The 57,671-nt window shown below is 72.4% G+C and carries 48 protein-coding genes (1 of these 48 cut by a window edge); 28 read left to right on the forward strand and 20 right to left on the reverse strand.

Annotated features, from left to right (window positions below; all coding sequences use genetic code 11):
* Positions 1-184: 184 nt before the first annotated feature.
* The 4 genes from IE311_RS16845 to IE311_RS16860 are packed head-to-tail and all read left to right on the forward strand — an operon-like array spanning position 185 to position 5,792.
* Positions 185-3,247 (forward strand): bifunctional acetate--CoA ligase family protein/GNAT family N-acetyltransferase, encoded by a 3,063-nt coding sequence (locus tag IE311_RS16845; protein ID WP_229901962.1) that lies wholly within the window; start codon positions 185-187, stop codon positions 3,245-3,247.
* Between the two features lie 40 nt (positions 3,248-3,287).
* The gene (locus tag IE311_RS16850) at positions 3,288-3,884 is read left to right on the forward strand and encodes a DUF5998 family protein (protein ID WP_030325407.1); all 597 of its coding nucleotides are present in this window, start codon (positions 3,288-3,290) and stop codon (positions 3,882-3,884) included.
* Complete coding sequence (locus IE311_RS16855) at positions 3,884-5,089, forward strand: alkaline phosphatase family protein (RefSeq protein ID WP_189832500.1); 1,206 nt, start codon at positions 3,884-3,886, stop codon at positions 5,087-5,089. The genes IE311_RS16850 and IE311_RS16855 overlap by 1 nt, the downstream gene beginning before the upstream one ends.
* 52 nt (positions 5,090-5,141) lie before the next feature.
* A complete protein-coding gene (locus tag IE311_RS16860) occupies positions 5,142-5,792 on the forward strand; it encodes a thymidine kinase (RefSeq protein ID WP_189832501.1) in 651 nt (216 codons plus the stop codon).
* A gap of 73 nt (positions 5,793-5,865) precedes the next feature.
* Here the strand turns inward: IE311_RS16860 and IE311_RS16865 are convergent, their stop codons facing one another.
* On the reverse strand, positions 5,866-6,804 hold the full coding sequence (locus IE311_RS16865; RefSeq protein WP_229901963.1) for a LuxR C-terminal-related transcriptional regulator: 939 nt from the start codon (positions 6,802-6,804) through the stop codon (positions 5,866-5,868).
* Positions 6,805-7,273: 469 nt separating this feature from the next.
* Here IE311_RS16865 and IE311_RS16870 point away from each other — a divergent pair, with 469 nt between their 5' ends.
* From IE311_RS16870 to IE311_RS16885, 4 genes are all read left to right on the forward strand, one after another.
* Positions 7,274-8,173 carry a phytanoyl-CoA dioxygenase family protein gene (locus tag IE311_RS16870; RefSeq protein ID WP_189832503.1) on the forward strand — a complete coding sequence of 300 codons (900 nt, stop codon included), beginning with the start codon at positions 7,274-7,276 and terminating at the stop codon, positions 8,171-8,173.
* 319 nt (positions 8,174-8,492) lie between these two features.
* Positions 8,493-9,887 (forward strand): cation:proton antiporter, encoded by a 1,395-nt coding sequence (locus IE311_RS16875; protein WP_189832504.1) that lies wholly within the window; start codon positions 8,493-8,495, stop codon positions 9,885-9,887.
* A 97-nt stretch (positions 9,888-9,984) separates the two neighbouring features.
* Entirely contained in the window at positions 9,985-10,761 is a 777-nt protein-coding gene (dapF, locus tag IE311_RS16880) for a diaminopimelate epimerase (RefSeq protein ID WP_189832505.1), read from the forward strand.
* Positions 10,762-10,874: 113 nt separating this feature from the next.
* Positions 10,875-11,426, forward strand: a complete 552-nt coding sequence (locus tag IE311_RS16885; RefSeq protein WP_229901964.1) for a nitroreductase family protein — start codon at positions 10,875-10,877, stop codon at positions 11,424-11,426.
* Positions 11,427-11,561: 135 nt separating this feature from the next.
* Here the strand turns inward: IE311_RS16885 and IE311_RS16890 are convergent, their stop codons facing one another.
* The 5 genes from IE311_RS16890 to IE311_RS37210 all read right to left on the reverse strand — a co-directional run bounded on the left by IE311_RS16890 (position 11,562) and on the right by IE311_RS37210 (position 16,727).
* Positions 11,562-12,818, reverse strand: a complete 1,257-nt coding sequence (locus tag IE311_RS16890) for an ATP-grasp domain-containing protein (RefSeq protein WP_189832507.1) — start codon at positions 12,816-12,818, stop codon at positions 11,562-11,564.
* 2 nt (positions 12,819-12,820) lie between these two features.
* Positions 12,821-14,026 carry an ATP-grasp domain-containing protein gene (locus IE311_RS16895; RefSeq protein ID WP_189832508.1) on the reverse strand — a complete coding sequence of 402 codons (1,206 nt, stop codon included), beginning with the start codon at positions 14,024-14,026 and terminating at the stop codon, positions 12,821-12,823.
* Positions 14,027-14,373: 347 nt separating this feature from the next.
* Complete coding sequence (locus IE311_RS16900; protein WP_229901973.1) at positions 14,374-15,435, reverse strand: M20 family metallopeptidase; 1,062 nt, start codon at positions 15,433-15,435, stop codon at positions 14,374-14,376.
* Between the two features lie 90 nt (positions 15,436-15,525).
* Positions 15,526-16,047 carry a cytidine/deoxycytidylate deaminase family protein gene (locus IE311_RS37205; protein ID WP_189832510.1) on the reverse strand — a complete coding sequence of 174 codons (522 nt, stop codon included), beginning with the start codon at positions 16,045-16,047 and terminating at the stop codon, positions 15,526-15,528.
* Positions 16,044-16,727, reverse strand: coding sequence for a RibD family protein (locus tag IE311_RS37210; RefSeq protein WP_189832511.1), 684 nt, complete (start codon positions 16,725-16,727; stop codon positions 16,044-16,046). The genes IE311_RS37205 and IE311_RS37210 overlap by 4 nt, the downstream gene beginning before the upstream one ends.
* Before the next feature lie 105 nt (positions 16,728-16,832).
* Between IE311_RS37210 and IE311_RS16915 the strand changes: the two genes are divergently transcribed.
* From IE311_RS16915 to IE311_RS16965, 11 genes are all read left to right on the forward strand, one after another.
* The gene (locus IE311_RS16915; protein ID WP_189832512.1) at positions 16,833-17,213 is read left to right on the forward strand and encodes an ACT domain-containing protein; all 381 of its coding nucleotides are present in this window, start codon (positions 16,833-16,835) and stop codon (positions 17,211-17,213) included.
* 353 nt (positions 17,214-17,566) lie between these two features.
* Entirely contained in the window at positions 17,567-18,646 is a 1,080-nt protein-coding gene (gene gntD, locus IE311_RS16920) for a guanitoxin biosynthesis L-enduracididine beta-hydroxylase GntD (RefSeq protein ID WP_229901974.1), read from the forward strand.
* A complete protein-coding gene (locus IE311_RS16925; protein ID WP_189832514.1) occupies positions 18,643-19,437 on the forward strand; it encodes a tryptophan 2,3-dioxygenase in 795 nt (264 codons plus the stop codon). The genes gntD and IE311_RS16925 overlap by 4 nt, the downstream gene beginning before the upstream one ends.
* Positions 19,434-20,453 (forward strand): PLP-dependent cysteine synthase family protein, encoded by a 1,020-nt coding sequence (locus IE311_RS16930; RefSeq protein ID WP_189832515.1) that lies wholly within the window; start codon positions 19,434-19,436, stop codon positions 20,451-20,453. The genes IE311_RS16925 and IE311_RS16930 overlap by 4 nt, the downstream gene beginning before the upstream one ends.
* Before the next feature lie 18 nt (positions 20,454-20,471).
* Positions 20,472-23,915, forward strand: a complete 3,444-nt coding sequence (locus IE311_RS16935) for an ATP-grasp domain-containing protein (protein WP_189832516.1) — start codon at positions 20,472-20,474, stop codon at positions 23,913-23,915.
* Entirely contained in the window at positions 23,912-24,493 is a 582-nt protein-coding gene (locus IE311_RS16940; RefSeq protein ID WP_189832517.1) for a serine O-acetyltransferase, read from the forward strand. The genes IE311_RS16935 and IE311_RS16940 overlap by 4 nt, the downstream gene beginning before the upstream one ends.
* Positions 24,490-25,800 (forward strand): MFS transporter, encoded by a 1,311-nt coding sequence (locus IE311_RS16945; RefSeq protein ID WP_189832518.1) that lies wholly within the window; start codon positions 24,490-24,492, stop codon positions 25,798-25,800. Before IE311_RS16940 ends, IE311_RS16945 begins: the two co-directional genes overlap by 4 nt.
* Positions 25,797-27,068, forward strand: coding sequence for an ATP-grasp domain-containing protein (locus IE311_RS16950; RefSeq protein ID WP_189832519.1), 1,272 nt, complete (start codon positions 25,797-25,799; stop codon positions 27,066-27,068). The genes IE311_RS16945 and IE311_RS16950 overlap by 4 nt, the downstream gene beginning before the upstream one ends.
* A gap of 87 nt (positions 27,069-27,155) precedes the next feature.
* Positions 27,156-27,788 (forward strand): GTP cyclohydrolase II, encoded by a 633-nt coding sequence (locus IE311_RS16955; protein WP_229901965.1) that lies wholly within the window; start codon positions 27,156-27,158, stop codon positions 27,786-27,788.
* A 19-nt stretch (positions 27,789-27,807) separates the two neighbouring features.
* Positions 27,808-28,866 carry a questin oxidase family protein gene (locus tag IE311_RS16960; protein WP_189832520.1) on the forward strand — a complete coding sequence of 353 codons (1,059 nt, stop codon included), beginning with the start codon at positions 27,808-27,810 and terminating at the stop codon, positions 28,864-28,866.
* A 56-nt stretch (positions 28,867-28,922) separates the two neighbouring features.
* Complete coding sequence (locus tag IE311_RS16965) at positions 28,923-30,110, forward strand: amidohydrolase (protein WP_189832521.1); 1,188 nt, start codon at positions 28,923-28,925, stop codon at positions 30,108-30,110.
* A gap of 205 nt (positions 30,111-30,315) precedes the next feature.
* Here the strand turns inward: IE311_RS16965 and IE311_RS16970 are convergent, their stop codons facing one another.
* From IE311_RS16970 to IE311_RS17010, 9 genes are all read right to left on the reverse strand, one after another.
* On the reverse strand, positions 30,316-31,494 hold the full coding sequence (locus IE311_RS16970; RefSeq protein WP_189832522.1) for a 3-deoxy-7-phosphoheptulonate synthase: 1,179 nt from the start codon (positions 31,492-31,494) through the stop codon (positions 30,316-30,318).
* A gap of 64 nt (positions 31,495-31,558) precedes the next feature.
* Positions 31,559-32,809, reverse strand: a complete 1,251-nt coding sequence (locus IE311_RS16975) for an MFS transporter (protein WP_189832523.1) — start codon at positions 32,807-32,809, stop codon at positions 31,559-31,561.
* A gap of 31 nt (positions 32,810-32,840) precedes the next feature.
* Positions 32,841-34,115 carry an ATP-grasp domain-containing protein gene (locus IE311_RS16980; RefSeq protein ID WP_189832524.1) on the reverse strand — a complete coding sequence of 425 codons (1,275 nt, stop codon included), beginning with the start codon at positions 34,113-34,115 and terminating at the stop codon, positions 32,841-32,843.
* Positions 34,112-35,323 carry an ATP-grasp domain-containing protein gene (locus tag IE311_RS16985; protein WP_189832525.1) on the reverse strand — a complete coding sequence of 404 codons (1,212 nt, stop codon included), beginning with the start codon at positions 35,321-35,323 and terminating at the stop codon, positions 34,112-34,114. Before IE311_RS16985 ends, IE311_RS16980 begins: the two co-directional genes overlap by 4 nt.
* A 97-nt stretch (positions 35,324-35,420) precedes the next feature.
* Positions 35,421-36,449, reverse strand: a complete 1,029-nt coding sequence (gene gtdA / locus IE311_RS16990) for a gentisate 1,2-dioxygenase (RefSeq protein WP_189832526.1) — start codon at positions 36,447-36,449, stop codon at positions 35,421-35,423.
* A 46-nt stretch (positions 36,450-36,495) separates the two neighbouring features.
* Entirely contained in the window at positions 36,496-37,656 is a 1,161-nt protein-coding gene (locus tag IE311_RS16995; RefSeq protein ID WP_189832527.1) for a 3-hydroxybenzoate 6-monooxygenase, read from the reverse strand.
* A complete protein-coding gene (locus IE311_RS17000; protein WP_189832528.1) occupies positions 37,653-38,879 on the reverse strand; it encodes an aminotransferase class I/II-fold pyridoxal phosphate-dependent enzyme in 1,227 nt (408 codons plus the stop codon). Before IE311_RS17000 ends, IE311_RS16995 begins: the two co-directional genes overlap by 4 nt.
* A gap of 93 nt (positions 38,880-38,972) precedes the next feature.
* The gene (locus IE311_RS17005) at positions 38,973-39,992 is read right to left on the reverse strand and encodes an FkbO/Hyg5 family chorismatase (protein ID WP_189832529.1); all 1,020 of its coding nucleotides are present in this window, start codon (positions 39,990-39,992) and stop codon (positions 38,973-38,975) included.
* Between the two features lie 207 nt (positions 39,993-40,199).
* Entirely contained in the window at positions 40,200-41,099 is a 900-nt protein-coding gene (locus IE311_RS17010) for a 4-hydroxy-tetrahydrodipicolinate synthase family protein (protein WP_189832530.1), read from the reverse strand.
* A gap of 71 nt (positions 41,100-41,170) precedes the next feature.
* On the opposite strand from IE311_RS17010, the gene IE311_RS17015 reads away from it, so the two are divergent.
* A complete protein-coding gene (locus tag IE311_RS17015; RefSeq protein ID WP_189832531.1) occupies positions 41,171-42,091 on the forward strand; it encodes a LysR family transcriptional regulator in 921 nt (306 codons plus the stop codon).
* Positions 42,092-42,136: 45 nt separating this feature from the next.
* Here the strand turns inward: IE311_RS17015 and IE311_RS17020 are convergent, their stop codons facing one another.
* Entirely contained in the window at positions 42,137-42,826 is a 690-nt protein-coding gene (locus IE311_RS17020; protein WP_189832532.1) for a TetR/AcrR family transcriptional regulator, read from the reverse strand.
* 220 nt (positions 42,827-43,046) lie between these two features.
* Between IE311_RS17020 and IE311_RS17025 the strand changes: the two genes are divergently transcribed.
* From IE311_RS17025 to IE311_RS17040, 4 genes are all read left to right on the forward strand, one after another.
* The gene (locus IE311_RS17025; protein ID WP_189832533.1) at positions 43,047-43,676 is read left to right on the forward strand and encodes an isochorismatase family protein; all 630 of its coding nucleotides are present in this window, start codon (positions 43,047-43,049) and stop codon (positions 43,674-43,676) included.
* 311 nt (positions 43,677-43,987) lie between these two features.
* Complete coding sequence (locus tag IE311_RS37085) at positions 43,988-46,699, forward strand: YfhO family protein (RefSeq protein ID WP_189832534.1); 2,712 nt, start codon at positions 43,988-43,990, stop codon at positions 46,697-46,699.
* Positions 46,700-46,750: 51 nt separating this feature from the next.
* Positions 46,751-47,716 (forward strand): glycosyltransferase family 2 protein, encoded by a 966-nt coding sequence (locus IE311_RS17035; RefSeq protein WP_189832535.1) that lies wholly within the window; start codon positions 46,751-46,753, stop codon positions 47,714-47,716.
* Positions 47,717-47,719: 3 nt separating this feature from the next.
* Positions 47,720-49,111 carry a polysialyltransferase family glycosyltransferase gene (locus IE311_RS17040; protein WP_189832536.1) on the forward strand — a complete coding sequence of 464 codons (1,392 nt, stop codon included), beginning with the start codon at positions 47,720-47,722 and terminating at the stop codon, positions 49,109-49,111.
* A 126-nt stretch (positions 49,112-49,237) separates the two neighbouring features.
* Here IE311_RS17040 and IE311_RS17045 read toward each other — a convergent pair whose 3' ends face one another.
* Positions 49,238-50,011 (reverse strand): VOC family protein, encoded by a 774-nt coding sequence (locus IE311_RS17045; RefSeq protein ID WP_189832537.1) that lies wholly within the window; start codon positions 50,009-50,011, stop codon positions 49,238-49,240.
* 174 nt (positions 50,012-50,185) lie between these two features.
* Between IE311_RS17045 and IE311_RS17050 the strand changes: the two genes are divergently transcribed.
* Positions 50,186-51,013, forward strand: a complete 828-nt coding sequence (locus IE311_RS17050; RefSeq protein ID WP_189832538.1) for a sulfurtransferase — start codon at positions 50,186-50,188, stop codon at positions 51,011-51,013.
* An 89-nt stretch (positions 51,014-51,102) separates the two neighbouring features.
* Here IE311_RS17050 and sepH read toward each other — a convergent pair whose 3' ends face one another.
* On the reverse strand, positions 51,103-52,140 hold the full coding sequence (gene sepH, locus IE311_RS17055; protein ID WP_229901966.1) for a septation protein SepH: 1,038 nt from the start codon (positions 52,138-52,140) through the stop codon (positions 51,103-51,105).
* 498 nt (positions 52,141-52,638) lie between these two features.
* Between sepH and IE311_RS17060 the strand changes: the two genes are divergently transcribed.
* Positions 52,639-53,562, forward strand: a complete 924-nt coding sequence (locus tag IE311_RS17060) for a hypothetical protein (RefSeq protein ID WP_373313885.1) — start codon at positions 52,639-52,641, stop codon at positions 53,560-53,562.
* A gap of 3 nt (positions 53,563-53,565) precedes the next feature.
* On the opposite strand, the gene IE311_RS17065 is transcribed toward IE311_RS17060, so the two are convergent.
* Together IE311_RS17065 and IE311_RS17070 are read right to left on the reverse strand one after the other, a co-directional pair.
* Entirely contained in the window at positions 53,566-54,906 is a 1,341-nt protein-coding gene (locus IE311_RS17065; RefSeq protein WP_189832540.1) for a D-arabinono-1,4-lactone oxidase, read from the reverse strand.
* Positions 54,845-56,110, reverse strand: coding sequence for an MFS transporter (locus IE311_RS17070; protein ID WP_189832541.1), 1,266 nt, complete (start codon positions 56,108-56,110; stop codon positions 54,845-54,847). The genes IE311_RS17065 and IE311_RS17070 overlap by 62 nt, the downstream gene beginning before the upstream one ends.
* 174 nt (positions 56,111-56,284) lie before the next feature.
* Between IE311_RS17070 and IE311_RS17075 the strand changes: the two genes are divergently transcribed.
* Positions 56,285-57,412 (forward strand): ferrochelatase, encoded by a 1,128-nt coding sequence (locus IE311_RS17075; protein ID WP_189832542.1) that lies wholly within the window; start codon positions 56,285-56,287, stop codon positions 57,410-57,412.
* A gap of 9 nt (positions 57,413-57,421) precedes the next feature.
* A protein-coding gene (locus IE311_RS17080; protein WP_189832543.1) for an inositol monophosphatase family protein crosses the window boundary here: on the forward strand, positions 57,422-57,671 show its 5' end (the start). Its footprint extends 551 nt past the window's final position; 250 of the gene's 801 nt are visible here — the first part of the coding sequence; the start codon lies at positions 57,422-57,424; its stop codon lies beyond the right edge, outside the window.

Below are 57,671 nucleotides of genomic sequence, written 5' to 3' on the forward strand. Positions count from 1 at the left end.
CAAGTCTTAAGGGGTTGTCTAGACCAGTCTCTCACGGGATGCCGCGTGCTCGCGCCGACCTTCGGCCCTGACCGGACCGCCTTTCGGCCCTCTCGCGCCGTGCACGGCGTGCTCCCTACCTTGCACGGAGCGCACTCGCCGCGCGACCGGTGCCGGGGCCGTGTCGCGGCCGTAGGCTGACCCCATGCAGAGCGCGTCGGAGCAGTCGGAAGCGGCGGAACAACCGGCGTCACCCGCGCGCCCGGAGCCACCGGCGCACGACTACCCCGACCACTGGGAAGCGGACGTGGTGCTCCGCGACGGCGGCACCGCGCGCATCCGGCCCATCACCGCCGACGACGCCGAGCGGCTCGTCAGCTTCTACGAGCAGGTCTCGGACGAGTCGAAGTACTACCGCTTCTTCGCCCCCTACCCGCGGCTCTCCGCCAAGGACGTCCACCGCTTCACCCACCACGACTTCGTGGACCGGGTCGGACTCGCGGCGACCGTGGGCGGCGAGTTCATCGCCACCGTCCGCTACGACCGGATCGACGACCGCGGGCTGCCCGCCTCCGCCCCCGCCGACGAGGCCGAGGTCGCCTTCCTCGTCCAGGACGCCCACCAGGGACGCGGTGTCGCCTCCGCGCTGCTCGAACACATCGCCGCGGTCGCGCGCGAGCGGGACATCCGGCGCTTCGCCGCCGAGGTGCTCCCCGCCAACACCAAGATGATCAAGGTCTTCACCGACGCGGGCTACACCCAGAAGCGGAGCTTCGAGGACGGCTCCGTACGGCTCCACCTCGACCTCGAACCCACCGACCGCTCCCTCGCCGTCCAGCGCGCCCGGGAACAGCGGGCCGAGGCCCGCTCCGTGCAACGCCTCCTCACCCCCCGGTCCGTCGCCGTCGTCGGAGCCGGACGCGCACCCGGCGGCGTCGGCCGGACCGTACTGCGCAACCTCCTCGGGGCCGGGTACACCGGACGCGTGTACGCGGTGAACGCCGCGCTCGGCGAGAGCGACGGGGCCGTGGAGTTCGACGGCGTGCCCGCCCACCCCTCCGTCGGAGCCATCGGGGAGCCCGTCGACCTCGCGATCGTCGCCGTCCCCGCCGAACGGGTGCCGGAGGCCGTCGCCGACTGCGGAGAACACGGCGTCCAGGGGCTCGTCGTCCTCTCCGCCGGATACGCCGAGAGCGGGGCCGACGGACGGGAGCGCCAGCGTCAGCTCGTCCGGCAGGCCCGTTCGTACGGGATGCGGATCATCGGTCCCAACGCCTTCGGGATCATCAACACCACCCCCGACGTCCGGCTCAACGCCTCCCTCGCCCCCCAGATGCCGGCCGCCGGACGGATCGGGCTCTTCACCCAGTCCGGAGCGATCGGCATCGCCCTCCTCGCCGGGCTGCACCGGAGGGGCGCCGGGCTCTCCTCCTTCATCTCGGCCGGCAACCGGGCGGACGTCTCCGGCAACGACTTCCTCCAGCACTGGTACGACGACCCCGGGACCGATGTCGTCCTCCTCTACCTGGAGTCGATCGGCAACCCCCGGAAGTTCACCCGGCTCGCCCGCCGCACCGCCGCCGTCAAACCGGTGGTCGTCGTCAAGGGCGCCCGGCACAGCGGCAGCGCCCCGCCCGGCCACCGGGTGCCGGTCACCCGCATCCCGCACGGCACGGTCTCCGCGCTGCTCCGCCAGGCCGGGGTCATCCGCGTCGACACGGTCACCGAACTCGTCGACGCCGGGCTCCTCCTCGCCGCCCAGCCGCTGCCCGCCGGGCCCCGGGTCGCGATCCTCGGCAACTCCGAGTCGCTCGGCCTCCTCACGTACGACGCCTGTCTGACCGAGGGGCTCCGTCCGCTGCGGCCGCTCGACCTGACGACGGCGGCGGAGCCGGCGGACTTCCGGGACGCGCTGGCGGCGGCGCTCGCGGACGAGACCTCCGACGCGGTCGTCGTGAACGCGATCCCGTGGGTCGGCGAGAACGGCGCCACCGAGTTCGGCGACGGAGAGGTCCTCGCGGCCTCCCTCCGCGAGGCCGTGGCCTCCGCTCCCGCTCCGACGAAGCCGGTCGTCGTGGTCCACGTCGAGATGGGCGGGCTCGCGGAGGCCCTCGCGGTCGCCACGAGCACCCGGCCGGCGTCACGCGGCCGGGGCGCGACCACGGCAGGACCGGGGGCGCGGCCGACCGGGACATCGACCGGGACCCCGACCCCGACCGCGGCCTCGACCGGAACCCCGACCTGGACGCCGCCCGGGCCGGGTGCGGTCCCGCCGGGACCGGGTACGGCTCCGATCGCCGCGTCCGGACCGGGTGCGGCCGCGTCCGGACCCGGCCCGGCGCAGGCACCGCAGGCCCTGTCGGAGGAGGCCTCGTCCTCCTCGCCCGCCCCGCCCGCCACCATCCCCGCCTACCCCGCCGCGGAGCGGGCCGTGCGGGCCCTGGCCGAGGCCGTGCGGTACGGGCAGTGGCGGCGGCAGGCGGCCGAGCCCGGACGGGTGCCCGAGTACGAGGACATCGACGAGGCCGGGGCCGCCGCGCTCATCGAGCGGGTGCTCGGCCACGACGGGGCCGACCCCCGGGGTGTGACCCTCGACACCGCGCAGGCCGGGGAGCTGCTCGCGCGGTACGGGATCGACGTCCTGCCGACCCTGCCCGCGCCCAGCCCCGACGCCGCCGTCGCGGCCGCCGGCCGGCTCGGCTACCCGGTCGCCCTCAAGACCACCGCGCCCCACCTCCGCCACCGCCCCGACCTCGGCGGCGTCCGGCTCGACCTGGCGTCCGAGGAGCAGCTCCGCACGGCCTACGCCGAGCTCACCGAAGTGCTCGGCAAGCCCGAGGAGCTGCAGCCGGTCGTCCAGGCGATGGTGCCCCGGGGCGTCGACACCGTCGTCCGCTCCGCCATCGACCCGGCCGTCGGCGCCGTCCTCTCCTTCGGCCTCTCGGGCGCCGCGTCCGAGCTGCTGGGAGACACGGCCCACCGGCTGGTCCCGGCCACCGACCGGGACGTCGCCGATCTCGTCCGTTCCCTCCGCACCGCCCCGCTGCTCTTCGGCTGGCGGGGCTCGGCCCCGGTCGACACCCCCGCCCTCGAGGAGGTCCTGCTCCGGGTCTCCCGGCTCGTCGACGACCACCCCGAGGTGGTCGCCGTCTCGCTGGAGCCGGTGGTCGTCGCGCCGCGCGGACTCTCCGTGCTCGGCGCGACCGTCCGACTGGCCCCGCCACCGCCCCGTACCGACCTCGGTCCGCGCAGCCTGCCGAGTTACTGAAGGGCCTGAGGGGGCCCCGCCGCCCCGTAGAATGGAGTCCATGGCGAAGACCGGTACGACGACCCAGGGGCTGCGCGCGGCGATCGAGCGCAGCGGCTACTACCCGGCCCTCGTGGCCGAGGCGGTGGAGGCCGCCGTCGGCGGCGAGGCCGTGGCGTCGTACGTGGTCCACCAGGAGACCACCTTCGACGCCAACGAGGTCCGGCGCCATGTCACCGTCCTCGTCCTGACGCCGCACCGCTTCATCGTCAGCCACACCGACGAGCAGGCCGCCGACACCAGCTCCCCGACGCCGTACGCCACGACGTCCACCGAGTCCGTGAAGCTCGACCGGATCTCGTCCGTCGTCGTCAGCCGTGTGGTCGCCAATCCGGAGTCGTACACCCCGGGCACACTGCCCCGCGAGGTGGTCCTCACCATCGGCTGGGGCGCCGTCTCCCGCATCGACCTGGAGCCGGCCGCCTGCGGCGACGCCAACTGCGACGCCGACCACGGCTACACGGGCAACGCCACGGCCGACGACCTCAGCCTCCGGGTGAGCGAGGCCGGGGACGGCCCGGACACCGTCCGGCAGACCCTCGTCTTCGCCCAGGCCCTCTCCGAAGCCATCGCGGCCACCGCCGCCCCCACCCGCTGATGGTGCAGCCGACCGCCGTGACGCACGGCTGGCCCGACGACCCGGTCCCGCTCGCCCCGGACACCGCGCCGGTCCCCGAGTACACCTTCGGCTCCCTCGGCGACGTGCTGCCGACGCTGGTCGCCGGTCAGGGCGTGCCCGGGTTCGAGGCCCGGATCGCCGAGCTCGCCCCGGCCGACCGGAACTGTGTCTTCCTGATCGACGGGCTCGGCTGGGAGCAGATCAGGGCCCACCCGGACGAGGCCCCGTACCTGACCTCGCTTCTCGGCTCCTCGCGCGGCGGCACGGGCCGGCCGGTCACCGCCGGCTTCCCCGCCACCACGGCGACCTCGCTGGCCTCCGTCGGCACCGGCCGCTACCCCGGTACGCACGGGCTGCCCGGATACACCGTGCGCAACCCCGAGACCGGCGAGCTGATGAACCAGCTGCGCTGGAAGCCGTGGACCTCGCCGCGCGTCTGGCAGCCGTACCCCACCGTCTTCCAGCTCGCGCACGAGGCCGGGATCCACACCGCCCAGGTGTCCTCCCCGATCTTCGAGCAGACCCCGCTCACCAAGGTCGCGCTCAGCGGCGGAACGTTTCACGGGCGGCTCTCCGGCGAGGAGCGGATGGACTTCGCCGCCGAGCAGCTCGCCGCCGGAGACCGTTCGCTGGTCTACACCTACTACAGCGAGCTCGACGGCGCCGGACACCGCTTCGGCATCGACTCCGACGCCTGGCGCGGCCAGCTGATGTTCGTCGACCGGCTCGTGCAGCGGCTCGCCGAGCAGCTGCCGCACCGCTCGGCCCTCTATGTCACGGCCGACCACGGCATGGTCGACATCCCCTTCGACGAGCAGCACCGCATCGACTTCGACGAGGACTGGGAGCTGCGCGCCGGCGTCGCCCTCCTCGGCGGCGAGGGGCGTGCCCGGCACGTCTACGCCGTGCCCGGTGCCGAGGCGGACGTCCTCACCTGCTGGCGCGAGGTGATCGGCGAGCAGTTCTGGGTGGCGAGCCGCGACGAGGCCATTTCGCTCGGCTGGTTCGGCGACGAGATCGACGAGCGGGTGTACGGCCGGATCGGCGACGTCGTCGCCGCGGCCCACGACGACGTGGCCATCACCGCCTCCGTCAACGAGCCCCACGAGTCCGCGATGGTCGGCATGCACGGGTCCATGACCCCGGCGGAGCAGCTCGTCCCGCTGCTCGAAGTCCGCTCCTGACCTCCACCCGGCACCTTCCCCCTCCCACGACCTGAAAGGTCCCCGACCCGTCATGCCCGAGCTGGTCTTCTTCTCCGGAACCATGGACTGCGGGAAGAGCACCCTGGCGCTCCAGATCGCCCACAACCGCGACGCGCGGGGGCTCCAGGGCGTGATCTTCACCCGTGACGACCGGGCGGGCGAGGGCAAGTTGTCCTCGCGGCTCGGCCTGGTGACGGAGGCGGTCGAGGCTCCGCGGGACATGGACGTCTACGGGTACCTCGTCGCCCAGCTCTCCCAGGGCGGCAAGGCCGACTACGTGATCGTGGACGAGGCGCAGTTCCTCGCGCCGGAGCAGATCGACCAGCTCGCGCGGATCGTCGACGACCTCGGTCTCGACGTCTTCGCCTTCGGCATCACCACCGACTTCCGTACCAAGCTCTTCCCCGGCTCGCAGCGGCTGATCGAGCTGGCGGACCGCATCGAGCAGCTCCAGGTGGAGGCGCTGTGCTGGTGCGGGGCGCGGGCCACGCACAACGCGCGTACGGTGGGCGGCGTGATGGTGGTCGAGGGCGAGCAGGTCGTCGTGGGTGACGTGAACCGTCCGGCCGAGGAGATCGGCTACGAGGTGCTCTGCCGGCGTCATCACCGCCGGCGCATGACCTCGGCCGCCGCCCAGGCGGGTGTTCTCTCGCCGGACGTCCTCCCGGTCAACCAGGCCTGACCGCGGCCCGACCGCGCCGTCCTCTCCGGGTCGGCCGCGCGGGGGACGTACGCGCGTGCCGCACCCGGCCCCGTCAGAGGGTGGTCTCGGGGGTCTCCTCCCGGCCGGTGGTGAGGATTCCGGTCTTGCCGATCAGATAGGCGAGCTGGGCGCGGCTCTTGCTGCCCAGCATCTCCGAGGCCTTCCGCACATGGTTCGCCACCGTCCGCGTGCTCATTCCGAGCCGGGCGGCGATGGACTCGTCGGTGTAGCCGTTCACCATGAGCTGGAGGATCGCCTGCCGGGTCTCGTCGGTCAGCAGCGGCGGCCGGTGTTCGGTGGGGGTGTGGAGGAGCGGAGTGGCGCGCTCCCAGGCGTGCTCGAAGATCCCCACGAGATAGCGGATCGTCCCCGGGTGCTCGATGGCGAGGGCGACCGTGTGCCGCTCCTGGGCCGGGTCGGGGATGAAGGCGACCTTCCGGTCGACCACGATGAGCCGGTCGAAGACCTCGTTGAGGGTGCGGACCTCACCGCCCGCCACCAGGATCTGCTCGACGTACGACAGCGTCGGGGCGTGCGAGCGGACGGTGTGCTGGTAGATGGTGCGCTGCCGTACGCCGCGGTCGAGGGCCACCCGGTCGCTGGCCAGGGCCTTCTCCAGCAGTTCCCGGGGACGGCCGCCGCCGGGCTGGGCGGTGAGGAGTTCCTCCTGGGCCGAGCCGACGGCCGAGGCCAGTGCCGCGCTGATGACCGACGCGCCGGTGATCTCACGGATCGGGGCGTTTCTGGTGCGGTAGGTGGACCGGTAGATCTCCTCGGCCCGGTGGATCGAGGCGCGTGCCGTGGCGAGGGTGCGCTGCTTCTCCGCGATGACCGCTTCGAGCGGGCGCATCAGGGTGTCGGCGGCCAGCCCGGGAGGGATGGGGACGAGGCTCCCGTCGGGTGCGCGCTGGAGAAGCCCCAGGGAGAGCAGGCATTCAGGACATTCCTCGGAGGACGGGGTTGCCGTCCATGCCTCGGAGTAGAAGAGCAAGCCTTCTTCGCAGACTTCGGAGGCAATGGTTCCTGCACCTATGTCTGATTTTCTGCACATCTGTTCATCCTTCAGATCCCTGCGTTGCTGGATCATGATCCTTCATCTCGCTGTGAAGGGCCGGAAGGGGGCGCATGATTCTTGTCACGGGCCAAAACGAGTTGGCCGGTCAGCCAATCAGGGGGACGAAAAATGTCGGCGAAGAACACTCTCCATCGGATTCTCGGGACCGTCGCGGCCGGTTTTCTGGTCGTTCTCGGAGTCTCGCTGAGCGAGGGTGACGACATCTCACGCCAGACCGTCGCGACATCGACGGTGGCGGCCGACTCGCAGTGGGGTTGAGAACTGCGATTACTTGCAGAAAGCAACTCCCCACCCGCTGGTTCCCCCTGCACAGGAGGCAGCGTGCTGCGCTGTCTCGACAGTTCGCAACGATCTGGGATTCTTAGTGATTAACTCGAATTTCTCCGTGACCGAAGAAGACGTGCTGCACTTCAAGAAGCACGGCTTCGTGAAGCTCCGGAACATCTTCTCCCCCGAGCTCATCGAGCACATGCAGAAGCTGGGCACCTCGCAGGTCAGCGCGCCGTCCGACAACTACGGCGCGGGCTTCAGCCGGCTGAAGTACGACATGTGCAACGACGACCCGACGATCCTCGACCTGATGGGCGACCCGGCGTTCGCCCGGATCATGGCTCAGCTCATCGACCACCAGGTCTTCTTCACCCAGGGTCTCGGCTTCGAGCTGGAGAAGAACAAGAGCACGGGCGCCCCCTGGCACGTCGGCAGCCAGAGCTTCGGTTACCAGCGCCGCGAGGACATGGGGTACACGGTCTGGACGCCGCTGTGCCGCATCGACCCCAAGGACCAGCGCGGCGGCATGAAGTACATGTCGAAGGAGCTGCTGTCCGGCGAGTTCGTCTACCAGCAGATCAACCTGGTTCCCGAGTACCTCAAGGACCAGATCGAGGCCGGCAAGGAGCTCACCTACGCCGACTTCAGTGCCATGAAGAACGGTCTGATCAACTCGCCCGAGATGATGTCGCTCCTGGACCACTTCGCGGTCGAGGACTCGTTCGAGCCCGGTGACGTCCTGCTCTTCGACAAGTACGTGCTCCACAGCAGCGTTCCGCTGCTCGACGGCCCGATCCCGTCCCGGCTCGCCTACGTGCTGCGGTTCTCCGCGGTCGACGCGCAGTACGACAAGAACCGCGTCGAGCAGCTCGCCTACCCGCGCGCCGTGTTCAACTACAACGTTCCCAGCGACTACAACGAGCGCGTCGCCTCCGTGGACGGCGAGCAGGTGTACGCCAGCTCCTACTTCGACGAAACCCGCGAGGCCCGTACGCTGGCCCGCGACGTCGCCTAGGCGCACAACTCCGAGCGGTCCGGCGAATTTCGCAACAAGGCTGCTTATCAGTACCTCCGGTAACCCCTCCGTGCCGTCGCCACGGACATGATTACCGGATTCCGAATGGCGGGCGGCTCGCGACCAGGCCGCCCGCCTCCGGCATGTCATGACCGTTTGTCAGGGACCCTTCCCCGCGCGACGGCAACGCCATCGGCGTCGCGTCGAATCCGATGGGCCCGAAGTGGGTTTCCGCCGGCCGGTGCCGCGGAGGTGTTGTGCGGTGAAACGAATCCTGACTCCGAATCCTGTACCTCTCCTCCAATCACCTGGAGACCCGATGGCAACGAGCGCAATTCGTGACCCGCTTCCCGATATCCTTATCGCCCTTCCCGTGGTGATCCTGGCCTGCAAGGCCGGAGCGCAGCTGGTGCGTCGCGTCGGCCAGCCGCCCGTGGTGGGCGAGATGCTGGTCGGCATCCTGCTCGGCCCCTCGCTCCTCGGCTGGGTCTGGCCGGACGCCGCGGCCTGGCTGTTCCCGGCCTCGGTGCTGCCGTACCTCGGCGTGCTGGGCAACCTGGGCCTGCTGGCCTTCATGTTCCTGGTCGGACTCGAGCTGGATCTCGGCTCGTTGCGCGGCCACAGCAGGACCGCGGTGGCGGTGAGCCAGGCGAGCATCGCCGTACCGCTGCTCCTGGGCTCCCTGCTCGCGCTGGGCATGTACGGCTCCTTCGCGCCCGACGGCGTGGAGCGGCTGCAGTTCGTCATGTTCATCGCGGTCTCCATGAGCATCACCGCCTTTCCGGTGCTGGCCCGGATCCTCACCGACCGGGGTCTGTACCGGACGAGGGTGGGCGCGCTGGCGATGGCCTGCGCCGCGGTGGACGACGTCACCGCCTGGTGCCTGCTGGCCGTGGTGGTCGCCCTGGCCCAGAGCAGCTCGCCCTTCGAGGCCGTGACCACCGCGGTGGCGGCCATCGCCTTCACGCTCGCGATGTACTACGTGGTACGCCCGGTCCTCGCCCGTTGGGCGGCCCGGGCCGAACGCGCGTACACCGAGAGCGTCGTCCTGATCGTGCTGTTCAGCGGTCTGTGCCTGTCCGCGCTCGCCACCGACGAGATCGGGGTGCACGCGCTGTTCGGAGCCTTCCTCTTCGGCGTCGTGACCCCGCGCGGAAGCCGGGTGATCGAGCGTCAGGCAGCGCGCCTGCGGGCCTTCACCGTGCCGGTGCTGCTCCCGCTGTTCTTCGTGACGACCGGCCTGAAGACCGACATGTCCCTGCTGGCGAGCGACCCCCGGCAGTGGCTGTGGGCGGCCGCGGTGCTCGCGGTGGCCGTGATGGCCAAGTGGGGCGGAGCCGCGAGCTCGGCCCGGGTGGCCGGCCAGAACTGGCGCGACGCCCTGTCGATCGGCGCGCTGATGAACTGCCGCGGACTGACCGAACTGGTCGTGCTGAACATCGGCCTGAGCCTCGGCGTGATCGGCCCGGACCTCTTCACGATCCTGGTGCTGATGGCGCTGCTGACCACGGCGGTGACGTCGCCCGCGCTGAGCCTGATCCGCAGGGGAGCTTCCGAGGAGGAGCTGCCCGAGCCCGCCACGGACGTGCCCGCCACGGACGCCGAACGCGGCGTGGACGCCACGGGCGCGGCGAACCCCGTGGACGTCTCCGGGCCGGCCGAGCTCGTGGACGCGTCCGGCGGCTCCGCGCGCCGACCCGCTGCGATCCGCTGACCCGGCCCCGCCGGGGGCCGGGCACCTCCGGCGGGCCGCGGAACCCGTGTGCTCGGCCCTCCATCCGCTCCGCTCAAGGCTCGTAAGGTGAAATCTGGTGAGGTTCGCAAAAGGACACGGCACCGAGAACGACTTCGTCATCGTCCCCGACCCCGAGGGACGGCTCGATCTGACGCCCCGACGGGTGGCCGCACTGTGCAACCGGTACACGGGGATCGGCGCGGACGGGGTGCTGCGGGTGGTGCGCGGCGAGGACGCCGAGTGGTTCATGGACTACCGCAACGCCGACGGCAGCGTCGCCGAGATGTGCGGCAACGGACTGCGCGTCTTCGCCCGGTACCTGGTGGACCACGGGCTCGCGGCGCCGGGTCGCTTCGACGTGGCGACCAGGGCCGGACTCCGCACCGTGGAGCTCGGCGCGACGGGCCATGTGACCGCGGACATGGGCCCGGCCCAGGTCCTGGGCATCTCCACCGCCGGAATCGGGGACCGGCGCGTCCCCGGTCTCCACGTGGCGACCGGAAACCCGCATCTGGCCTGTGTGGTGGAGAGCCCGGTGGAGGCCTTCGACCTGAGCAGGGCGCCGGATGTGGACACAGCGCGCTTTCCCGAAGGCGTGAACGTCGAGGTCATCCGGATGGTCGGCAGGCGCTCCGTCGAGATGCGGGTCCATGAGCGGGGCGTGGGGACGACGTCGTCCTGCGGGACCGGTGTGGTCGCCTCGGCCGTCGCCGCCGCACAGGCCGAGGGGGAGAACCGGGGCGAGTGGGAGGTCAGGGTCCCCGGTGGCTCGCTGACGGTCATCCTGACCGCGGAGTCGACCCATCTGCGCGGTCCCGCGGTCATCATCGCGGAGGGTACGACCTGCCTGTGACCGCTGATCATCCCGCGAGTTCCCCGTCCGGGACCACCGCCGCGCGCGAGGCGCCGGCGCACCGGGCCCCTCATGACACCTATCACGCAAGGAGCAGTCGCACCATGGACGTCATGACCGCTGTCCTGACCCGTCGCAGCCGGCAGACACTGAACGAACCGGCTCCTTGTGACGCCGAGTTCGCCTATCTGCTCGGTGGCGCCGCGGCGGCCCCCGACCACGGGAGCCTTCGGCCGTGGCGCTGGATCCTGCTGCGCGGGCAGGACCGGGAGGCGCTCGGCGCGAGCCTGGCGAGCGAGGCTCCGCCGGAGCAGCGCGACCGGATCGCCGGGAAGACGCTGCGGGCCCCGCTGATGGCGGCGCTGGTCTTCCGCCCCGTGGCGGAGCACAAGGTCCCCGAGTGGGAGCAGATGGCCGCGGCCAGCTCCGTGGCCTACGGACTGATGCTGCTTCTGCACTCGCGGGGATACGGCAGCATCTGGCGTACCGGCCGGATGTGCGAGAGCGGTGCCGCCCGCGAACTGCTGGGTCTGGCACCGACGGAGCGGCTTCTCGGGTCCCTGGACATCGGGACCGCCGACGGAGGGGAACCGCCGGCACGCCGACGGACCGGTGACCTCGCCGACCACGTCTCCACTTTCGCGTCCCGGCCGGTGCCGGTGTAGGCGCCGCCCGGCGCAGGTGCTGGTGCCGCTGTAGGCACTACCCGGCACAGATACCGGCTTCTGGTTGCCGGTGCCGAGAGCCACAGGGCCCCTTCCGTCTTCGACGGAAGGGGCCCCTTTCGTGCGTGCGGGTCGTCAGACGTCGATGTCCTCCGGCGGGAGCGGCTCGATGACCGTCTCCGCCTCGATCCAGACCCTCAGCTCCTCGATCGTCCGCACCGCCTCCGCGCGGCTCGCGCCCACGACCAGGGCCGAGGCGAAGTTCTCCACGCTCGTGTGGGCCGTGCCGAGCCGGGTACCGGCCTGCGCGGCCACCTTGAGGCCGGTGACACCCGGAATGGAGCACTCGCCGGGGACGGCGCGGAGGAGTCCGGGGCGGGGCGGGAAGAGGGCGAGTCCACCGGTCCGGAGCGGCAGTTCGGGTATCTCCGGCAGGGTGTTCCCGGCCAGGGCTCGGACGTAGAGCTCCGGCAGGTGGAGTCCGAACCCGAGGCGGATCTGCTCTTCGATGCGGCCGCCGGCCATGCGGCAGGCGATTTCGTTGAGGACGAGGCCGTGGGGGGTGCCGAAGATTTCGGCGTGGAAGATGGTGGTGGTGGGGGTGGGGAGGGTTTCGAGGGTGGTGGTGGTGAGCTTGCGGAGGTCGTCGAGGCGGGGGTCGTCGGCGTCGAGCATGGTGCTGTGGAGCATGTGGCCGTCGAGCATGCCGAGGCAGGTGGTGGTGCCTTGGGTGGAGGGCCAGATGAGTTGGATGTGGCCGTCGACGACGAGGCCGTCGATGTGGAAGAGCTCGTGTTCGACGTGGGCCTCGACGAGGAGGGGTGCGCCGTCGTCGGTGCCGAGTTGGGTGGTGCGGGTGGCGTAGTTCCAGAGTTCGTCCTCGTCGTGGAGGACTTCGACGCCCATGGAGCCGCCGCCTCGGCGGGGCTTGACGACGATGGGGAAGCCGTGTTCCTGGGTGAAGCGGATCAGGGAGGTGATGTCGGGTGCCGGGGCGTAGGGGGCGAGGGGGACGCCGGCTTCGCGGAGCAGGTCCTTCATGATCAGCTTGTCGCGGAAGGCGAGGGCGCTTTCCTCGCTCTGACCCGCCAGGCCGAGGAGGTCCCGCAGTCGGGCGGCGCGCAGCAGGTCGAACTCGGAGAGGGCGATGATCTCGTCGAAGCCGAACTCGGCGTGCAGACGCAGGGCTTCACGTTCCACCGCGACACTGTCGTGGTAGTCCACCAGTACGACCGTCTCCTCGAAGGCGGCGAGCTGTTCCGTACGGACGCTGTCGTCGGTGCTCAGCGCGCGGGCGGCGTCCGTGACGAGGACGATCCGGTGGCCCTCGCCGATCCACTCGCGGTAGCGGCGGGTGGTGAGCGGGCTGCGGTTCAGGATCAGGTAGTTCATGGTCACAGGGCCTCGATCTCGATGCGGAACGACTCGTACACGCGGGCCACGGCTTCCTCCGCCGACTCCGCGGTGTCCGCCCGCAGGAAGACCAGGGCGCTCGCGGCACCGGAGCTGAGGCGCTCGGGCACCACGTCACCGACCCGGCTCAATATCCTCACGTCGATGACGCACGGCAGGGCGCGCAGCTCGTCGGCCCCGGTCATCGAGACGATCCGGCCGGGGCGGAGCGGCAGGTAGCAGTGCACGGTGACTCCGTCCTCGGGGAGGGGGTCCACCTTCGGGTCCAGGCCGAGTTCGAGCTGGAGGCCCGCCCGCCACACGTCGACACCGCTGTGCAGGTCGAGGGCGTGCGGGATGCCGCCGCCCGCCGCGCGGCAGGCGATCTCGCCCACTACCAGTCCTTCGGAGGTCTCCAGGAACTCCATGTGGGTGACGCCGTCGGTGAGTCCGAGAGCGGCGACCGCCCCTGCGTGCAGCTCCTCCATCCGCGCACGCACCGGATCGCCGGCCGGCAGCGTCATCGAACCGAACACCTCGCCGCGGCCGAGGACCGGAGCCAGGTAGCGGGACGAGGCGGCGAAGAGGACCTCGCCTCCCCGCACGACCCCGTCGCAGTGGTACTCGGCTTCGATGTCGACGAACTTCTCGACGATCAAGGGGCAGTTCAGCGCACGGATCGGTTCGGCCCCGGGGGAGCCGGCGAACTCCTCGAACCGCTCGGCGGAGGTGAAGACGCAGACGTCCATGGACCCGCCGCCGACCATGGGCTTGGCGACGACCGGCCAGCCGAGCGCGGCCGCGGCCTCCGCCACCTGGTCGAGACCGGGGGCGAGCCGGAAGTCCGTGACCGGCAGACCGGCCGCGCGCATCAGCTCCTTCATCGTGTACTTGCTGGAGAAGGCGTGGGCGACCTCGGGTCCGGTACCGGGGATGCCGAAGTAGGAGCGGACGTATCCGGCCTGCGCCTGACCCCGCTCGAACGGGGCGAAGATCCGGTCGATACGACGCTCCCGCAACAGCTCCAGCACGGCGAGGCGCAGGAGTTCGGGGTTCTCGATGCTCTCGACGAGCCGCACGTCCACCTCGGGGCCGTACCGCTGCGCGTGACCGGGCTCGGTGATCACCGTGAGGTGACCGATCTCCGGTGCCGTGCGGACATGGTCCGGAAGCAGATTGTTCTTGACGTGAACGAACAGGACGTTCATGGGTGGTCACCTTTCACCCGGTGCAGCCGGGATGGTGGGGCGGGCGCGGAGCCCGTGGAGCGGCCTGGGCGGAGGGGCTCGGGAACGCCGGCGCGGCACCGCACGGCACGGCGAACCGGCCCGCCGCACGGCGGGGCGGAATGCTGAAGAGGGGGTGGTGAAGGGGAGGGTGGTGCGGGGGACGGTGCTCAGGGAGCGGTCCGCGGCGGTGTCCCACCCGGAGGGTGGGCCTGTGCCCAGGCGGACTCGGCGGAAAGACGTCGCCGCCGCTGATGAGTGGCGTCAATGTATCTCACCGGCGGACGTCCGACGTCCGACGTCCGCCGGGCCCCCGCGGTCCCCCGGATTCAGGAGGCGCGGATCGCGTCCACCAGACCGGCGACGAGCTCCGCCCGACCGGCCATGGCGTCGATCACCAGGTATTCGTGGTCGGCGTGCGCGCCACCGCCGACCGCTCCGAGGCCGTCGAGGGTCGGTACCCCGAGCGCCGCCGTGAAGTTGCCGTCGCTGCCTCCTCCGACGGCCCTGCCGCCGAGACCGGGGTCGAGCGTCCGCGCCAGCGCGAAGAGGTCCGCCGAGGCGGACTCCGGCATCGGAGGCCGGCCGATGCCGCCCCGGACCGAGAGCTCCGCCCCGTCCAGGTACGGCCGCAGGGCGGCGAACGCCGCCTCGACACGGTCCTTCTCGTCCGTCGTCTCGACCCGGACGTCCACGACGATGCTCGCCGCGGCGGGCACGACGTTGTCCACGGTGCCCGCCGACGCGACGGTCGGGGTGACGGACGTACCGGCCTCGGGCCGCCCGAGCGCCACGATGTCCAGGACCTGGTGCGCGGCCTCGACCAGGGCGTTGACGCCCGCTTCCGGTTCGAGGCCCGCGTGGGACGCCCGGCCCGTGACGGCGATCTCGAAGGTGCCGCAGCCCTTGCGGCCCGTCTTCAGGGAACCGTCGTCGGCCGCGCCCTCGAAGACGAGCACGGCGCCGCAGGCGAGGGCGCGTTCCTCGATGAGAGCCCGTGAGGCGGGGGAGCCGACCTCCTCGTCGGAGGTCAGCAGGATCTCCACGCCCGACCGGTCGTCGAGCAGCGCGAGGCCGTGCACGGCCTGCACGATGCCGCCGAGCATGTCGAAGACCCCGGGGCCGGTGGCACGCCCGTCCTCGACGGCGAACGGGCGGCGTTCGAGGGTCCCGAGCGGGAACACCGTGTCGTGGTGTCCCAGGAGGAGCACCTTGGGGACGCCGCCGCCGGACCAGCTGACGTGCGGCCCGGACGCGCTCTCGACGAGGACGGCCTGCCCGCCGAGGCGGTGCTCGAGGACGTCGGCGACGGCCTTGGCCGAGGCCGTCAGGGCCTCCTGGTCGCGCGACGGCGACTCGACCTCCACGAGCTTCCTGAGGTCCTCGATCATCGCGTCGACGTCGACGGAGGCGGAGACGGGGACATGCGGAGGGGCGGGGGTACGGGGGGTGGTGCGGGGCGGTGTCTGCATGGGGTCCTCTCAGAAGCGCAGATGGGCATTGGCCGCGCGTGCGGACTCGGCCAGCTCGGGGATCTCGATCACGTCCACCCCCGACTCGGCCATCAGCCGCACGCCCTGACAGTCCGTCACGAACACATCCGGTTCGCGCCAGGCGATGACGACCCGGCGGATGCCGGAGGCGATGACGAGCTCGCTGCAGGGCGTGGGCCGGGACGCGCGGCGGGAGCAGGGTTCGAGGGAGCTGTAGAGGGTGGCGCCGGCCGGCACGGGCGTACCGGCGAGTTTGGCGAGCGCGCTCTCCTCGGCGTGGAAGTCGGGGGCTAGCTCCCGGCTGTGGCCGGAGGCCAGTTCCCGCCCTTCGGCGTCGACGATCACGGCGCCGACCGAGAAGGCGGTGGCCGACGGCGGGCAGTCGTGCGCCAGCTCGACGGCGCGACGCAGCCACCCGACATCGGCCGAGGTGTACGCGGCCGGGGACGAGGTCGCGGACCCAGGGGAGGAAGTCGCGGACCCAGGGGAGGAAGGGGAAGGGGAGGTCATGCGTGCGGCTCCTTGGCGGCGTAGCGGAGGACGACGACGTCCCCGAGGGTCGTGGTGTCGAGGAGCCGCAGCCGGCGGCCGGGGCCGCCGGGGAACTCGGCCGGGTTGAGGAAACGGGGCGCCGACCGGTGGCCGACGAGGAGCGGCGCGACGGCCATGTGGATCTCGTCCGCGAGGCCTTCGGCGAGGAAACGGGTGTGGACGGTGCCGCCGCCCTCCACCATCAGCCGCCGCACACCCCGTGCGCCCAGGTCGTCCAGCAGGGCCCCGAGGTCGACCCCCGGTCCGGTCGCGACGACGTCCGCGTGGTCCTTCAGCGTCCGGCTCAGTTCCGGCCGGGCGGCGTCGGTGGCGTACACGACCTTCCGCCCGCCCGTGTGCCAGAACCGCAGGCCGGGGTCGAGCCGGTCCCGGGACGTGAGGCTCACCTTGAGCGGATGCTCGGGCCGGCCCGAGGCCAGCCGCTCGGCACGGAGCGCGGGGTCGTTCACCAGGAGCCGTGGGTTGTCGGCGGCCAGTGTGTTGCTGCCGACGAGGACGGCGTCCGATGCGGCGCGGAGCCGGTCGACCCGCGCGAAGTCGGCCGCGTTGGAGAGCAGGAGGCGTTCGGGTGAATCGTCGTCTATGTATCCGTCCAGGGATACGGCGACACTGAGAAGTACATGGGGGCGACTGCCCATTCGCGGTCCGTTCACGTTCGGCCGGGCGGTGACTTCGCACCGGCTTCGACTCCGATTGTTCGATGGGGTTGTCAATGTACAGGCGAGTGTCCGTACGATGCACGCATGATTACTGCGACTCCCCAGCATCTGCGGGTTCTCAATGGTTCTTTTGTCGTCGAACACGCCGAGGACGAGGCAATTGCTCTTGCCGGTCCCTGGATTTCTCTGGTCCGTGCGCCGGAAGGCCTGACCGTCGTCCGGGAGCTGCGTTCCGGCGAGACCGTCGAGGACGGTGAGGCGTGGGCCGCCCTGTACAGCGGCGACACCGCCCACGGGCTCGACGTGCCCGGCATGCTCGCCCTGCTGCTCTCGCCGCTCGCCCAGGGCGGAGTGCCGGTCTTCGTGGCCTCCACGTACAACGCGGACCTGATCCTCGTGCCGCGTGACCGGGTCGAGGACGCCGCCCGCGTGCTGCGCGCCATCGGGCACCGCATCGACCTCTGACCCCGACGGACGCGCTGCGGCCCCTCTCGTACGAGGGGGGCCGCAGCGCATTTCTTTCGGCACGTCTGCCCCTTTTGCGCTCCTTCGTTCTTCGTTCGTGATCCTGCAACGCAGACACCTGCACACGGTTTCCCTCCATCCCGCCGCTCACGTACCGGAATATGGACGAGGCGCGGGTCGCACGGCGCCACATCGCACGGATGCGAAAACACGAAGGGCCGTCAGGACTCGTGGCGAGTGAATCCCAGGTATCCGCACACGCAATATCGGCGGCCCGGTCGAAAAGGCCATGCCTCGGATACCCGAGTGTTTCGCCGAGAGTCATGACGGATTGCAAGGAATGGAATGACGTGATGCAAGCCATTGCCCCCCGAGTGGGCGAAGAACTGCCGCTGCGCCCGGCGGACGGAGTTCCGTACCTCGAATTGACCGAGGACGAGAGCCGGGCCCTGCGGACCCTGGCCGAGGACGTGCTCGCAGCCGCTCCCGACGTCCCGCTCGAGCAGCGGCTGGAGCGGCTCGCCGTCGTCGCCCACGCCGTCCCCGAGCGGATCCGGGCCACCCTGGTGAACTTCCGGCTGACCGGCGGGAGCGGGGGCCTGGTGCTCTCGAACCTGCCCGTCGACGAGACGCTGGCCGGGCCCACCCCGACCGCCTACACCGACGAGGTGACGAGTCCGGAGGCCCGCCGCGCGGCGGCCCTGCTGCTCCTCCTGGGGTCCCTGCTCGGTGACCCCGTCTCGTACCTCAGCCAGCAGCGCGGGCGCATGGTCCTCGACCTCTTCCCGATCAAGGGGCACGAGGAGCAGCAGCTCGGTTCCAGCTCCACGGTGAACCTCGAATGGCACAACGAGGACGCCTTCCACCCGCTGCGCGCCGACTGGATCATGCTGCTCGGCCTGCGCAACCACGACAAGGTCCCCACGACCTTCGCCTCGGTGAACGACGTCGTCCTCGACGAGCACGTCCGTGAGCGGCTCTTCGCGGAGGACTTCGTCATCCTGCCGGACGAGTCGCACACGGCGGCCTTCAACAGCTCCACCACCGGTGTCGGCGGCGACGGCAAGCAGGACGAGGCCTTCCGCAGGATCGCCGAGATGAACGAGGAGCCGCGCCGCACCGCCGTGCTCTCCGGCGACCCGCAGTCGCCGTTCATCCGCATCGACCCGGCGTTCATGCCGAGCGACCTCCAGGGCGAGGCCGTGGCCGCGCTCGACTCGGTGACCAAGGAGATCGACGCCAACCTCCGCGACGTCGCCCTCGCCCCCGGCGAGCTGCTCATCGTGGACAACAAGCGCGCGGTCCACGGACGCCGGCCCTTCGCCGCCCGCTACGACGGAACGGACCGCTGGCTGCGCCGTATCAACGTGGTCGCGGACCTCCGCCGCGCGGCCGGGCGACGCTTCGGGGAGAACGGGCGGGCCCTCGTATGACCGACGTGCAGGAGCGGCCCGTGACGGCCGTCCCCGGACCGGCCTACGTGGTCGGCGGCCCCACCGGATACGACGAGGTCGTCGGGTTCACCAAGGTCCTGCCGGCCATGCGTCCCCTCGACGAGCTGCCGCACCCCGACTTCCTGCTCTTCCAGTCGCTGCACGTGATGACCGAACTGTGCTGGTACAACATGCACTTCGAGATCAACCGTGCGGCGGCGGAGCTCGACGGCGGCCGCTACGGCGAGGCGACCCGGCTCCTGGAGCGGGCGGTACGGCTCCAGCGGCTGGCCTCCGACCACCTCGACCACCTGCGGGACATGATCACGCAGGCCGACTTCCTCCAGATCCGTGGCCGGCTGCCCGGCAACGACAGCGGAACCGACTCCCCGGGCGCGCGCAACCTGCACCGGGTCGCCCGCCACGCGTGGCTCCGGTTCGCCGACGCCGTGCACCGTCAGGGCGCCGAGATCCGGGACCTGTTCGGCACCGGTCCGTCCGAGGTGGCGCCGCGGGACGGCGAGGTCTCCGGTCTCGCCGAGGTCGCCCAGGCGCTGATGCAGCTCGACGACGCCCTGCTCGACTGGCAGCAGGTGCACCAGCGGCTCGTGTGGTCGCGGGTGGGCGGACACCCCAGCTTCCGGGAACGCCACGAGGACGCCGACCGCCCCACCGGGATGTCGGGCCGTCCGGTCGACCTCCTGGACAAGTTCGCCGTACGCCTCCACTTCCCCGAACTGTGGCGCGAGGCGCAGGCCGTGGCCTCGCACGAGGCGGCGCACTACGCATGATCCAGCCCCTGCAGGCGGAGCTCTCCGCCGGTCCCTTTCCCCTGCCCGACTTCCCGGCCCTGCACCGGGCCCACCCGCGGCTGGTGCCGTTCGCGCGGCGGCTCGGGGGCACGTCGCTCCGCGAGGTGCCGGGCCCGCCCGGCGGCGCCCGGATCCTGGCGAAGTGCGAGGGGGAGAACCCCGTCGGCTCCGTCAAGGACCGGGTCGCGTACGCCCTGATCTGCTCCGCCCTGGAGCGGCACGGCGACCGGGACCTCTCCGAGCTGCGCCTGCTGGAGTACTCGGGCGGCAACCTCGCCCGGGCCCTCGCCCACCTCGGGGCACTGCTCGGGATCCACATGAAGTTCGTGGTCCCCTCGGTCACCCCGCCGAGCCTGCTCGACACCCTGACCGGGTACGGATTCGAGTACGCCCTGGTCGACAAGGAACTCGGCTTCCTCGGCGTGATCGAGGAGACCCTGGCCCTGGCCGCCGCCCAGCCCGAGTGGACCCTGCTCTACCAGCACCGCAACGAGGTCAACCCGGCCTTCCACGCGGCGACCACCGGTGCCGAGCTGCTCGACCAGCTCGACGGCGTCCGGCCGGCCGCGTGGGTGGCGTCGATCGGCTCCGGCGGCACGCTGACGGGCGTACGGTCCCGGCTCCTGGAGGTGGCGCCCGGTCTGCGGACCGTGGGAGTCACCCCCGCCGAACTCCCGTACGGCAGCCCGCTCCCGCCCAACGGCCTGCCCAAGTACACCGGGGCCACCGGGCTGGGCAACGGACTGCACCAGCCGTTCGTACGCCGGCACGGCGACGCGATCGAACACCGCACGGTGTCCCGGGACGAGGCCCTCGACGGCATGGTCGAACTGCACGCCCTCAGCGGGCTGCGGGCCGGCAGCTCCGGCGCCGCCAACTGGCTCGCCGCCCGTGCCGTCGCGGCGGAGCTCCCCTCCGACGCCGTCGTGCTCACCGTCTTCCCCGACGCCGGCTCCCCCGAGGACTGGGACCTCGCCCGCTCCCGTCGCGCGTGACCGAAGAGAGAACCTCGCATGCACATCATCCTGATCGAGACCACGTCCGTCCGCGGTTTCGACATCGTCAAGTCGCTGGCGGAGTCAGGCGTCGAAGTCACCTTCGTCGCCGACACCATGGACTTCTTCCGGGGTGACCTGGGGTACGAGAACGTGTCGTACGCGACCCGCGTCGTCGAGGTGCCCGGTCTCGCGGAGGCCTGGGACCTCGCCGAGCGGCTCGAGGGCGCGATCGGCCCCGTCCCGCCGGACGGCGTGATCTGCCGCGTCGAGGACTACCTGCCGGTCGCCAGCGAGCTGGCCCGCACCTGGGGCCTGCCCCACGACAGCCTCGACGCCACCCGGCTCCTCGCCGACAAGGACGCCGTCCGCGCCCGGCTCGCCGAGCACGGGATCGGCTCCCTGCGGTGGCGGGGCGTGCGTGACGGGGACGAGGGCATGGCGGCGGTGCGCGACATCGGCCTGCCCGTGGTGATCAAGCCAGCCTTCGGCGGCTACTCCGTCGGCGTGTCGATCGCCTGGACGGAGGAGCAGGCCAGGGCCGGACTCGCGCTCCTCTTCGACGTACCCGACAAGCCCTGCCCCAAGGCCGTGGTCGAGGAGTACGCGTTCGGCCGCCACGTCAGCGCCGAGATCATGGTGCAGGAGGGCGAGCCGATGCTGCTCGGCTTCACCGAGCAGCGGGCCCAGCCACCCGGCGTGACCGCCGAGATGGGCCGTCACTTCCCCGCCGTCTTCGAGGGCCGCGGCAAGGCCCGGGAGTTCGCGCTGAACGCGGTGAAGGCCGTCGGCATCCGCAACAGCGCCGTGCACATGGAACTGGTCATCACCCCGACCGGCCCCGAACTCATCGAGATCAACGGCCGGATGGCCGGACACGTGGTGACCCACCTCATCAGCCGCGCCCTCGACCGGTCCGTCTTCCTCGACCTGGTGGCACTGGCCACCGGCGAACGCCTGAAGGAGGTGCTCGCGCCCGTGCGCACCGTCGCCCTGCGGCACCTCTGGAGCGAGACCGCCGGCACGGTCGCCTCCGTCGAGCCGCCGGCCGAACTGCCGCCGGGCACCGAGTGGTACGAGCTGTCCGCCGCCCCCGGCTCCCAGGTGTCGCTCCTCCGCAACAACTGGGACCGCATCGGCTACCTCGTGGCCTCCGGCGACACCGCCGCCGAGGCCTGCGAGACCGGCGAACTCGCGGCCGCCCGCATCCTCGACGGCATCGGCCTCACCCCCGCCGCCGAGCCGGCCGCGCCGGGAGCGGACTCCGTACCGGCCGTGGCGGAAACGGACTCCGTACCGGCCGTGGCGGAAGCGGACTCCGTCGTCCACCCCGGCGGGCACCTGCTCCTGCTGCTCGGCGGAGAAGGCAACACCCTGCTCTCGGCCCGCGCGCTGCACGCCGCGGGCGTGGCCACCGGCCGGGTGAGCGTCGTCTGGACCGGTCCCGCCGAGGACGCCGCCCCGCACCGGGCGCGCTGGGAGCGCCAGTACCTGGGCCAGTGGCGGCAGGCCGCGCACCCGGCCGACACCACCGGACTCGCCCGCGAGATCCACGCGGCGCAGCCCGTGACCTCGGTCCTCGCCCTGACCCCCGAGCTCGCCCGGCAGGCGGAGAGCCTGGGCGCCGAGTTCAGGGGCACGGGGACCGGCACCGAGTCCCTCGCTGCCGTTCCCGCGGGCGGACTCCCCGACGGGGCGGGGCACGTGGTGCTCTCCCTGGTGACGGGGGACGACGTCCAGCACTTCGGCATCGCCGACGTCACCGCGCCCGGCGCCGCCGGGTCCACCGACCTGATCCTCCCCTCCGCCCTCCCCGAGGCGGAGCGGCAGCGGCTGCTGCTCGCGGCCGGCGCGTACGCCGCCGGCTGCGCCGACGGAGTGGTCCGGTCCTGGTTCCCCGCGGCCGACACGACGGCGGAACCGGTCCTGCGCTGGGGCCTCACCGAGAACCTGCGGGCCCTGTTCGGCGCCGCGCAGGACCGGGACATCGTCACCGTCCTCGTCCGCGCCGCCATGGGTGCGGAGCCGAGGCTCCCGGCGGGCCGCCCCGTCCACTCCCTGCTGCGGGAACTTCCCGCCCCCGCCGGCGCCCGGTGGACGAACGCGCGGACCGCCGTGGAGACGGCCCACGACTTCCCCGAGGTGTGCTCCGCCGCGATCGACCCGGGCTCCGGCGACGACCGGCCGGCCTTCACCGTGACCGGCACCGACACGGACTCCTGCACGGCGACCGCCGACCGGGTCACGGCCGCCATGGCCCTCACCCACGAACCCGCCGACCGCACCCATGTCCTGCTGATCGACCGGGTCCTGCCCGACTCCCTCCTCGGCGACGACGGCGAACCCCTCTTCCCCGCCGACCGCTTCCGGCTCACCCTCCTCGGCGGTCCGACCCCGTCCGCCGCCCCGGCCGAACTGACCATGACCGGGGACGTCTTCGACGACGAGGTGCTGGCCCGGCTCGCCGACGCCGCGCACGCCGTCGCCCCCGTCGACCGGGTGGTCTGCCTGTCCGAGCGGCTCCTGGAACCCGCCGCCCGGCTGCGGCACCGCTTCGGGGCGCCGGGCGACCCGGTCGCATACGTACGCTCCTTCCGGGACAAGGCGCTGATGAAGCAGCGGGCGGCGGCGGCCGGCATCCGGCACGCCCGCGGCCATGTGCTGCACACGGCCGACGCGCTGCGGTCCGCCCTGGACCGGCACGCGGTGGTCGTGGTCAAGCCGCGCTCCAGCGCCGGCTCGCGCGGAGTCTCCGTGCTGCGGACCCTCCCCGAGGCGGAGGCCTGGCTGCGCACCGAGTTCGTGCCGGGCGCCTTCCTCGTCGAGGAGTACGTCGACGGGGCCATGTGCCACATCGACGCCGTCGTCCAGGACGACTTCCTCCGCTGGGACGTCTCCGCCTACCGGCAGGACACCCTCTCCCACACCCGGGGCGCCCCCCTGTCGTCGGTGACGGTGCAGGACGGGCCGCTGCGGGCGGCGGCGGGCGAACTCCTCGACGCGGTCGTCCGCGGCTGGGGCGTCCGGGCCGCCGTCCTCCACCTGGAGGCCTTCTGGGACGGCTCCGCGCTCACCTTCTGCGAGGTGGCGGCGCGCCCCGGCGGCGGTGGCGTCACGGAGGCCTTCCGCGCCACCCGCGGCATCGACCTGGACCACGCGAAGTTCCTCGTCGACGCGGGCGAGGACGTCCGCCGACTGGCCGCCGCCCCGGTCGCCGCGCACGCCGGCTGGACCGTGCACTACGCCACCTCCGGCGTCCTGACCGGCTACGACGACTCCGCCGTCGGCGGCGCGGCGATCGCACGCCGGATCACCGCCCGGGTCGGGGACGCCTTCTCCCTCTCCGGTTTCGCCGGCACCGGTCTCTCGACCCATGTGTTCGCCGACGACTCGGCGGACAAGGTCGTCCGGCTCGTCGAGTCCGCCGAGCGGGACATCACGATCACGGTGGATCCCCGGTGACCGGCGCGACGGGGAAACCGGCCGCGACCGAGGCCGAGCGGCCCTCCCTGGCCCGGCTGATCCTGGAGGACCTGCGCACCGTCCTGGCCCGGGACCCCTCCCGGCAGAGCATCGCGGAAGCGCTGCTGCACGCGCCGTGGCGCGGGCTCGCGCTCCACCGGGTGGCCCACCGGCTGCACCTGCGGGGCCACCGTCTGCTCGCCGGTCTCCTCACCCACGCCTGCCGCAGGTCCGCGGGCATGGAGATCCACGCGGGCGCCCGGCTCGGCCGCCGGGTCTTCATCGACCACGGTTTCGCCGTCGTCATCGGAGAGACCGCCGTGGTCGGCGACGATGTGACGATCTACCACCAGGTGACGCTCGGTTCGCGCGGCTGGTGGCGGGACGGCAGGGCCGACCAGCGGCGCCACCCGCACATCGGCGACCGGGTCCTGATCGGTGTGGGCGCCTCCGTCCTCGGGCCGGTCAGCGTCGCGGACGACGCGCACATCGCGGCGCACCGCGTGGTGGTCGAGGACGTCCCGCCCGTGCTGCGGACGCCGGTGGCGGCCGTCGACCGCGAGGGAGCGGTCCAGTGACGCCCGGCGTCGCGGCCACCGCCCTCCGGGGCCCGGGTTCCGGCCCCGGAGACCGCGCGGACCGGGCGCGGGCGGGACAGCTGCTGCTCGGTACGGGGATCGACTCCCTCGGCAGCGGACTGAGCGCCGGCGCGGCCATGCTGTACTTCGTCACGATGGTCGGCCTCGCCCCCGGAGCCGTCACGCTGGCCATGTCGGCGGGTGCGGTGCTGGGCATCCTCACCCCCGTCCCGGTGGGCAGGCTCGCCGACCGGTACGGCCTGGTACGGGTGTACGTCGGCGCCCTGGTCCTGCGGGGCGTGGGCGTGCTGTGCTACGCGACGGCGACCTCGTACCCCGCCTTCTTCGCCTTCACCTTGTGGCTGATGGCGCTGGAGACGACGACGTTCCCGCTCCAGCAGTCCCTGCTGGGCGCCGTCTTCGAGGAGGGCGCGCGCGTCCGGCTGATGACCCGGGTGCGCGCGGTGCGCAGCGCCGCGTTCGGCGTCGGCGCGGTGGTCGCCGGTCTCGCCCTGGCGAGCGGCTCGCGGTCCCTGGTGGTCGCTCTGCTGATGGTCAACGGGGCGTCGTTCCTCGTCCTGGCGTGGACCGTGCTGCTCATCGGCAGGGCGGCACCGGACGCCGGGGCCGTGGCCGGGAGCAGGACCGCCGCACCCGACGCGGAGCGGTCGGCCCCCGGACGGCCGGTCCTCAAGGACCTCCGGTTCCTCGGGCTCTGCTTCTCCAACGGGCTGCTCTCGCTGTACGAGACGGTGCTGCTCGTCCTGATGCCCCTGTGGCTCGTCGTGGAGCTGGGTCTCTCACCGGCCCTCCCGGGCCTGCTGACCGCCCTCTACACGGCGCTCACCGTCGTCCTCCAGCTCGTCCTGGGACGGCTGCGGTGGACGGAGGCCGCCACCGGCGGAACCCTGCTGGTGTCCGGTGCCTTCCTGGCCGCGGCCTGCCTCGTGTGCGCCGTCGCCGACGGGCTCACCGCGGCGGCCTGGCAGGTGGTGCTCTGTGTGCTCGCCGTCGTCCTGCTGACCGTCGGCGAGAACCTCCAGATGGTCGCCGCCTGGCAGACGGTCTTCGACCTCACGCCGCCCCAACGGCGCGGCGAGTACATGGGGGCGTTCAACACCGGTTCGGGCGTCCAGAGCGTCATCGGACCGACCCTGACCTACCGCGTCGTGCTCCCTCTCGGGCCGGCGGGGTGGCTGCTGCTGGCGGGGCTGCTCGGTGGAGCCGCGATCGCGTTCCGCGGCCTCGCCAAGGGCGCACAGGCGTCCCGTACCGCACGATCCGAAGAACAAGGAGCGAACGTATGACCGAGCATGTGCACCTGCTGTGCGTCGGAGGCAGCCGTGAGTTCCCCGCGGTGCTCCGCGAACTCTCCCCCGACGTCCGGCTGTCGGCGCTGTGCGGCACCGGCCTCGTGAGCCGTCTGAGGTCCCTCGGCGAGCACCGGCGCGTGATCGCCCTCGGCCCGGACGCCCCGGTCGGGGAGTGGATCGAGCACGCACGGGCCCTGCACCGCATCGACCCCGTCACCCGCGTGGTCGCCTTCGGGGAGTGGGAGCAGGACCGCGCCGCCGCGGTCGCGGCGGCCCTGGGGCTCCCCATGCACACGGAGGAGACCGTCCACCGGGTCCACAACAAGCGGGCGATGCGCGAGGAGCTGGCACGCAGGGGAGTGGACGCCACACCGTCCCGGATCGTCTCCGCCGCCGCCGACATCGCCGCGTTCGCCGACGTCCACGGCTACCCCTGCATCGTGAAGCCCGCCTCGGGGGCCGGCAGCGCCCAGGTGCGCAAGGTGAACGGACCGGACGAGGTGGCCGCGGCGCACGCCGCGGTCACCGCCACCGGACCCTTCGCCGCCGCCGGCGCCCTGGTCGAGGCCTTCCACGAGGGACCGCAGTTCAGCGTCGAGGCCTTCTCCGAGGACGGCTGGCACGAGATCGTCTGTGTGACACGGAAGTTCTCCGACCCGGAGACCTTCGTGGAACTCGGCCATGTCGCGCCCGCCCCGCTCTCCGAGGCCGAGAGCGAGGCGATCACCGCCCATGTCCTCGACGTCCTGACGGCCCTGGACATCGGATTCGGCCCCACCCACACCGAGGTCGTCCTGACCGCCCGCGGGCCCCGCGTGATCGAGACCCATCTGCGGCTGGCCGGGGACGACATCCCGCACCTGGTCCGCGACGCCCTCGACGTCGACCTGTTCCGGTACACGGCCCGCCAGGCGCTGGGCGGGACCGGGCTCCTGGACGAGCTCCGCGAGGAGCTCGCCGAGGCCCGGGAACGGCCGCCGCGGCACGCCGCCATCTGGTACTCGACGGCGCTCGCCCACGGTGTCGTGGAGTCGGTCACCGGCGCGGAGGAGGCCCGAGGCCTTCCCCATGTCGACGACGTCCGGCTCTTCTTCGGCCCGGGCGACCCGCTCGACCCCGTCCCCTCCTCCGACAGCCGTCTCGCCCTGGCACGCGCCCACGGGACCACGCCCGAGGAGGCGGCCGACCGGGCGCGGGAGGCCGTGGCCGGCATCTCGTTCCGCTCCCTGCTGCACAGCAGGACCGGCGACGTCCTGGTCTGACCGGACATCACACAGGTCCGGGCCCCCCTTCCTCTCCGCTCCTTCTCCTCACCCCTCACCCACCACCCTCTGGAAGAGAGATCCCTCATGAGCGTCATCGACGGCTACCCCACCACCGCCCTCTCCACCGCCACCGTCCGTGCCCGCGTGCCGATCGGCATGGACCGGGGCCGCCCCGTCCGGGCCGACATGATCAGCTTCGAAGGGCTCGCGGACTCCGGCGAGCACGTCGCCGTCCAGGTGCCCGCGGTCGCCGGCCGGATCCCGCTGGTCCGCATCCACAGCGAGTGCCTGACGGGCGACGTGTTCGGCTCGAAGCGCTGCGACTGCGGCCCGCAGCTCGACGAGGGCCTGGACGCCGTCGCCGAGGACGGCGGCGCGGTCCTCTACCTGCGCCAGGAGGGCCGTGGCATCGGCCTCTACAACAAGCTCGACGCGTACGTCCTCCAGGACACGAACGTCGACACCTTCTCCGCCAACCGGATGCTGGGCCGCGGGGACGACGAGCGCCAGTACGCCGTGGCCGCGCAGATGCTGCGGGCCCTCGGCCTGGAGCGGATCCGGCTGCTCACCAACAACCCGGAGAAGGTCCGCCAGCTCCGCGAGTACGGCATCGACGTGGTCGACGTGGTGCCCACCCGGGTGCACTCCAACCCCGACAACGAGCGCTACCTGTGGGCCAAGGCCTCCCTCGGCGGCCACACCCTCGCCGTCTCCTAGTCCGGCGGAGAACGGGGCAATGATGACTGTGCACAGCATGCTTGCGGCGGGCGCGGACGTACTGGACGAGAACCTCGGCCGGCTGCGGGACGCGGGCCCGGAGTACGGGGGGACGCTCACCAACCACGCCCCCATGGTCGCGGAGGCACTGGTCTCCCTGCGGCGGCCCGAACTCGTCGAGGACTGGATCAGCGCCTATCTTCCGCAGCTCGACGAGCCGTTCGGACCGCTGGAACCGATCCCCGCGACCCATTGGCGGACGGCCCTGGGCGACCTGCGCCGGGCCACCGACTGGCAGACGTTCTTCGCCACCGAGATCGCCCGGGACGGCTGGCGCACGGCCCTCCACACGTGGTGGCCCCGGCTGCTGCCCGGTGTGGCCGCGGGGGCCACGCACGGGGTGATCCGCACCTCCCACGCCGTCCGCGGCCTGGCGGCCGGCGACACCGAGGAGCGCCGCGCCGAGTTCGCCACCGCCCTCGCCTACTGGGCGGCGCGCTACGCCCCCCTCCCCGGTCTGCCGCTCGGCACCGGACGACTGCCCCTCGCGCGGGCGGTCGAGGGGATCCCCCTGCACCCCGGGGGCGTCCACCCCGGCCTGATCCGCGACCGCCTGAACACGGTGGCCGACATCGACGGGTTCCCTGCCGCGGTGTCCGCCCTGCGGGCGCCCGAGGACGTCGGCGCCGCGATGTCGGACCTCGCGGCCACGTTCGCCCGGGTGTTCCTGACCCAGGGGCGTCGCTGGCCCACCGCCTTCGTCCACGCGGTCACCGCCCCCGTCGCGGCCGGATCGGTGCTGCCGCTCCTCCCCGCCGACACGGCACGGGCCACGCACGACGCGCTCTGGCGACTGGCTGCCGGGCTCTACTCCGTGCACGCTCCGGACGCCGAGACGGAGCCGCTGCCCCTGGGAGAGCCGGCGGCGGAGGAGGACCTGATCGACCGGGCGGTCGCCAACGGCGACGAGCACGCCATCAAGCTCACCGAGGCGTGCCTGCGCCAGTACCGCTCGACCGGCGACCACATGCTGCTGCACGCGGCGGAGCACGGTCTGACGCTGCTGCCCGAAGCGTGAGCGGCGGGGCGTGACGACACACCGACAACACACCGACAACACACATGGAGGAGTATGTGAACGACCTGGTACTCCGCTCCGGCCGTCTCTGGGGGCGGACCGGAACCGAGGACGTCGTCGTCCGAGGTGACCGGATCGTGGGCATCGTGCCGTCGGGGGAGGAGCGGCCGGTCGCCGGCTCTCCCCCGGCGACGGTGGTCGATGCCATGGAGCGGGTCGTTCTGCCGGGGCTGATCAACGCCCACTGCCACATCGACAAGACGCTCTGGGGCGGCCCCTGGGTCCCCCACACGGCGAGCCACGAACTCCAGGGCATGATCGGCAACGGCCGTCGGCGCCGGGGCGAGCTGGGCATCCCCCACGAGGACCGGATGGCCGGGCTCCTCGCCGACATGGCGGCGGCCGGCACGACCCATGTCCGCACGCACACCGACATCGACCCCGACATCGGCCTGTCCGGTGTGGAGGCCGTCATGGCGGCCGCGGAGCGGGTCTCCGGTTCCCTGACCGTCGAGCAGGTGGCCTTCCCCCAGAGCGGTCTGCTGGTGGAGGGGGACACCGTCGAACTCATGGAGGCCGCCCTGCGGATGGGCGTGACGACGATCGGCGGCCTCGACCCCGCGGGGGTCGACGGCGACCCGGTGGCCCACCTCGACGTGGTGTTCGGACTCGCCGAGAAATACGGGGCGAAGGTCGACATCCACCTCCACGACGGAGGAACACTCGGCCTGTGGCAGGTGGGGCTGATCGCCGAGCGGACGAAGGCGCTCTCGCTCCAGGGCCGGGTCGCCATCAGCCACGCCTTCGCCGTGGGCGAGGTGTCCCGCCCGGAGCAGCGACGCGTCGCGGACCTGCTGGCCGGCGCGGGCATGGCGCTCTTCACCTGCGCGGGCTTCAGCGACCCGATCCCCGCACCGGCCGTCATGCGGGCCGCGGGAGTGCCCATGGGCCTCGGCACCGACGGCATCCGGGACCTGTGGAGTCCGCACGGCTCCGCCGACATGCTCGTACGTGTCGGCCAGCTGGCCGTGCGCAGCGGGTTCAAGAGCGAGGAGGAGATCGAACTCGCTCTGTGGACGGCCACGGAGGGCGCGGCGGAGGCACTCGGACTCGACGGGTACGGGCTCCGCGAGGGAGCCACGGCCGACTTCACCGTCGTCGAAGGCGTCTCGGCGGCCCACGCCGTCGTCGAGCACCTGCCGCGGCGGCATGTGTTCAAGGCGGGTGCACGGCTCACGACCTGACGGCACGAGACGTGGGGGGCCCGGCTTGTGCGGCGGGCCGGCGGGCGGCGGCCCCGTCCGTCGCCCTCCCGTCGTCGTCGCACACGAAAGCGGCCTTCGCGCCGGACACGGCCCCCGGCGGGGAGTGCGCATGTCCGACCCGAAGGCCGCGCAGTCGCCCGGCGCCGGGCCCGCAGGTCCGGCGCCGGCGCCGCGTTTTCCGGCTCTAGCCCCGGAACCCGGTGAACATCCCGGCCACGGCCCCCGCCAGCGCCAGCGTCTGGACGCGGTTGAGCCGGGGATCGCAGGTGCTCGTGTACCGCTCGGCCAGATCGGCCTCCGTGAGGGCCTCCGGCCCGCCGACGCACTCGGTCACGGCATCGGCGCTGAACTCGAGGTGCAGCCCGCCGGGCCGGGTGCCGAGCTCCCGGTGCACCTCGAAGAAGCCCCGTACCTCGTCCAGGACGTCGTCGTAGCGACGCGTCTTGAGGCCGCCCGAGGTCGTGTACGTGTTGCCGTGCATCGGGTCGCAGACCCAGACGGCCTCGATGCCCTCGGCCCGGGCCTTCTCCACCAGGACCGGCATCAGATCGCGGATCCTGTCACTGCCCATGCGGGTGATGAAGCTGAGGCGGCCGGGGACCCGGTCGGGGTCGATGCGCGCGGCGAGCGCGAGCACGTCGTCGGCGTCGGCGGTCGGGCCCAGTTTGACGCCGACCGGATTGGCGACGGTCGCCGCGAACTCCACGTGGGCGCCGTGGTGCTGCCGGGTCCGCTCGCCCAGCCAGAGGTAGTGACCCGACAGGCCGTACCTGTCCCCGGTCACCGGGTCCCGCCGGGTGAGGGCGTTCTCGTACTCCAGGATCAACGCCTCGTGGCTGGTGAAGAACTCCCGGCCGGCCCCCTCGCGTGCCACCGAGACGGCCTCGCGGGCATGGTCGTAGGCGCGGAGCAGCCGGGTGGGGTCGGGACGCCGGGAACCGGCCGTGGGCTCGGCCCCGTTGACCAGGTCGCCCCGGTAGACGGGGAGGACGACGCCGTCCACCAGCTCGGTCGGCTGGGAGCGCGGCTTCGCGAACTGGCCCGCCATGCGGCCCAGGACGGTCACCGGACGGCCCAGTGAGGGCTCGATCAGAGCGGCGGCCTCGGCGAGCAGCGCGAGCTTGGCGCGCACGGGGCCGGGGGCGGTGTCCGCGAAGGTCTCCGCGCAGTCGCCGCCCTGGAGGAGGAACCCGTGGCCGGTGGCGGCCTCGGCGAGCCGGCCGCGGAGCCGGTCGCACTCCTCCGGCCGTACGAGGGGCGGGCGGTCGGACAGTTCGCCGGCGGCGGCCAGCAGGGCGGCGCGGTCCGGCCAGTCGGGCTGCTGGGCGGCGGGGCGCGGCGGGGCGAGTGTGGCGGGTGTCATGACGGAGGTCTTTCCTTGGAAGAGAGTGCCGGGCAGCGGCGGAGGAGAGGGGCGGGGGCCGCGGTCAGCCGCCCGCCACCGCCTCCCGCTCGGCCGCGGCCGCGGTGGTCGCACGGCGGCGCGGCGCGGCCGCCCAGGTGACGAGGGCGAGCACGGCGGCCGCCGCGAGCAGCAGGAGCCAGTAGCGGCCGCCGAGCTGCGCCGGGCCGATCGCGGAGGAGGCGGCGGTGTTGGCGAGGGTTCCGCCGAGGGCCATGCCGAGACCGACCATGCCGAAGGCGGTGGCGCGCTGCTCGGCGGGGACGGCGTGGGCGACCTCGCTGTCGAGCCGGGGGTCGATGACCACCTCTCCGACGGTGAAGAGCACGACACCGAGGAGGAGGAAGGTGATGGAGCCCTGGCCGAACAGGCCGAAGCCGAGGGCCATCGTGCCCAGACCGGCCGCGATGACGGCCGCCGCGTTCGTCAGGCGTCCCAGGCGGGCGGAGAGCACCAGCTGCAGGACGACGACGGCCACCGCGTTGACCGTGTAGAGCACACCGACGAACGCCTGGCCCTGTTCGGCGGCCGCCGTGATGGGCATGGCGTACTCGACCTGCACGTAGCAGAAGCCGAAGACGACGGCCGTCGCGATGATCCAGATCATGCGCGGGCAGGTGCGCAGGATCTGGAGCATGCCCGGCTTCGCGGGCGCCGGCGTGCCCGCGGTGCCCTCGGCGGGGCGCGCCGGGGTGTGCGGGATCCGGTGGCGCAGTTGCCAGAACGGCACCAGCAGGGCGAGGAACAGTGCCGACGCGGCGAGGAAGCCGATGCTCGGAGTGGAGAGCAGCAGGAGCAGGCCGCCGGCGAGCGGGCCGAGCGCGGTGCCCGCGTTGTTCGCGGTGCTGCGCAGGGCGAAGATCGCGGTGGTCGCCGCCTGGCCCTCGATCAGCCGGGACAGGGCCGCCTTGCCCGCCGGGATGTACAGGGCGCTGCCGAGACCGAGGAGGCCGCAGGCGAGCACGGCACCGGCGTCCGACACCGCGGTGACGACCAGCAGGTAGGAGAGCGCGCGCATCAGCAGGCCGAGGCACATGGTCGGTACGGTGCCGATCCGGTCGGCCAGCGAACCGCCGAAGACCATCAGGCCCTGCTGGGCCCAGAGCTTGGCGGTGAACGCGGCGCCGACGGCCCAGGGGGAGATGCCCTGCTCGACGGTGAGATAGACCGCGAGATAGGGCAGGACGAGATTGCTGCCGAAGGTGATCGCGAAGTTCCCGAAGAGCAGCAGCAGGCATCCGGGGGTCTTACGGACGAGGGCGAAGGTCTCGCGCACTACATGCTCCCGTGGTCGAGGCTGCGGATGGTCATGCCGTGGTCCCCCCGGTCGGGGTCTGCGGCTCGGGCTCGGGCTCGGGCTCGATCACGGTCTCGGTCTCGACCCAGGTCCGCAGCCGGCCGATCGCCTGCTCCACCTCGGCCCGGGTCGAGCCGACGGCGAGGGCCGAGGCGAAGTTGTCCACGCTGGCGTGCGCGGTGCCCAGGCGGGTCCCCGCGGCCACCGACACCGTGAAGCTGCTGATGCCCGGGACGCGGCATTCGCCGGGGACGGCGCGGAGGAGTCCGGGGCGGGGCGGGAAGAGGGCGAGTCCACCGATCCTGGCCGGTTCCGAGGGGATCCGGGGGAGCTCGTGGCCGGCCAGGGCTCGGATGTAGAGCTTGGGCAGGTGGAGTCCGAACCCGAGGCGGATTTGTTCTTCGATGCGGCCGCCGGCCATGCGGCAGGCGATTTCGTTGAGGAGGAGGCCGTGGGGGGTGCCGAAGATTTCGGCGTGGAAGATGGTGGTGGTGGGGGTGGGGAGGGTTTCGAGGGTGGTGGTGGTGAGCTTGCGGAGGTCGTCGAGGCGGGGGTCGTCGGCGTCGAGCATGGTGCTGTGGAGCATGTGGCCGTCGAGCATGCCGAGGCAGGTGGTGGTGCCTTGGGTGGAGGGCCAGATGAGTTGGATGTGGCCGTCGACGACGAGGCCGTCGATGTGGAAGAGCTCGTGTTCGACGTGGGCCTCGACGAGGAGGGGTGCGCCGTCGTCGGTGCCGAGTTGGGTGGTGCGGGTGGCGTAGTTCCAGAGTTCGTCCTCGTTGTGGAGGACTTCGACGCCCATGGAGCCGCCGCCTCGGCGGGGCTTGACGACGATGGGGAAGCCGTGTTCCTGGGTGAAGCGGATCAGGGAGGTGATGTCGGGTGCCGGGGCGTAGGGGGCGAGGGGGACGCCGGCTTCGCGGAGCAGGTCCTTCATGATCAGCTTGTCGCGGAAGGCGAGGGCGCTTTCCTCGCTCTGACCTGCCAGGCCGAGGAGGTCCCGCAGTCGGGCGGCGCGCAGCAGGTCGAACTCGGAGAGGGCGATGATCTCGTCGAAGCCGAACTCGGCGTGCAGACGCAGGGCTTCACGTTCCACCGCGACACTGTCGTGGTAGTCCACCAGCGGAACCGCCGCGTCGAAGGAGGCGAGCTGCTCGCCGCGGATCTCGTCGTCGGCGCTCAGCGCACGGGCGTCCGTGAGGAGCAGGAGCCGGTGACCGTCGCCCATCCACTCCCGGTACGGACGGATCGCGAGGGCGCTGCGGTTGAGGATCAGGTAGTTCACTGCTGCGCCGCCTCGATCTCGATCCGGAAGGTCTCGTACACATGGGCGACCGCGGCCTCGGCCTGCTCGGCGGTGTCCGCCCGCAGGAAGACCAGGCCGCTGGCGGCGGCGGAGTTGAGCCGCTCCGGCACGGTCTCGCCGACCTGACGGAGCATCTTCACGTCGACGACCGACGGCAGGGCCAGCAGCTCCTCGGCCCCGGTCATGGAGACGATCCGGCCGGGCGTCAGCGGCAGATAGCAGTGCGCCGTCACCCCCTGCTCCGGAACACGGTCCAGCTTCGGGTCGAGGCCGAGGGCGAGCATCAGGCAGGACTGCCACACGTCGACCCCGGTGTGCAGCGCCAGGGCGTCCGGGATACCGCCGCCGGCCGGCCGGCAGGCGATCTCGCCGGCGACCAGGCCGTCCTCGGTGCCGAAGAACTCCATGTGGGTGACGCCGTCGGTGAGTCCGAGAGCGGCGACCGCCCCGGCGTGCAGCTCCTCCATCCGCGCACGCACCGGATCCCCGGCCGGCAGCGTCATCGAACCGAAGGTCGCGCCGTGGTCGAGGACCGGCACCAGATAGCGGGAGGAGGCGGCGAACACGACCTCGCCGTCCACCACCAGCCCGTCGCAGTGGTACTCGGTGGTCATCTCCACGAACTTCTCGACGACCAGCGGAACGCGCAGCGCACGGATCGGGTCGGCCTCCGGCGAGGCGCGGAACGCCTCGAACTCCTCCGCCGAACCGAGCACGCGGACGTCGATGGAGCCCCCGCCGATCATGGGCTTGACCACCACCGGCCAGCCGAGCTCGACGGCCGCCCCGGCCACCTGGTCCAGGCCGTGGGCCGGCCGGAAGTCCGCCACCGGCAGCCCAGCCCGGCTCATCAGCACCTTCATGGCGTACTTGCTGGAGAAGGCGTGGGCGACCTCGGAGCCGGTGCCGGGGATGCCGAAGTAGGTCCGGACATAGCCCGTCTGGGCCTGGCCGAGCTCGAACGGGGCGAAGATCCGGTCGATACGACGCTCCCGCAGCACCCGCAGGACCTCGAGCCGCAGAGCCTCCGGATCCTGCACGTCGTCGATGAGACGGACGTCGACCTCGGGGCCGTACCGCTGCGCGTGACCGGGCTCGGTGATCACTGTGAGGTGACCGATCTCCGGAGCCGTGCGGACGCGGTCGGGAAGGAGGTTCTTCTTGACGTGGACGAGAAGTACGTTCATCGCTGATGGCCTTTCACCCGGCGATGGCCGGGCCGTGGGGGGTTGGTCTCGTGCCGGATCGCGCCGGCCGCTTCCGTTCGTGCGGTGCGGGGCCCGGTCATTCCGGCCGCGCGCCCGTGCGCTCCTCGCGCCACAGACCGAGGGCCCGCTGCGCCGCCTGGTCGGAGTAGCTCATGAGCACCGACTCCTCGTCGGCCTCGTGACGCACCCACGACCAGCTCGGCACGACCACGACGTCCCCGGCCCGCCAGTCGAAGACCTGATCGCCGATGCGGGTGCGGCCGCGCCCCTCGATCGCGATCAGCACGGTCGCGTCGGTGGAGCGGTACGGGGCGGAGGTCCAGCCCGAGGGGAGGAGCTGCGCCCAGGCCGACATGGTCGAGAGGACGTCACCGCCGGTGAGCGGGTTGGTGTAGGCCACCTTGACGCCGTGCCAGGGGTCCGGGTCGGAGTCCTTCGCGAGCCGGGCGAGGACCTCGCGGGTGCGGGAGTAGGGGTAGGAGGCGATCGGGGACGCGCCCCCGCTGGGCCGGCTGCCCACCGGGAGCAGACCGGCGCCGTAGCGGTTCAGGGAGTCCCCGTCGGGGCGGGTCACCGCGCGCGCCGCTTCCGTCGAGCGCTCCAGGAAGGAGGCGTCGAAGAAGCCGACCACCGGGATGTCGAGGGCGTCCAGCCAGATCGTCGGGCCGTCCCCGTCGCTGCCGTGGTCGTGCCAGGTCATCGGCGGGGTGAGCACCAGGTCACCGGTCTCCATGGTGACCCGCTCCCCGTCGACGACGGAGTAGGCGCCGCTTCCTTCGACGATGATGCGCAGTGCCGACTGGCTGTGCCGGTGGCTCGGGGCGACCTCGCCCGGAAGCACCAGCTGCATGCCGGCGTAGAGGGAGGTCGTGACCTTGGAGCTGCCGGGCAGGCCCGGGTTCTCGAGGATCAGTACCCGCCGCTCGGCCTCCTCGGCGGTGATGACCTCACCGGCCGCGAGCAGCTCGGGCCGGACGTCCGTGTAGCGCCAGCGGTGGGCGCGGCAGTCGCTGCGCGGCTGGGGGGTGATCAGGTGGGAGAGACGGGTCCACAAGGCGGCGAGATGGTGGTCGCCTATGCGGTCGTAGTACGCGTCGAGGCTCATCGGCTGTTCCTGTAGGGAGATGTCGTGAGGGATGTCCGGCCGGAGCTCAGTGCTCGTACAGCCAGGACATCTCGTGGTGCAGGGCGGACTCGTCGAGCGCGGCGAGCATGCTGTCGCGGGCCTCGGCTTCCTGTCCCTGGGGGTGGTAGAGCTCCTTGCCGAGGCGGCGGGAGACGGTCTGCACCCGAGCGGTACGGTCCCGGCGGTCCGCGACGTACCGGGCGAAGGCCTCGGTCGGGTCGGCGGACCCGCCCTCGACGTGGCCGCTCAGCGAGGCGGCGTCCTCCAGCGCCATGCAGGCGCCCTGGGCCGCGTACTGGAGCATCGGGTGGGCCGCGTCACCGAGCAGCACCACACGGCCGTCCTGCCAGTTCCGCAGCGGCGGCCGGTCGCACAGCACCCAGCGGCGCCAGTCGCTGCCGGCCTCCACCAGCGAGCGGGCCCCGGGGCCCACCGCCGCGAACTGCCGGGCGACCTCGTCGGCGCCGACCGGCTCGCCCGCGACGGCCTCGGTGGCGCCGCTGTCGCAGGTGATGACGGCGTTGTAGAAGGCGCCACCGACCAACGGGTAGTGCACCAGATGGCACTTGGGGCCCGCCCAGAGCATCGCGGCGGGTTTGCGCAGTGCCTCGGGCATGCGGTCGCTCGGGATGAGGGAGCGGTAGGTGACGTGCCCGGACACCGTGGGCGGTCCGTCACCGGCGAGCTGCCGCCGGACGGCGGAGTGCAGCCCGTCCGCGCCGACGAGGGCGGCTCCGGTCAGGGACTCACCGCCGGCGAGGAACACCCGTACGCCGTCGCCGTCCTGCTCGTACCGCTCCACGGCGCGGCCCGGCCGCAGTGTGATGCCGACGGAGCGGCACGCCTCCAGCAGGGCGCGGTGCAGCTCGCCGCGGTGCACCACCGCGTACGGGGCACCGAACCGGTTCCGGAATCGCTCACCCAGGGACAGCTGGGCCAGCACGCCCCCGCCCACCGCGTCCAGGAGACGCAGCTCCTCGATGAACACGGCGCACTGATAGGGAAGTTCACCGATGCCCAGCCGGGACATCGCCCGGAAGGCGTTCGGGCCCAGCTGGATTCCGGCACCCAGCTCGCGGAACTGCTCGCTGCGCTCCAGCACCACGACCCGGCGGCCCGCCCGGGCCAGGCCCAGGGCGGCGGCGAGTCCGCCGATGCCGCCGCCCGCGACGATCACGGGAGTCATTCCGCCACCACCCCGATCTCCCGGAGCACCGGCACCAGCCGGGTCAGCGCGGCGGCCGTCTCCCGGGCGCCGTGCACCATGGCGAGCCGCAGATGGCCCTTCCCGGGGTGCGAACCGTCCCAGCCCTCGGGACCCAGATAGCTGCCGGGAACACCGCGCACCGCGGCGTCCCGCCACGCCCGCACGGCGGCCTCCTCGTCGTCGCGGACCCTCAGCCAGAGGAACATTCCGGCCTCGGGCCTGCGGTACCCCGGAACACCCGAGAGCACCTCGTCGGCGGCGGCGAAGGTGTCCCGGTAGCTCTCCCGCACCGCCTTGACGTGGGTCTCGTCGGCGAGCAGTTCGGCCGCGGCGGCGAGGTTCGGAAGCGGGGTGGTGCCGCCGATGTAGGAACGGAGTGCGATGAAGTCGGCGATCAGCGCACGGTCCCCTGCGACGACACCGGTCCGCAGACCGGCCGAGCTGGAGCGCTTGGAGAGGGAGTTGACGACCAGGACGTTGCGGAACGGGTCGCCCTCGCCCTCCCGGTGCATGTCCTGGCAGACCCGCAGCGCTCCCGTGGGCTCCTCGCCCAGGTAGATCTCCGAGTAGCACTCGTCGACGGCCAGGATGAAGCCGTACGTCCGGGCCAGGGTGATCGCCCGGCGCAGATAGCCGGGCGGGGCGACGGCACCCTCGGGGTTGCTCGGGGTGCAGAGGATCAGCATGGCGGTGCGCGGACCGCGGTCCTCGTCGATCAGGTCGAGGTCCGGCAGATAGCCGTGCGCGGCCTCGGCGGGCATGTTGAAGGCCTGCAGTCCGCACAGCGCGGCGGCCGCCCGGTAGGGCGCGTAGTGCGGGGTGGGCATGGCGAGCAGGCGCCGGGAGCCGTCGGTGGCGTCGGCGAGCAGCCCCAGCTGGAAGAGCGCCTCACGGGCTCCGGAGGTGGGGAACACCGCGTCCAGGCCCACGGCACCCGGCGTCAGGCCGAACCGGGTTTCGAGCCACTCGGCCGCGGCGCGGCGGAACCACTCCGGGCCCTGGTTCGGCGGGTACTTGCCCAGGAGGTCCTGGCGGGCGCCCAGGGCGTCGCTCAGCCAGGACGGCGGAGCGAAGCGGGGTTCACCGATGGTGAGGTCGAGCGGGGTCCCGCCGCAGGAGGGGGTGATGCCCTCGAGGAGCGCGGCGATCCGCGGGAAGGGATGCGTGCCCAGCGCGGGCACGGCCGGGTTGGTGGAGATCACGAGTCAGTCGGTCTTTCGTCGGAAGAGACGGGAGAACGGGTGGGACGGCCGGAACGGCTCCGGAAGGCTCCGGAACGCCGGCTCCGGTGGGCGTCAGTACGCCGGCGCCGGAACGATCCCCTCGATCTCCACCAACAGGTCGTCCCGGCAGATGTCCACGTTCAGGAAGACCACGTGCGTCTGCGGCGGGAAGCCGCCCGCGCACGCCTCGCGTACGGCCGGCAGGTGCTCCTCGTGCCGCACGTACGCCTTGACCCAGCGCAGGTCCTTGAGGTCGTGACCGCCCTCCAGGCCGCCGTTCGCCAGATTGCCGGAGCTCACCAGGTGCGCGATGTTCTCCAGGGACAGCTCGCACTGGGCAACGATGTCACCCGCGTGCAGCGTCTCGTGCCCCGTGATGCTCGCGGTGCCGGAGACATAGACCGCGCCACGCGTCTCGTCGCCGCCCGCGGTGACGAGCCTGGTCGCCCGCGCGAAGCTCGGCGACTTGGGGCCGTACTGCGGCGGGTACTCGAACGCGGGGACCTGGCGGCGGTTCTCGATGTTCTGCGTCGCCCCTGTGCGGGAGGCGAGGAAGAAGAAGGAGACGCCGCCGCTGCGGGACCCGATTCCGGTGGCCGCCGGCATGCAGTGGACACGGTCGGGCTTGGCCTCGAAGGCCTCGGCGCGGCCGAAGCAGAAGTCCCGGTAGATCTCCAGGCCTTCGGCGTTGTCCTCGTTGATCCCGCCGATGAAGTTCCACATCCGGAACACATGGCGGTAGTCCAGCCGGTCCATCAGCTCGAACGCGGCCTCGTAGGCCTCCCGGGTCTGCTCCCGGTACGTTCCGCTCTCGGGGATGCGGCCCGCGCAGAACAGATACTCGCCGTCGTGTGCGTAGACGAGTCCGCGGTGCTCGCCGCTCTGCGCGGGAGCGTCCGTCGTCCATATCTCCGTGAAGTGGTCGAACCCTGGTGAGGCCATGTGCAGGCCCAGCTCAGGTGCCCCGTCGCGTACGGCGGGAGCGGTGGACGCGTCGCCGAACACGACACGGCCGAGGATGTGTCTGCCCCCGGGGGGACCGGCCTGCTCGTTCTCGTACTGGAACATGCAGTCGATCTGATTGTTCGTCATTGTGCTCTTCTCGACGCCGGCCGCGGGGGTCTTCCCGCGAGGCCGGACATGGTCAGGGTGGTGCACCGGACCGACGACACCTGGTCGTTGCGCTGCCCTCGTGGGGCGATGCGCACGGTGGAAGGTCCGGGAACATGTGGGGAGTGCGGGTGAGCGGGCGGTCTGTTCCCGCTCACCCGTCGCTGGTGGTGCGGCCGTACGCCGTCCTTACGGAGCGAGCTCCTCGAAGGCGCTCAGCGCACCGGCCACGGCTTCGGGTCCGGCAGGCAGCAGCGGCAGCCGGAGCCCGGCCGAGGGGATACGGCCCTGGGCGTGGAGCACACCCTTGATGACCGCGGGGTTCGGCTCGGTGAACAGTGCGGCGGAGAGCCGCGAGAGCCGGTGGCCGAGTGCCGCGGCCGTGACCGCGTCACCCGAGTGCCAGGCCCTGACCAGCTCGGCGAAGGAGCCGACGGCCAGGTGGGCCGAGGCCAGGATGCCGCCGTGGGCGCCCATGGCCAGCAGGGGGGAGAAGAAGGCGTCGTCTCCCGCCATCACGGCGAAGTCGTCCGGCAGGTCGGCCATCAGCTCCACCGTCTCGCCGGTGATCCCGCCCGTCGCGTACTTCACCCCCGCGATTCCGGGCAGTCGGCCCAGGAGGCGCAGTGCGGACGCGCTGAGGTCCTGTCCCGTGCGGTACGGGATGTGGTAGATCACGATCGGGACGGGGGAGGCGGCCGCCAGCTCCGTGAAGTGCGCGATCACGCCCGCTTCGGAGGGGCGCGTGAAGTACGGCACGAGCGTCAGCGCGGCGACCGCCTCGGGCACCGCCTTGAGGGCGACGAGCGCCTCCACGCTGGCCGCGGTGTCGTTGCTGCCGGCCCCGATCATGAGGGGTGCGCCGTGCTCGCGGCAGACCCCGGCGACCACGTCGACGATGCGCGCCTTCTCGCCGGCGGTCAGGGTCGCCACCTCGGCGGTCGTCCCGAGCGCCACGAGACCGGCTGCCCCGCCGGCGAGGAGTTCGTGCGCCAGTGTTTCCAGTGACGTCACATCAACTTCACCTGAACCGGTGAACGGTGTGATGAGCGGGACGTGAACCCCGCTCGAAAGCTTGCTTCTTCCCATGGATTTGATCTTTGCCCGACTTCCCCGACGCGTCCATCAGTCATTCCTGACGTGCGCCGTAAGCTGGGCTGATGCTCAACCTGCACCAACTTCGTCTCCTGCGTGAGCTCGCCCATAGAGGGACGATCGCCGCGGTTGCCGACGTACTCGCCTACACCCCCTCGGCCGTTTCGCAGCAGCTTTCGGCGCTGGAACGGAAGACGGGCGTGAGCCTTCTCGAGCGGACCGGCCGTCGTGTGGTCCTCACCCCCGCCGGGGTGAATCTGGTCCGCCACGCCGAGGTGATCCTGGAGCACCTGGAAGCGGCCGAGGCCGAACTGATGGAGAGCAAGGGGGTGGCCGGCCCGCTCCGCGTGGGCATCTACCCGTCGGCCGCCGGCTCCCTGTCCGGCAGCATCTTCACGGCCCTGCGCAGGTCCCATCCCCGGCTGGAACTGTGGGTTCAGGAGATCGATCCCTCCGACGCCTCCAACGCCCTGCGCGGAGGCCAGCTGGACCTGGCGCTGCTCCACTCCTACGAGGGGCTGCTGCCTCCGGTGGAGCCGGGCGTCCACAGCACACCGATCTTCGCGGAGCGCATGCTCCTGGCCGCCCCGGCCGATCCGTCGGCGCTCGGCTGGACGGTCCACGAGACGGACGATCCGGTACGCAAGTGGCAGGACGTGCCGTGGATCCTGCCCGCACCGGGGACCCTGTGCCACACCGTGGTGACGAGGCTGTGCGAGACCAACGGCTTCCACGTCTCCTCGTGGCACCGCGTGGACGACTACCACACCACCCTGGGGCTGGTCGCCGCGGGAGCGGGCGTGGCCATAGTGCCCGAGCTGAGCGCGCAGGTCGTGCCCCCGGGCGCGACGGTGACGCCGCTTCCGCTGCTGCGGCGCAGCTCGGTCGCCTTCCGTGTCGGCGGGTCGGCCAAGCCCGCCATCAGCGCCTTCATCGAGGCCCTCCGCGAAGCACTGCCCGAGGGGCTGGCGACGGCGGACGTGTGAGGCCGCGCCGGCGTCCGCCGGGCCGGGTACCGGACCTCGTCCCCGTTACGGCTCCGAGGGCCCGGCCGGTGTCCGCAGGGCGCGGGTCAGGACTTCGAGAGCGGCGCCGCCCACGGGCGCCGTTCCGGTCAGCGTGCCGACCAGGGCCTGGGCGAGGACGGTCGCCTCGCCGATCCGCGCGTCCTCCCGCTCGTCGCCGGTGACCTTCCCGATGACGGCGTCGCGCACCGACCGCGAGATGTCCGGGCTCTCGAACAGGGCGGGGAAGGACAGCGCCATCATGCACACGCCCACATTGGCGGAGAGGATCGACTGACCCGCGAGTTCCGGGGCCGTCCGCAGGCGTCCGGCGTCGCGGCAGCGTTCCACGGCCGTCAGGAGGATGGCCTGCGCCTCCTTGATGGCCCCCGGCTTGGCCTCGCCCGTGGGTGTGAACATCAGGCGGTAGAGGTACGGATTGCGCAGCGCGAACGCGACGTGGCTGTCCCAGGCCGTGCGCAGGTCCGCCACCGGGTCCTCGGTGAGCGGATTCCGCCGCTTCTCGGCGAGGAAGCGCTCGAAGCCGATGTCGGCCACCGCCGTGAGCAGCCCCTGCTTGTCGCCGAACTGCCGGTAGATCTCGGGCATGCCGACCTTCGCCCGGTCGCAGATGGCCCGGGTCGAGATCGCCAGTGCGTCCTTGGTGGCGAGCAGTTCCTCGGTGGCTTCCAGGATGCGCTCTCGTGCCGTCGACATGACGCTCACGATATCAGCGCTAACACCGCGGACCAGGGCGAATCCCATGAGGGAGTCCCGTCGGTAGGGGCTTCGAACCACTCTCCTTGTTATCAATGATTACGAGCTGTGTTAGCGTCGTAAACACGGAAGCGGCGACGAGGGCGAGAAGGGCCTCGCGCGCCGGACGGCGTTCCGTCACGCGCCGCTTCCCCCAGCGCTCCCCGCGAAAGGAACCGCCATGACCGCCTCCACCACCCTCCGTGATGTGATCGGCCTTCCCCAGGAGCTGCCGCGTCTGAGCGACTCGGCCCTGATCATGATCGACTTCCAGAACACCTACCGCACCGGCGTCATGCGGCTCGACGGGGCCGAGGAGGCCCTGGCCGCCGGTGCGCGCCTGCTCGCCGCGGCCCGTGCCGCGGGCACCCCCGTCGTCCATGTCGTCAACGACGGCGGCGAGGGCACCCCGTACGACATCCGGGCCGAGATCGGCGCGATCAGCGACGAAGTCGCCCCGGTCGAGGGCGAGAAGGTCGTCGTCAAGCAGTTCCCCGACGCCTTCCACGCCACCGGTCTCGAAGAGACCCTGAAGGGCCTCGGCGTCACCGGGGACCTGGTCGTCGCCGGGTTCATGACGCACATGTGCGTCCTCTTCACCGCGCAGGGCGCCTTCAATCACGGCTACCGCCCGACCGTGGTCGCCGAGGCCACCGCGACCCGCCCCCTCCGGGCCCCGGACGGCACCGTCCTGCCCTCGGAGGCGCTGCAGGCGGCGAGCCTGACGACGGTCGCCGACCTGTTCGGCACCGTGGCCCGTACGGTCGACGCACTCCTCGCTCCGGCACCGGCGGCGACCCCGGCCGGCTGACCTCCCCGCGCCGGCCGGCCGGGTCCGAGGCCCCGGGCCGGCCGGGTCCGCGGCCGCGCGGCACCGCGTGGTCTCCCGGCCCGGCGCGGTCTCCCGTGTCGCACGGTCTCCCGGCCCGGTGCGGTCTCCCCACCCCGTGAGGGCTCCCGTTCCGCACGGCCTCCCCGCCCCGTGACACCGGGAGTTCACCCGAGGTGTGCCGGAACACCGCCTCCTGATCCGTTGCGGGTCGCCCGCCTCGGCGGTAATGGCGGTCGGCCCGTGGCGCGTCACCCGGGCGTTCCCGACTCCGTACGCCCCCAGGAGGACGTGTGGCCCCCGCCGCCGAGACCGTGCTCGACGAGGTCGACGGCGAGGAGGGGGCGGGCGGCTCACCGGCCGGGACCGGCTTCCCGAGGCGCGTCCTGTGCTCCCCGGCCGTCGCCGGTCCGCTCGCCGCCGCCCTCCTCACCGGCGTACTCCTCTGCCTCGCGACCCGGTTCTCCCGCAGTTATCCCTTCGGGCCGGTGACCAGGAACATCGTCGACCTGGGCCAGCAGTACCTGCCGTTCCACGCCTACTGGCGCTCGTTCCTCCTCGGCGAGACCCACGGGGACGCCTTCCTCAACTGGAACTCCGGCTTCGGCTCCAACTTCCTCGGCGACATCGGCACCTATCTGAGCAGCCCCGTCGACCTGCTCGTGGTGCTCTTCCCGGCGGACCGGATCGAGCTCGCCCTGTACGTCGTCACCGCCGTCAAGATCGCCGCGGCCGGTGCGGCGGCGGCGCTGCTCCTCCTGCGGCTGCGCCCCGGCCCCTGGCCGGTCGCCGCCGTGCTCGGCACGGCGTACGCCCTCTCCGGCTGGACCTTCAACGTCGGCGCCCCGGTGCCGATGTGGCTCGACGGGCTCGTCGCCTTCCCGCTGCTCTGCCTGGTCGGGGAGTGGGCCCTCGCCGGGCGCCGCCCCGTCCTCGGGCCCCTCGTCGTCGCCCTGGCCTGGACCGCCAACTTCTACACGGCCTACATGGCCACCGTCGGCGCCGCCGTGGTCCTCGTCGTGCGGCTCCTCACCGCCGAGGAGACGGCCGGTGCCCGCCGGCGCCTCGCCGGAGCGCTGCGCGCCGCACGGAGCGTGCTCATCGGCATCGGCCTGGCCGCACCACTGGTCGTGGTCGTCTTCCTGGCCACCCGGGTCGCCGATCCCACCCCCGTGACCATGTTCGCGCCCGCCGCCTGGACGGACGTCCTCGCCCGGTTCCTGCCCGCCACGGCGAGCCTGGCCAGCCCCGCCCTCTTCATCGGCACGCCCGCGCTCGCCCTGGCCCTCACCCTGCCGTTCAACCGGGCCGTCGCCCCGCGGGTCCGGGCCGGCTGGTCGGCGGCGATCGTCCTGGTGACGCTCTCCCTCCAGTGGGAGCCGACCCATCTGCTCTGGCACGCGGGAGCCTCGCCCAACGGCATTCCGTACCGTCAGACCTTCGTCCTGTGTGGGCTGTTGATCGTCGCCGCGTGGTTCTCGGCCGCGCCGGGCGTGCCCCGTCCGGCGGCGCTCCTCGAGGGCGGCGCGCTGCTCGGGATCCTGGCGTTCACGGCCGGGGGCAGCGCCGACGTCGACGGCTGGACGTACCCGGCGTTCGGCGTGGCCCTGGTCCTGGCGCTCGCCGCCGCCCTCCTCGCCCTCCTGGGCGACCGGGGGAGCCCTCCGGACGAGCGGGCGGGCACGGCGTCCGACGCGTCCGCCGACCGAGTCCGCGCACGGTCCGCCCCACGCGTGCTCCCTGCCGAGGTCCCGCCCGCCGCGCGCGCGTGGCCCACCGCCATCCGGCCCGCCGCGCGTGTCCTCCCCGTTCTGGCCGTCGTCCTGCTCGTCGCCGCGCAGGCCGGTGAGGCGGTCGTCACCGGGAAGCGGATCGAGGAACAGCAGCGCGCCGAGGTCGCCTGGTCCCCCCGGATCGGTCCCTGGCACGAGGCCGTGGCCGAGGAGGCCGCCCGCGCGGACTCCTGGCCCCGGCACCGTACGGACCCCGGAGAGGTCCCCGGCGGCAACGACGTCCTGCTCGTCGGCGGACAGGGCCCCGAGTACTACAGCAGCCTCACCGCCGAGGTCACCTCCCGCACCCTGGATTCGCTGGGCTTCGGCCACTACGCCAAGGGCCGCCACCCGGTCACCCTCGACAACCCGGTGACGGACGCCCTCTTCTCCATCGGCACCCGGATCCGCTCGCATCCCACCGGGCCGGTGCGACAGGACGCCCTGCCGCGTGCCACTGTCACCGTCACCACCACGCCCGTACCGCCGCTGGTCACCGTCCGGCCGCCGAACCGGCCGGCCACGCGTCCCGGGGACTCCGCCTTCGCCCGGCAGGAACGCCTGCTCGGTGCCGAGGTGTACGAACTGCCGGCCGCCTCCCGTGCCGGACGCACCCTCGCCGCCCGCTGCCCCGCCGGCTCCCAGGTCTGGTTCTGGGCTCCCGAGTACCGGGGCGGGGCGACCCTCGCGGGGGAGCGGACCGTGGACTTCGAGGGCAAGCCGCCCGCCGTCCGTGCTCCCATGCGCGCCCTCGGCACCGTGCCGGGGACGGGGGAGGTACGGATCGAGCTGAGCCCCGAGGGCAGGACGAGGCTGCCCCGGCAGCCCCTCGGTTGCCTGGTCCGGGACCGGCTCGACGCCGCCGTACGGGAGTTGACCGCGACCGGGGCCACCGAGGTCCGCGCCACCGGACACACCGTCACGGCCGTACTGCCCCCGGGCAGCACGGGGACCGCCGTGCTGGCCGTGCCCCGTGTCTCCGGCTGGCGCTGCGCCGCGGGTGACGCGGAACCGCGCCCCGCGCGGGCCCACCAGGGCCTCGTCGCCGTCCCGCTCGACGGAAGGACGAACACGGTCACCTGCTCCTTCCGGCCCCCGGGCCTGAAGCTCGGCGGCGCGGTGGGGCTGGCCGCCCTCCTCGCGCTGATCGCGACGGCGGCTTTCCGCGGGAGACGACAAGAGTTCACCCGGAGTGCACGCGCGGATCGTTCACCCGGAAAAGTGGAGGGTTAACGTACCCGCCGTAGCGCTGTTTGACTGTTCGATTCAGTGTGGGGATTCCGAGTGCCGAAACTGTCCGTCGTCGTACCGTTCCACAATGTCGGTGCGTACGCGCCCGACACCCTGCGCAGTCTCGCGAACAACGCGGATCCGGAATTCGAATTCCTGCTGATCGACGACTGCTCGACGGACGACACCCCGGAGATCCTCGACCGCTGGCGCGACCGCCTCCCGAACGCCACCGTCGTCCGGCACGAGACGAATCGCGGTGTCGCGCAGGCGCGCAACACGGGAATCGACCTGGCACGCGGGGAGTACCTCACCTTCCTCGACGGCGACGACTGGTACGCGCCCGGACACCTCGAAGCCACCGTGGCCGGGATCGACCGACTGGGCTGCGATTTCGCCCGTACCGACCACGTCCTTTCGGAAGGCCGGAAGCGGAACATCCGTTATGCCCCGGCGAAACGCCGCGACACCGTGATGGACCCCCGGGACGGAATCTCGCCCGCCTCCATGGTGACCATGGTGGACTATCCGTTCGTCCCCTTCGGGATCTACAGTGCCCGCCTCTTCGAGAACGGCGCCTCGCGATTCGAGACCTCGCTGCGAACGGCCGAGGACCGCCTCTGGATCTGGCGACTCCATCTCAAGGCCCGTACGTTCGCGGCGCTTTCCGTGCACGGTGTGTTCTACCGGCGAGGCGTCACCACCTCGCTCACCCAGATCACCGACAACCGGCAGCTGGACTTCATCCCGTCGTACGACCTCCTGCTCGACGACGTGTCCAGGGACGCGGAGGCGGACCGGTTCCTCCCGAAGGCGGTCCGCACCTACTGCGCGATGATCGCCTTCCACATGGGCAAGGCCGACAGCTACGAGCCCGCCGTCGCCAAGCGGCTCCGCGCGGACGTCGGTGACGCGCTGCACCGAATGCCGCAGCACGTCCTCGACGAGACCCTGGCCACCATGGACACCCCCCGCAGCACCCTCCTCCGGAGCCTGCGCGACACCGTAAGGACCGCCTGACCCATGGCCCCCGCCCGCGACACGGCCCCGGCCCCCGACGGCCGCCCGGTCCAGATCTTCCAGGTGTCCACCCTCTACGGCGCCGCCACCCTCGCGGCCTCGCTGGACGCCGGACAGTTCGGACCCCGCGAGGACACCCGCAGGCTCCTGCTGATCTCGCGCAACGCCGAGATCCCGGAGACCGCGCTCCGCCTGGAGGCCATGACCGGCTACGGGCGGATCGCCGCACGCTTCGACGGCACCCTCGACTGGAACGAGACGATCCACCCGTACCACCCCGCCGTCTGGGCCCCCCGTCCCGAAGAGGCACCGCTCTGGCAGCGCGTGCTGCGGACCGCGTGGGACCTCGGCACCGCCCCGGTGGAGCTGATCGTCGAATCCATCCAGGTCAACCCCGCCAAGGCACTGGCCGGCGCCTTCCCCGAGAGCTCCGTCCACGTCTACGCGGACGGCCTGATGAGCTACGGCCCCACCCGCTCCGACCTCGCGCAGTCGATCGCCTGCCGTATCCGCCGGGTCCTCCACCTCGACCTGGTGCCGGGCCTGCGGCCCCTCCTCCTGAGCGAGTACGGGGTCGAACCCGAGCTCGTCCCCGACAGCGCCTTCCGCGCGGTCCTCGCCGAGATCGCCGAGGAGGCGGCCGACGACCCGGACATCATCCGGGCCGCCGCCGCCGAGCCCACGGCCCTGCTCCTCGGCCAGTACCTCGCCGCCCTCTCCCTGCTGACCGCCGAGGAGGAGGAGGACCTGCACGTACGCATGCTGCGCGGGGCGGTGGCGGCGGGCCACCGCTCGGTGGTCTTCAAACCGCACCCGACCGCGCCCCCCAGCTACTCCCGGGTCCTGCACGAGGAGGCGGAACGGGCCGGCGTCCGGCTCACCCTCCTCGACGGACCGCTGCTCGCCGAGACCTTCTACGAGCGGTGCAGGCCACGGCTGGTCGTCGGCTGCTTCTCGACGGCGATGCTCACCGCCGCCGTCCACTACGGCGTCCCCGTCGCGCGCGTGGGCACCGCCGAGGTCCTCGAACGGCTCACCCCCTTCGAGAACAGCAACCGCGTCCCGCTCACCGTCGTCGACCATCTGATCGCGGACCTGGAGCAGGGCGAGGAGCCCGCGGTCCCCGGCGCGGCACCGGATTCGCTCACGCCGCTGGTCCGCGCCGTCGGCTACTGCATGCGGCACAAGAGCCACCCGGGGATGCGGGAGGAGGCGGCCCGCTATCTGGCCGCCCACCACGCCGATCCCGCCGTCGCGCACCACTTCTCCGTGGAGCGGCTGACCCGTCTCGGTCTGCCGGGCGGAGCCGCGAACCCGGCGCGGAGCGGCACCTCGTCGCTGCTCCGCCGGGGCCTCGTCCGGTCACGGTCGCGGTCGCGGTCACGAAGGATCTGACCGGGCCCCGCCGTCGGAGTCCGTACGGTCCGCCGTCAGCGTCCGTACGGCCCCGCCGTCGGGTTCGTGCAGTCCCGCCGTCAGCGTTCGTACGGCCCCGCCTTCAACGCTCCGTACGGCCCCGGCTCACGCGTCGGTGGACCTGACGAGGGTGAACACCGCGCCCTCCGGGTCCGCCACCACGGCGAGCCGCCCCGCCGTCGCGTTGCGCGGCGGGCGCAGCACGTGCCCGCCGAGCCGCTGGACGAGCCGGGTGGCCGCGTCCGTGTCGGCGACCTCGAAGTACGTCATCCAGTGCGGGCCCCGGTCCCGGGGCAGCGAGGTGCCGACACCGTGCAGGGAGGCCACCGGGAGCCCCTCCACATGGAGCGTGGCGTAGTCGTGGTCGGCGGACACGACCGGCTCCACCTCGTAGCCGAAGACCGTCCGGTAGAACTTGCCGACCGAGGACGTCTCGTAGGTGAGGAGCTCGTTCCACACCGGGGTCCCGGGCGGTCCCGCCGTCGCCGTGCCGTGGTGCGCCTCCGCCTGCCAGATGCCGAAGACCGCGCCCACCGGATCGGAGCAGACCGCCATCCGGCCCGCCTCGCCCGCGTCCAGCGGGCCCACGGCCACGGTGCCGCCGCAGCAGCGGATGGTCTCGGCCGTCTCGTCGGCGTCGTCGGTGGCCAGATACGGGGTCCAGGCGATCGGCAGATGCCGGTCCGGCGGCAGCTGACCGATGCCGGCCACCTCCTTGCCGTCCAGCAGGGCGCGCACATACGGACCGAGATGCTGCGGACCGGGCTCGAACTCCCAGTCGAAGAGTGCGTTGTAGAACTCCTGATGGGCGTCAAGCCCGTGCACCATCAAGCTCACCCAGCAGGGCGTGCCGGGTGTGCGCCGAGTCGCCTCGGTCATCGTGACTCTCTCCTCGGACCGTCGTCGTGCCCGTTCCCCCTGTCCGATGGTGTCACCGACGGGGCCGCGGCGCGCCCCGGTCGCACCAACGAGTGACGCGAGCGCACGGCGTCGACGCGGGGCGGGCGCCGGGATCGGCCCCCGCGGCCGTGCGGCTGCGCGAGGATGGCACCCATGAAGCCCATCATCTCCGCAAGCGAACTGCTGAGCGAGTCGGCCGGGGCCCGGCCGCCGGTTCTCCTGGACGTCCGCTGGACGCTGGGCGGGCCGCCCGGGCGGCCCGCGTACGAGGCCGGGCACCTCCCCGGCGCGGTCTACGTCGACCTGGACACGGAGCTCGCGGGCCCGCCCGGCGGTGGCGGCCGGCACCCGCTGCCCGACCCGGAGGCCTTCGGGGCCGCGATGCGCCGGGCGGGCGTCTCGGCGGACACCCCGGTCGTGGTCTACGACGGCGGCCTCGGCTGGGCCGCGGCCCGCGCCTGGTGGCTGCTCCGCTGGGCGGGCCACCAGGACGTCCGCGTCCTGGACGGGGGTCTCACCGCCTGGCCGGGGGAGCTGACCGAGAAGGCCCCGACGCCGGAGCCGGGAGACTTCCGGCCGGAGCCGGGCGCGCTCGGGCTGCTCGACGCGGACGAGGCGGCGGCCTTCGCACGCTCGGGGCTGCTCCTGGACGCGCGGGCGGCCGAGCGCTACCGCGGGGACGTGGAGCCGATCGACCGGGTCGGCGGGCACATCCCGGGCGCGGTCTCGGCCCCGACGACCGAGAACGTCGACGGGGAGGGGCGCTTCCTCGCCGCCGACACCCTGCGGGACCGCTTCGCCGGTCTCGGCGCGGCCGGGGGGACCCCGGTGGCGGTCTACTGCGGCTCCGGTGTCTCCGGCGCCCATGAGGTGCTCGCCCTGGAGATCGCCGGTGTCCCGGCGGCGCTCTACGCGGGCTCCTGGTCGGAGTGGTCCTCCGATCCCACCCGCCCGGTGGCGACGGGCCCGGACCCGCAGTAGCGGGGACGGGGCGGCCGACCGTACGGGAAAGGGGCCCGCGCCGACCGGGCGGGGCCCCTTCTCGTACGTACGGTCACGGCTCGTCGCCGTCAGTCCTGCTTCTTCCTCCGTGTGCCGAAGACGATCTCGTCCCAGCTCGGCACCGCCGCACGACGGCCCGGACGGACGCCGTCCGCCTCGGCCTGGCGGTCCGTGGTGCCGGTGAGCCGGTCCCGGTGGCCCGAGACCGCGCGGGGCATCAGGACGTCGGCGTACGCGGAACCGGCGCCGGCCGACGCGGCGGGAGCCGGCGGCTCCTCCGCCTCCGCCTCCTCCAGGGGCTCCGACGAGTCCGGCTGCTCGGGCACGACCATGTCGCCGCGGAAGCTCGGCACGGCCTCCAGAAGGCTCGTCAGGGAGTCCCGCTCCTCCTCCGGCTCGGCCGGCGCGGACGCCCGCTCCAGCTGGCGGTGGTCGAGCTGACGGTCCAGGGCGCGGTCGAGCGGCCTGTCCCGGGGCAGCCTGGCGATGCGCGGCACGAACGGGAAGCTCGGCTCCGGCGCGGCGGCGATCGTGTCGTCCGTCTCGCCGATCAGCGCGCGGGCCTCGTCGTCCACGGCCTGGACGAGCCGCCGCGGCGGGTCGTACGTCCAGCTGGCCGTGTGGACCTCGCCCGCGACGCGGTAGACGAGCAGCACCTCCCAGGTGCCGTCGTCACGCCGCCAGGAGTCCCACTGGACGGTGTCCTTCTCGGCGCCGCGCAGCAGCAGCCGCTCCTGCACCGCCTCGCCGAGCTGGGGGCCGCTGTTCTCGCCGGGCCTGCGGACCGGGGTCTTGCGGGCCCGCTCCGCCATGAAGGCGCGCTCGGCGAGCACGGGGCCCTCGAAGCGGCGTACGCGGTCGACGGGGATGCCGGCGAGCTGGGCGACCTCCTCGGCGGAGGCACCGGCCCTTATACGGGCCTGGATGTCGCGGGGGCGGAGGTGGCTCTCCACCTCGATCTCGATCTGGCCGAGGCGCGCGCGGTCGTTGCGCACGGCGGCGCGGAGCCGCTCGTCGATCGGAAGTGTGTACTCCGTGCTGTCAGCAGCCTTCAGCACCAGTCGTGTGCCGTCGTTGGAGACGGCCACGACACGCAGTTCGGGCATGGGGACCTCCCGGGTGGTGCCTGCCGACGTCACGTGCGTCGCTGCTTCCGCTAGTCGAGTGTGGCCTGCCCGGGTGCAGCCTGCCACTACCTTGCCGAGTTGCCCGGCGTGTCGGGCGTGGACCCTGGAACGCCGTTATGACACGGTTACCGGTTTGCTACCCGGAGTGACCGGTCGTCACTCCTTGCAGTCGGTTTCCGTGCGATGCCGAGGCGCCGCCGGTTCGAGCGCCGTCTCCGGCTCCCTCCCCTTGATCGCGGGCACCCGTGAAGGCGTCCGGACCCAGGGTTCGCCAATGTACTCCATTCGGGCCACCTGGGTGGACCGGCGCGCCGCCCAACTTCTCGGGCGGTACGGGAGTTGAGTGTCCGCGATCTTCCCCCGTACGTGTCGCTCTTCACAGAACCAGCAGAAACGGAACTATTCGCTTCCCCCATATGTCCCTTCTGGGTGCAAGGCGAACGGATGAGCCTCCAGGGGCTGGAGCAGGGGTTGGAGATGCGCCACAGGCCGGAAACCGACAGGGACGAGCCGGAGGAGGGGGAGGGCGGGAAGCGAAGGATCGACCTGAGCGTGGCTCAGGTCTCGGGCAGCGCCCTGGCCGCGGTCATCGCCGCCAAACTCGCCTCCACCCTCGGCGTGTACGGCACGATCCTGGGCGCCGGTGTGATCAGTGTCATCGCCACCTGCGGCGGCCCGCTCTTCCAGCACCTCTTCCGGCGCACCGGTGAACAGGTGCGCGACGTGACCGTCGCCGCCAAGCCGAAGGCCCGTCAGGTGCCGCTCGCCCCCGGGCCCCGGGACGACCGCACCCTGATGCTCGGCACGCTCCGGGCACCCGCCACCGTCGAGGAGTACGACGGCGAGTACGGCGAGGAGTTCGGCGCGGCGACCACCCACGGCACCCGGGTCCGCGGCTGGAAGCGTCCCGCGATCGCGGCGGCCCTGGTCTTCGGCGTCACGATGGGCGGCATCACCACCTACGAACTGGTTTCGGGGCAGGACTTCAGCGGCAAGCAGGGGACCACCACGTTCGGCTCCGTCGTCCGGGGCGGCGGAAGTCCGGCCCGGGACACGCCGCCGGCCGACGAGAAGGACTCCGCGCCCGCGCCCTCCGGGTCCGCCGACGGCACCGGGCGTCCGGCGGACGGCACCGCCGGCCCGGTGTCCTCGCCGCCCGGCGGGACCCCGACACCGGGCGGCGAGGACACCGGGCGGAACGGCACCGCCACCCCCTCGCCCGAGCCGACCCCCTCCGACTCCACCGGCGGCGAGCCGACGCCCACCCCGACGCCGACCGGGCCGACGACGGAACCGACCGCCCCGACCCAGGACCCGACCACCGGGACGGGCGGGCCGCGGACGCCGTCGGCCCCGGCCCCGGCCGAGGCCGGGAACGGGGCCGACGCGGTCGCCGGGTGACCGTCAGTCGCCCAGGACGCGGCGCAGGTAGTCGTTGGCGAAGAGCCGGTCGGGGTCGAGCCGGTCGCGCAGCGCAGTGAACTCGGCGAAGCGCGGGTAGACCTCGGAAAAGTAGCCGGCGTCACGGGTGTGGACCTTGCCCCAGTGGGGGCGGCCCCCGTGCGCCGTCATGATGCGCTCCACCGCGGTGAAGTACGCGCGGTGGGGAGTTCCCTTGTACAGGTGGACGGCGATGTACGCGGTCTCCCGCCCGGAGGCCGTGGACAGCGCGATGTCGTCCGCCGGGGCCGTCCGCACCTCCACCGGGAAGCTCACCTTGAGCGGCGAGCGCTCCACCATCGCCTTGACCTCGCGCAGCGCCGCGACCGCCGCCTCACGCGGAAGCGCGTACTCCATCTCCAGGAAGCGCACCCGGCGCGGCGAGGTGAAGACCTTGTAGGGGATGTCGGTGTACGTACGGGCCGACAGGGCCCGGCTGGAGAGCTTGGCGATCGAGGGGATGGCCGGCGGCACCGCGCGGCCCAGCGAGCAGGCCACCTGGAACAGCCCGTTGGAGAGGAGCTCGTCCTCGATCCAGCCGCTGACCCGTCCGGGAGGAGCGGCGGGGCCCGCACTGCGGTTGTTGCGCTTGGTGTTGCAGTTGTCCGTGTGGGGGAACCAGTAGAACTCGAAGTGCTCGTTCTCCGCGTGCAGCGCGTCGAACTCCGAGGCGACCCGGTCGAAGGTCATGGGCTCCTCCCGCGCGGTGAGCAGGAACACCGGCTCCACGGCGAAGGTGATCGCGGTGACCACCCCGAGGGCGCCGAGCCCGATCCGGGCGGCCGCGAAGACCTCCGGATTCTCCTTCTCCGAACAGGTGAGCAGTTCGCCCGAGGCCGTCACCAGCTCCAGCTCGCGGATCTGCGCGGCTATCGAGGCCGAGTCGCGGCCCGTGCCGTGCGTGCCGGTGGAGGTCGCCCCGGCGACGGTCTGCTCCATGATGTCGCCCATGTTCGTGAGCGACAGGCCCTCCCGGGCCAGCGCCACGTTGAGCCGCTTGAGCGGGGTGCCCGACTCGACCGTCACGGTCATCGCCTCGCGGTCGATCCGCCGGATCCCGGTCAGCAGCCCCGGCCGGATCAGCACGCCGTCGGTGGCCGCGATCGAGGTGAAGGAATGGCCGGTGCCGACCGTCTTCACCCGCAGCCCGTCCTCGGCCGCCCGGCGCACCGCCTCGGCGAGCTCCTCGGCCGAGGCCGGGCTCACCTCCCGCACGGGGCGGGAGGTGACGTTCCCCGCCCAGTTACGCCACGGGCTGTCCGCCGTCCTGGCGCTCCCCGACCCCGCTGTTGTCGTCCCGCTCACGCTGCCCCTCCCGGTTCGGAGCCGGCCTGCGAAGCCGGCGGTGTCCGAGGAGACCCACCGCGACCGCGAGCGCACCCGAGACGACGGGCACCACGTACCCCGCCTCGGCCCCCGACGCGTCGACCACCCAGCCGGCGGCCGAGGAGCCGAGCGCCACGCCGATCGCGAGCCCGGTACCCGTCCAGGTCATGCCCTCGGTCAGCTTGGTGCGCGGTACGTGCGCTTCGACGAGGGCCATGGTGGTCACCATCGTCGGTGCGATGGACAGGCCCGCGACAAAGAGCGCCACGGCCAGCAACGGCAAGTTCCCGGCCAGTAGGAGGGGGATCATACTCACGGCCATCGCGCACACGCCCAGAAGCCAGCGACGGGACGGCTCGCCCTTGAGGTGGAGCAGCCCGAAGACGGCGCCGGCCAGACAGGATCCCAGCGCGTAGACGGCCAGAACGAGACTGGCGGCGGCCTTGTGTCCCTGCTCCTCGGCGAAGGCCACGGTCACCACGTCGACCGAGCCGAAGATGGCGCCGGTGGCGACGAAGGCGAGGGCCAGGACCTGGAGGCCGGGGGAGCGGAGCGCGGAGACGCTCCGGTCGTCGCCCTGATGGGGATGGGGGACCGGCTCGGTGGCGCGCTGCGAGGTCAGCCAGAAGACACCGATGGTCAGGAACACCCCGGCGAACAGCGGGCCGGCCTCGGGGAACCAGGTGGTCGACAGGCCGATCGAGATGATCGGCCCGAAGATGAAGCACACCTCGTCGACGATCGACTCCCAGGAGTACGCCGTGTGCAGGCGCCGCTCGTCGCCCCGGTAGATCTCGGCCCAGCGGGCCCGCGTCATGGCGCCGACGCTCGGCACGCAGCCGATCACGGCGGTGAAGACGAAGAGCGTCCAGTCCGGGGCCTTCTGCTGCACACAGACGAGGAGCCCGGCGGCCGCCGCGAGCGAGACCAGCGTCACCGGGCGCAGCACCCGCCGCTGCCCGTGCCGGTCGACCAGGCGGGAGACCAGGGGGCCGAGGACGGCGGCGGACATCGCGAGCGTCGCCGAGAGCGCGCCGGCGAGCCCGTAGCGGCCGGTGACCTGCGAGATCATGGTCACGATGCCGATGCCCATCATGGACAGGGGCATGCGGCCGAAGAGCCCGGCGACGGAGAACGCGGTGGTGCCGGGCGCCTTGAAGATCGCGCGGTAGGGACTGGGCAAGGGGCTCTCCGGATCTCCGTGCTTCGGAGCGGGCTCCGCGCGACGACTCAACACGTGTAATTAATAGCTAAAGCCTACGGTGTTGAAGTCGATGGGTCATCCCCAATTCTCGGCCGGACGCCGACGGACGGGCCGCGCCGTTCGGCGCATGCGGCGGGTGGGAGGATCGGTGCCATGTCCGATCAGCACGATCCCGCCCCGTACGACGCCCTGCTGCTGCTCTCGTTCGGCGGCCCCGAGGGCCCGGACGACGTGGTCCCGTTCCTGGAGAACGTGACGCGCGGCCGAGGCATCCCGAAGGAACGGCTCAAGGAAGTGGGGCAGCACTACTTCCTCTTCGGCGGCGTCTCCCCGATCAACGACCAGAACCGCGCGCTCCTCGACGCGCTGCGGACGGATTTCGCGGCGGCCGGCCTGAAGACGCCCGTCCACTGGGGAAACCGGAACTGGGCCCCGTACCTCACCGACACCCTCCGCGAGATGATCACCGACGGCCACCGCCATATCGCCGTCCTCACCACCAGCGCCTACGCCTCCTACTCCGGCTGCCGCCAGTACCGCGAGAACCTCGCCGACGCGCTCGCCACCCTGGAGGCGGAAGGACTGCCGCTGCCCCGGGTCGACAAGCTGCGGCACTACTTCAACCACCCCGGCTTCGTCGAACCGATGATCGAGGGCGTCCTCGCCTCCCTCGCCGAACTCGACCCGGCCGTCCGCGACGGCGCCCACCTCGCCTTCACCACCCACTCCATCCCGGACTCCGCCGCCGACACCTCAGGACCGGTCACCGAGCACGGCGAGGGCGGGGCCTACGTCCGCCAGCACCTCGACGTGGCACGGCTGATCGCCGACGCGGTCCGCGACCGGACCGGGACCGATCACCCGTGGGAACTCGTCTACCAGTCCCGCAGCGGCGCCCCCCACATCCCCTGGCTGGAGCCGGACATCTGCGACCACCTGGAGACACTGCACGGAGCCGGGGCACCCGCCGTCGTCATGGTCCCCATCGGCTTCGTCTCCGACCACATGGAAGTCCTCTACGATCTTGACACCGAGGCCACGGCCAAGGCCGCCGACCTCGGTCTGCCCGTCCGGCGCTCGGCCACCGTCGGCGCCGACCCGCGCTTCGCCGCCGCCGTCCGCGAGCTCCTCCTGGAACGGGCCGCTCACGAGCGGGGCACCCGGGTCGAGCGGTGCGCCCTGGGCGCGCTCGGGCCCTCCCACGACCTGTGCCCGATCGGCTGCTGCCCGGCCAGGGCGGAGCGCCCGGCGGCAGCCGGCGCCGACAGCCCGTACGCGTAAGGAGACCCTGTGACCGACCCGCTTCTCGCAGAACTGCTCGACCTCGCCCTGGAGGCCGCCCGGCGGGCCGGAGCGCTGCTGCGCGACGGCAGGCCGGACGACCTGGCGGTGGCGGACACCAAGACGAGTCCCATCGACGTCGTCACCGAGATGGACATCGCCGCCGAGAAGCTGATCACCGGCTTCCTCGCCGAGCACCGCCCGCAGGACGGCTTCCTCGGCGAGGAGGGCGCGTCCAGCCCCGGCACCAGCGGAGTCC

It is taken from the genome of Streptomyces zaomyceticus, from assembly GCF_014656215.1.
Taxonomy (GTDB): Bacteria; Actinomycetota; Actinomycetes; order Streptomycetales; family Streptomycetaceae; genus Streptomyces; species Streptomyces zaomyceticus.

What these genes read in the sequence shown, in the direction of transcription:
- IE311_RS16845 (WP_229901962.1), top strand. Translation starts at nt 185, where the DNA reads ATGCAGAGCGCGTCGGAGCAGTCGGAAGCGGCGGAACAACCGGCGTCA.
- IE311_RS16850 (WP_030325407.1), top strand. Translation starts at nt 3,288, where the DNA reads ATGGCGAAGACCGGTACGACGACCCAGGGGCTGCGCGCGGCGATCGAG.
- IE311_RS16855 (WP_189832500.1), top strand. Translation starts at nt 3,884, where the DNA reads ATGGTGCAGCCGACCGCCGTGACGCACGGCTGGCCCGACGACCCGGTC.
- IE311_RS16860 (WP_189832501.1), top strand. Translation starts at nt 5,142, where the DNA reads ATGCCCGAGCTGGTCTTCTTCTCCGGAACCATGGACTGCGGGAAGAGC.
- IE311_RS16875 (WP_189832504.1), top strand. Translation starts at nt 8,493, where the DNA reads ATGGCAACGAGCGCAATTCGTGACCCGCTTCCCGATATCCTTATCGCC.
- IE311_RS16885 (WP_229901964.1), top strand. Translation starts at nt 10,875, where the DNA reads ATGACCGCTGTCCTGACCCGTCGCAGCCGGCAGACACTGAACGAACCG.
- IE311_RS16890 (WP_189832507.1), bottom strand. Translation starts at nt 12,818, where the DNA reads ATGAACTACCTGATCCTGAACCGCAGCCCGCTCACCACCCGCCGCTAC.
- IE311_RS16895 (WP_189832508.1), bottom strand. Translation starts at nt 14,026, where the DNA reads ATGAACGTCCTGTTCGTTCACGTCAAGAACAATCTGCTTCCGGACCAT.
- IE311_RS16900 (WP_229901973.1), bottom strand. Translation starts at nt 15,435, where the DNA reads ATGATCGAGGACCTCAGGAAGCTCGTGGAGGTCGAGTCGCCGTCGCGC.
- IE311_RS37205 (WP_189832510.1), bottom strand. Translation starts at nt 16,047, where the DNA reads ATGACCTCCCCTTCCCCTTCCTCCCCTGGGTCCGCGACTTCCTCCCCT.
- IE311_RS37210 (WP_189832511.1), bottom strand. Translation starts at nt 16,727, where the DNA reads ATGGGCAGTCGCCCCCATGTACTTCTCAGTGTCGCCGTATCCCTGGAC.
- IE311_RS16915 (WP_189832512.1), top strand. Translation starts at nt 16,833, where the DNA reads ATGATTACTGCGACTCCCCAGCATCTGCGGGTTCTCAATGGTTCTTTT.
- gntD (WP_229901974.1), top strand. Translation starts at nt 17,567, where the DNA reads ATGCAAGCCATTGCCCCCCGAGTGGGCGAAGAACTGCCGCTGCGCCCG.
- IE311_RS16925 (WP_189832514.1), top strand. Translation starts at nt 18,643, where the DNA reads ATGACCGACGTGCAGGAGCGGCCCGTGACGGCCGTCCCCGGACCGGCC.
- IE311_RS16930 (WP_189832515.1), top strand. Translation starts at nt 19,434, where the DNA reads ATGATCCAGCCCCTGCAGGCGGAGCTCTCCGCCGGTCCCTTTCCCCTG.
- IE311_RS16935 (WP_189832516.1), top strand. Translation starts at nt 20,472, where the DNA reads ATGCACATCATCCTGATCGAGACCACGTCCGTCCGCGGTTTCGACATC.
- IE311_RS16950 (WP_189832519.1), top strand. Translation starts at nt 25,797, where the DNA reads ATGACCGAGCATGTGCACCTGCTGTGCGTCGGAGGCAGCCGTGAGTTC.
- IE311_RS16955 (WP_229901965.1), top strand. Translation starts at nt 27,156, where the DNA reads ATGAGCGTCATCGACGGCTACCCCACCACCGCCCTCTCCACCGCCACC.
- IE311_RS16960 (WP_189832520.1), top strand. Translation starts at nt 27,808, where the DNA reads ATGATGACTGTGCACAGCATGCTTGCGGCGGGCGCGGACGTACTGGAC.
- IE311_RS16970 (WP_189832522.1), bottom strand. Translation starts at nt 31,494, where the DNA reads ATGACACCCGCCACACTCGCCCCGCCGCGCCCCGCCGCCCAGCAGCCC.
- IE311_RS16985 (WP_189832525.1), bottom strand. Translation starts at nt 35,323, where the DNA reads ATGAACGTACTTCTCGTCCACGTCAAGAAGAACCTCCTTCCCGACCGC.
- gtdA (WP_189832526.1), bottom strand. Translation starts at nt 36,449, where the DNA reads ATGAGCCTCGACGCGTACTACGACCGCATAGGCGACCACCATCTCGCC.
- IE311_RS16995 (WP_189832527.1), bottom strand. Translation starts at nt 37,656, where the DNA reads ATGACTCCCGTGATCGTCGCGGGCGGCGGCATCGGCGGACTCGCCGCC.
- IE311_RS17005 (WP_189832529.1), bottom strand. Translation starts at nt 39,992, where the DNA reads ATGACGAACAATCAGATCGACTGCATGTTCCAGTACGAGAACGAGCAG.
- IE311_RS17010 (WP_189832530.1), bottom strand. Translation starts at nt 41,099, where the DNA reads ATGGGAAGAAGCAAGCTTTCGAGCGGGGTTCACGTCCCGCTCATCACA.
- IE311_RS17015 (WP_189832531.1), top strand. Translation starts at nt 41,171, where the DNA reads ATGCTCAACCTGCACCAACTTCGTCTCCTGCGTGAGCTCGCCCATAGA.
- IE311_RS17020 (WP_189832532.1), bottom strand. Translation starts at nt 42,826, where the DNA reads ATGTCGACGGCACGAGAGCGCATCCTGGAAGCCACCGAGGAACTGCTC.
- IE311_RS17025 (WP_189832533.1), top strand. Translation starts at nt 43,047, where the DNA reads ATGACCGCCTCCACCACCCTCCGTGATGTGATCGGCCTTCCCCAGGAG.
- IE311_RS17040 (WP_189832536.1), top strand. Translation starts at nt 47,720, where the DNA reads ATGGCCCCCGCCCGCGACACGGCCCCGGCCCCCGACGGCCGCCCGGTC.
- IE311_RS17045 (WP_189832537.1), bottom strand. Translation starts at nt 50,011, where the DNA reads ATGACCGAGGCGACTCGGCGCACACCCGGCACGCCCTGCTGGGTGAGC.
- IE311_RS17050 (WP_189832538.1), top strand. Translation starts at nt 50,186, where the DNA reads ATGAAGCCCATCATCTCCGCAAGCGAACTGCTGAGCGAGTCGGCCGGG.
- sepH (WP_229901966.1), bottom strand. Translation starts at nt 52,140, where the DNA reads ATGCCCGAACTGCGTGTCGTGGCCGTCTCCAACGACGGCACACGACTG.
- IE311_RS17060 (WP_373313885.1), top strand. Translation starts at nt 52,639, where the DNA reads ATGCGCCACAGGCCGGAAACCGACAGGGACGAGCCGGAGGAGGGGGAG.
- IE311_RS17075 (WP_189832542.1), top strand. Translation starts at nt 56,285, where the DNA reads ATGTCCGATCAGCACGATCCCGCCCCGTACGACGCCCTGCTGCTGCTC.